The sequence below is a fragment of the Pseudomonas sp. PDM19 genome (assembly GCF_014852215.1).
Taxonomy (GTDB): Bacteria; Pseudomonadota; Gammaproteobacteria; order Pseudomonadales; family Pseudomonadaceae; genus Pseudomonas.
The window spans coordinates 334,729-392,399 of sequence record NZ_JACVBG010000003.1 but is presented as its reverse complement, the minus strand read 5'-3'; the positions used below and the strand labels follow the sequence as shown (position 1 = coordinate 392,399).

Annotated in this window: 44 protein-coding genes and 3 tRNA genes (1 of these 47 running past the window's edge); 17 read left to right on the top strand and 30 right to left on the bottom strand. The window is 63.4% G+C overall.

Features of this window, described 5'->3' with window-relative positions; translation table 11 throughout:
- A protein-coding gene (locus tag IB273_RS17790) for an NAD(P)/FAD-dependent oxidoreductase (protein WP_192224668.1) crosses the window boundary here: on the top strand, positions 1–526 show its end. Its footprint begins 773 nt before the window's first position; only the last 526 of its 1,299 coding nucleotides appear in the window; its start codon lies beyond the left edge, outside the window; it ends in the stop codon at positions 524–526.
- A 222-nt stretch (positions 527–748) separates the two neighbouring features.
- Here the strand turns inward: IB273_RS17790 and cyoE are convergent, their stop codons facing one another.
- The 13 genes from cyoE to IB273_RS17725 form a co-directional block, all read right to left on the bottom strand.
- Positions 749–1,636 carry a heme o synthase gene (cyoE, locus tag IB273_RS17785; protein ID WP_081517366.1) on the bottom strand — a complete coding sequence of 296 codons (888 nt, stop codon included), beginning with the start codon at positions 1,634–1,636 and terminating at the stop codon, positions 749–751.
- A gap of 11 nt (positions 1,637–1,647) precedes the next feature.
- On the bottom strand, positions 1,648–2,010 hold the full coding sequence (cyoD, locus tag IB273_RS17780; protein WP_081517365.1) for a cytochrome o ubiquinol oxidase subunit IV: 363 nt from the start codon (positions 2,008–2,010) through the stop codon (positions 1,648–1,650).
- Positions 2,010–2,651 (bottom strand): cytochrome o ubiquinol oxidase subunit III, encoded by a 642-nt coding sequence (gene cyoC / locus IB273_RS17775; protein WP_081517364.1) that lies wholly within the window; start codon positions 2,649–2,651, stop codon positions 2,010–2,012. The genes cyoD and cyoC overlap by 1 nt, the downstream gene beginning before the upstream one ends.
- 4 nt (positions 2,652–2,655) lie before the next feature.
- Positions 2,656–4,638: a cytochrome o ubiquinol oxidase subunit I gene (cyoB, locus tag IB273_RS17770; RefSeq protein ID WP_081517363.1), complete on the bottom strand. Its 1,983-nt coding sequence runs from the start codon at positions 4,636–4,638 to the stop codon at positions 2,656–2,658.
- A gap of 6 nt (positions 4,639–4,644) precedes the next feature.
- Complete coding sequence (gene cyoA, locus IB273_RS17765) at positions 4,645–5,640, bottom strand: ubiquinol oxidase subunit II (protein WP_081517362.1); 996 nt, start codon at positions 5,638–5,640, stop codon at positions 4,645–4,647.
- 928 nt (positions 5,641–6,568) lie between these two features.
- A complete protein-coding gene (locus tag IB273_RS17760) occupies positions 6,569–8,140 on the bottom strand; it encodes a TolC family protein (RefSeq protein WP_192224667.1) in 1,572 nt (523 codons plus the stop codon).
- Positions 8,141–8,219: 79 nt separating this feature from the next.
- Positions 8,220–9,527, bottom strand: a complete 1,308-nt coding sequence (locus tag IB273_RS17755) for an HlyD family type I secretion periplasmic adaptor subunit (RefSeq protein WP_412548085.1) — start codon at positions 9,525–9,527, stop codon at positions 8,220–8,222.
- A 7-nt stretch (positions 9,528–9,534) separates the two neighbouring features.
- Complete coding sequence (locus tag IB273_RS17750) at positions 9,535–11,727, bottom strand: type I secretion system permease/ATPase (protein WP_192224666.1); 2,193 nt, start codon at positions 11,725–11,727, stop codon at positions 9,535–9,537.
- A gap of 244 nt (positions 11,728–11,971) precedes the next feature.
- Positions 11,972–12,859 carry an OmpA family protein gene (locus IB273_RS17745; protein ID WP_192224665.1) on the bottom strand — a complete coding sequence of 296 codons (888 nt, stop codon included), beginning with the start codon at positions 12,857–12,859 and terminating at the stop codon, positions 11,972–11,974.
- 98 nt (positions 12,860–12,957) lie between these two features.
- Complete coding sequence (locus IB273_RS17740) at positions 12,958–21,330, bottom strand: Ig-like domain-containing protein (RefSeq protein WP_192224664.1); 8,373 nt, start codon at positions 21,328–21,330, stop codon at positions 12,958–12,960.
- Between the two features lie 289 nt (positions 21,331–21,619).
- Positions 21,620–21,695: transfer RNA gene (locus IB273_RS17735), tRNA-Lys, on the bottom strand.
- A 6-nt stretch (positions 21,696–21,701) separates the two neighbouring features.
- A tRNA-Pro gene (locus IB273_RS17730) sits at positions 21,702–21,778 on the bottom strand.
- Between the two features lie 9 nt (positions 21,779–21,787).
- Positions 21,788–21,863, bottom strand: a tRNA-Asn gene (locus tag IB273_RS17725).
- Positions 21,864–22,079: 216 nt separating this feature from the next.
- Between IB273_RS17725 and IB273_RS17720 the strand changes: the two genes are divergently transcribed.
- Positions 22,080–24,377 (top strand): DUF1631 domain-containing protein, encoded by a 2,298-nt coding sequence (locus IB273_RS17720; protein WP_192224663.1) that lies wholly within the window; start codon positions 22,080–22,082, stop codon positions 24,375–24,377.
- Positions 24,378–24,388: 11 nt separating this feature from the next.
- Entirely contained in the window at positions 24,389–24,742 is a 354-nt protein-coding gene (locus IB273_RS17715) for a PilZ domain-containing protein (RefSeq protein ID WP_045217284.1), read from the top strand.
- 144 nt (positions 24,743–24,886) lie between these two features.
- Here the strand turns inward: IB273_RS17715 and clpB are convergent, their stop codons facing one another.
- The 3 genes from clpB to rluD all read right to left on the bottom strand — a co-directional run bounded on the left by clpB (position 24,887) and on the right by rluD (position 29,317).
- Entirely contained in the window at positions 24,887–27,451 is a 2,565-nt protein-coding gene (gene clpB / locus IB273_RS17710; RefSeq protein ID WP_192224662.1) for an ATP-dependent chaperone ClpB, read from the bottom strand.
- Positions 27,452–27,635: 184 nt separating this feature from the next.
- On the bottom strand, positions 27,636–28,361 hold the full coding sequence (gene pgeF, locus IB273_RS17705) for a peptidoglycan editing factor PgeF (RefSeq protein ID WP_192224661.1): 726 nt from the start codon (positions 28,359–28,361) through the stop codon (positions 27,636–27,638).
- The gene (rluD, locus tag IB273_RS17700; RefSeq protein WP_081517354.1) at positions 28,358–29,317 is read right to left on the bottom strand and encodes a 23S rRNA pseudouridine(1911/1915/1917) synthase RluD; all 960 of its coding nucleotides are present in this window, start codon (positions 29,315–29,317) and stop codon (positions 28,358–28,360) included. Before rluD ends, pgeF begins: the two co-directional genes overlap by 4 nt.
- A 147-nt stretch (positions 29,318–29,464) precedes the next feature.
- Between rluD and IB273_RS17695 the strand changes: the two genes are divergently transcribed.
- The 4 genes from IB273_RS17695 (at position 29,465) to IB273_RS17680 (ending at position 33,819) form a co-directional block, all read left to right on the top strand.
- On the top strand, positions 29,465–30,490 hold the full coding sequence (locus IB273_RS17695; protein ID WP_081517353.1) for an outer membrane protein assembly factor BamD: 1,026 nt from the start codon (positions 29,465–29,467) through the stop codon (positions 30,488–30,490).
- Positions 30,491–30,650: 160 nt separating this feature from the next.
- Positions 30,651–30,887, top strand: coding sequence for a PP0621 family protein (locus IB273_RS17690; RefSeq protein WP_177429479.1), 237 nt, complete (start codon positions 30,651–30,653; stop codon positions 30,885–30,887).
- Positions 30,877–32,466: a sensor histidine kinase gene (locus tag IB273_RS17685; protein WP_192224660.1), complete on the top strand. Its 1,590-nt coding sequence runs from the start codon at positions 30,877–30,879 to the stop codon at positions 32,464–32,466. The genes IB273_RS17690 and IB273_RS17685 overlap by 11 nt, the downstream gene beginning before the upstream one ends.
- A gap of 15 nt (positions 32,467–32,481) precedes the next feature.
- A complete protein-coding gene (locus tag IB273_RS17680) occupies positions 32,482–33,819 on the top strand; it encodes a sigma-54-dependent transcriptional regulator (protein WP_192224659.1) in 1,338 nt (445 codons plus the stop codon).
- A 13-nt stretch (positions 33,820–33,832) separates the two neighbouring features.
- Here the strand turns inward: IB273_RS17680 and thiO are convergent, their stop codons facing one another.
- A complete protein-coding gene (gene thiO / locus IB273_RS17675; RefSeq protein WP_192224658.1) occupies positions 33,833–34,942 on the bottom strand; it encodes a glycine oxidase ThiO in 1,110 nt (369 codons plus the stop codon).
- Positions 34,943–35,136: 194 nt separating this feature from the next.
- Here thiO and IB273_RS17670 point away from each other — a divergent pair, with 194 nt between their 5' ends.
- From IB273_RS17670 to IB273_RS17640, 7 genes are all read left to right on the top strand, one after another.
- Entirely contained in the window at positions 35,137–35,667 is a 531-nt protein-coding gene (locus IB273_RS17670; RefSeq protein ID WP_192224657.1) for a GspH/FimT family pseudopilin, read from the top strand.
- Between the two features lie 151 nt (positions 35,668–35,818).
- Positions 35,819–36,292: a GspH/FimT family pseudopilin gene (locus tag IB273_RS17665; protein WP_081517347.1), complete on the top strand. Its 474-nt coding sequence runs from the start codon at positions 35,819–35,821 to the stop codon at positions 36,290–36,292.
- Positions 36,289–36,756 (top strand): type IV pilus modification protein PilV, encoded by a 468-nt coding sequence (gene pilV, locus IB273_RS17660; RefSeq protein WP_081517346.1) that lies wholly within the window; start codon positions 36,289–36,291, stop codon positions 36,754–36,756. Before IB273_RS17665 ends, pilV begins: the two co-directional genes overlap by 4 nt.
- Positions 36,753–37,400, top strand: coding sequence for a PilW family protein (locus IB273_RS17655; protein ID WP_230986120.1), 648 nt, complete (start codon positions 36,753–36,755; stop codon positions 37,398–37,400). Before pilV ends, IB273_RS17655 begins: the two co-directional genes overlap by 4 nt.
- Positions 37,400–37,867 (top strand): PilX N-terminal domain-containing pilus assembly protein, encoded by a 468-nt coding sequence (locus IB273_RS17650; RefSeq protein ID WP_081517344.1) that lies wholly within the window; start codon positions 37,400–37,402, stop codon positions 37,865–37,867. Before IB273_RS17655 ends, IB273_RS17650 begins: the two co-directional genes overlap by 1 nt.
- 19 nt (positions 37,868–37,886) lie before the next feature.
- Positions 37,887–42,608, top strand: coding sequence for a PilC/PilY family type IV pilus protein (locus IB273_RS17645; protein ID WP_192224656.1), 4,722 nt, complete (start codon positions 37,887–37,889; stop codon positions 42,606–42,608).
- 42 nt (positions 42,609–42,650) lie between these two features.
- On the top strand, positions 42,651–43,064 hold the full coding sequence (locus IB273_RS17640) for a type IV pilin protein (protein ID WP_081517342.1): 414 nt from the start codon (positions 42,651–42,653) through the stop codon (positions 43,062–43,064).
- Between the two features lie 48 nt (positions 43,065–43,112).
- Here the strand turns inward: IB273_RS17640 and ispH are convergent, their stop codons facing one another.
- From ispH to murJ, 6 genes are all read right to left on the bottom strand, one after another.
- On the bottom strand, positions 43,113–44,057 hold the full coding sequence (gene ispH, locus IB273_RS17635) for a 4-hydroxy-3-methylbut-2-enyl diphosphate reductase (RefSeq protein ID WP_192224655.1): 945 nt from the start codon (positions 44,055–44,057) through the stop codon (positions 43,113–43,115).
- 171 nt (positions 44,058–44,228) lie between these two features.
- A complete protein-coding gene (gene fkpB, locus IB273_RS17630; RefSeq protein WP_192224654.1) occupies positions 44,229–44,681 on the bottom strand; it encodes an FKBP-type peptidyl-prolyl cis-trans isomerase in 453 nt (150 codons plus the stop codon).
- A complete protein-coding gene (gene lspA / locus IB273_RS17625) occupies positions 44,674–45,183 on the bottom strand; it encodes a signal peptidase II (protein WP_081517339.1) in 510 nt (169 codons plus the stop codon). The genes fkpB and lspA overlap by 8 nt, the downstream gene beginning before the upstream one ends.
- Positions 45,176–48,010: an isoleucine--tRNA ligase gene (ileS, locus tag IB273_RS17620; protein WP_192224653.1), complete on the bottom strand. Its 2,835-nt coding sequence runs from the start codon at positions 48,008–48,010 to the stop codon at positions 45,176–45,178. Before ileS ends, lspA begins: the two co-directional genes overlap by 8 nt.
- A gap of 21 nt (positions 48,011–48,031) precedes the next feature.
- Positions 48,032–48,970 carry a bifunctional riboflavin kinase/FAD synthetase gene (gene ribF, locus IB273_RS17615; RefSeq protein ID WP_081517337.1) on the bottom strand — a complete coding sequence of 313 codons (939 nt, stop codon included), beginning with the start codon at positions 48,968–48,970 and terminating at the stop codon, positions 48,032–48,034.
- A 106-nt stretch (positions 48,971–49,076) separates the two neighbouring features.
- Positions 49,077–50,615 carry a murein biosynthesis integral membrane protein MurJ gene (gene murJ, locus IB273_RS17610; RefSeq protein WP_192224652.1) on the bottom strand — a complete coding sequence of 513 codons (1,539 nt, stop codon included), beginning with the start codon at positions 50,613–50,615 and terminating at the stop codon, positions 49,077–49,079.
- A 253-nt stretch (positions 50,616–50,868) separates the two neighbouring features.
- Here murJ and rpsT point away from each other — a divergent pair, with 253 nt between their 5' ends.
- The gene (rpsT, locus tag IB273_RS17605; protein WP_009617555.1) at positions 50,869–51,138 is read left to right on the top strand and encodes a 30S ribosomal protein S20; all 270 of its coding nucleotides are present in this window, start codon (positions 50,869–50,871) and stop codon (positions 51,136–51,138) included.
- 126 nt (positions 51,139–51,264) lie between these two features.
- Here rpsT and IB273_RS17600 read toward each other — a convergent pair whose 3' ends face one another.
- The 5 genes from IB273_RS17600 to rplU all read right to left on the bottom strand — a co-directional run bounded on the left by IB273_RS17600 (position 51,265) and on the right by rplU (position 54,902).
- Positions 51,265–51,720: a CreA family protein gene (locus IB273_RS17600; protein WP_192224651.1), complete on the bottom strand. Its 456-nt coding sequence runs from the start codon at positions 51,718–51,720 to the stop codon at positions 51,265–51,267.
- 11 nt (positions 51,721–51,731) lie between these two features.
- Positions 51,732–52,850 carry a glutamate 5-kinase gene (gene proB / locus IB273_RS17595; RefSeq protein WP_081517334.1) on the bottom strand — a complete coding sequence of 373 codons (1,119 nt, stop codon included), beginning with the start codon at positions 52,848–52,850 and terminating at the stop codon, positions 51,732–51,734.
- 61 nt (positions 52,851–52,911) lie between these two features.
- The gene (gene cgtA, locus IB273_RS17590; RefSeq protein ID WP_151189396.1) at positions 52,912–54,132 is read right to left on the bottom strand and encodes an Obg family GTPase CgtA; all 1,221 of its coding nucleotides are present in this window, start codon (positions 54,130–54,132) and stop codon (positions 52,912–52,914) included.
- Between the two features lie 159 nt (positions 54,133–54,291).
- On the bottom strand, positions 54,292–54,549 hold the full coding sequence (gene rpmA / locus IB273_RS17585; protein ID WP_017521622.1) for a 50S ribosomal protein L27: 258 nt from the start codon (positions 54,547–54,549) through the stop codon (positions 54,292–54,294).
- A 41-nt stretch (positions 54,550–54,590) separates the two neighbouring features.
- A complete protein-coding gene (gene rplU / locus IB273_RS17580; protein ID WP_015475683.1) occupies positions 54,591–54,902 on the bottom strand; it encodes a 50S ribosomal protein L21 in 312 nt (103 codons plus the stop codon).
- 241 nt (positions 54,903–55,143) lie between these two features.
- Here rplU and IB273_RS17575 point away from each other — a divergent pair, with 241 nt between their 5' ends.
- A complete protein-coding gene (locus IB273_RS17575; RefSeq protein WP_081517332.1) occupies positions 55,144–56,112 on the top strand; it encodes a polyprenyl synthetase family protein in 969 nt (322 codons plus the stop codon).
- A gap of 170 nt (positions 56,113–56,282) precedes the next feature.
- Positions 56,283–56,507 carry a hypothetical protein gene (locus IB273_RS17570; protein WP_045217230.1) on the top strand — a complete coding sequence of 75 codons (225 nt, stop codon included), beginning with the start codon at positions 56,283–56,285 and terminating at the stop codon, positions 56,505–56,507.
- Between the two features lie 133 nt (positions 56,508–56,640).
- Here the strand turns inward: IB273_RS17570 and IB273_RS17565 are convergent, their stop codons facing one another.
- A complete protein-coding gene (locus IB273_RS17565) occupies positions 56,641–57,258 on the bottom strand; it encodes an FKBP-type peptidyl-prolyl cis-trans isomerase (RefSeq protein WP_081517331.1) in 618 nt (205 codons plus the stop codon).
- Positions 57,259–57,359: 101 nt separating this feature from the next.
- Positions 57,360–57,656: a DUF6482 family protein gene (locus tag IB273_RS17560; RefSeq protein WP_045217224.1), complete on the bottom strand. Its 297-nt coding sequence runs from the start codon at positions 57,654–57,656 to the stop codon at positions 57,360–57,362.
- Positions 57,657–57,671 lie beyond the last annotated feature (15 nt).

Here is a 57,671-nt window from a genome sequence, read left to right as displayed (position 1 = left end):
GGGCGAGTTCATTCCGGCGAGCCTGAAGGTCTGGGCGGCGGGCATCCGCGCGCCGAGCCTGCTCAAGGAGATCGACGGCCTGGAGACCAACCGCATCAACCAGCTGGTGGTCCGCCCTACCCTGCAGACCACCCGCGACGACGACATCTTCGCCTTCGGTGACTGCGCCGCCTGCCCCATGGGCGATGGCAGCGAACGCACCGTACCGCCGCGCGCCCAGGCTGCGCACCAGCAGGCCTCCCTTCTGGCCAAGGCCATCGTCGCGCGCCTGGAGGGCAAGCCGCTGCCGGAGTACCGCTACACCGACTACGGCTCGCTGATCTCGCTGTCGCGCTTCAGCGCGGTGGGCAACCTGATGGGTAACCTGATGGGCAGCGTGAAGCTCGAAGGCTGGCTGGCGCGGATGTTCTACGTGTCGCTGTACCGCATGCACCAGGTGGCGCTGTACGGGCCGTTCCGCACGGCGCTGCTGATGATCGCGGATCGCATCGGGCGCAGCACCGAGCCGCGCTTGAAGCTGCATTGAGGCTGGAGCGAATCGGCGGATAACGGCTTCGCCGTTATCCGCCCTACGCCAGGGCTGATCTCGGTGTAGGGCGCATAACGCGCAGCGTTATCCGCCATGATGGGTATCGCTTCGCTCCACGCCATCCTACGGACCTGCCCAATACTGTTCAGCGGTGCTCCTACGAAGAGCCCATAAAAAAGCCGCCCCTCGGGGCGGCTTTTTCGTTGCAGCAGAGCAGCCTTACAGCGCCGCCAGCATCGACTGTGCCGGGATGGCCTGGAAGTCGATGGACATCATCAGACTCAGCACGCTGATCGCGATAATGGAGAAGGCGAACAGCTGGCGAGCCCAACGGCGGTCGTCTTCCGCACTGAAGCCTTTCACCGCGATGAACAGCCACCAGGCACTGACGGCCAGCGCCACCACCAGGTAACCGTAGCCGGCGAAGCCGGTCACGGTCAGCAGCAGGGTCGCCAGGCCGAAGGCCACGACGTAGTACAGGATCTGCTTCTTGGTCGCTTCGATGCCCCGCTCCACCGGCAGCACGGGAATCCCGGCGGCACGATAGTCGTTGAGGCGGAAGATCGCGATGGCGTAGCTGTGCGGCATCTGCCAGAGGCAGAAGATCAGCAGCAGCACCGCCGCGCCCATGTCGAAGTGACCGCTGGCGGCGCAGTAGCCCACCACCGGCGGCATGGCTCCGGAGAGACTGCCGACCAGCGTGCCGTAGACCGAACTGCGCTTGAGCCAGAGGCTGTAGAGCACGACATAGACGAAGAAGCCGAACGCGGCGAGCAGGGTCGCCTGCACGTTGGTCTTCCACGCCAGCAGGCCGAAGCCTGCCGCGCCGAGGACCACGCCGTGGGCCAGGGCGGCCTTCAGCGAGATCTGCCCGGTCACGGTGACACGGCTGCGGGTACGCTCCATGAAGCGATCGATGTCGCGGTCGATGCAGTTGTTGAACACACAACCGCTGGCAACGACCAGGGACAGGCCGATCACGGTGGCCAGCAGCAGCATCGGGTCAACACTGCCGCGAGCGGCGAGGAAGTATCCCCCCGCCACCGCGATCAGGTTTCCGAAGATGATGCCCGGCTTGGCGACCAGGAGATAACGCTTGAGTTTCACGGCATCGGCCCTCAGGGCATCGGCATCATCAGGGTGTCTGCGGTGTAGATGATCCACAGCGACAGACCGACCACCAGCAGGATGATGATGGCGGTGAAGATGAATGCCATGACGTTCCAGCGGCCTTCGGAGCTGAAGTTCATGTGCAGGAAGCAGATCAGGTGCACGACGACCTGAACCAGACCCAGGATCACCATGGTCAGCAGGGTGGCGTGACGCGAGAAGCCACCGTCGATGACCATGTAGAACGGGATCGCAGTCAGGATCACCGAGAGCACGAAGCCGATGGCGTACGAGCCCAGGCTGCCGTGACCGGCGCCGTGATCGCCGTGGCCGGCACCGTGGGAGTCGTGATGATGTGCAGCAGCGGTCATTACAGAGCCCCCATCAGGTAGACGACGGTGAAGACGCAGATCCAGACGATGTCCAGGAAGTGCCAGAACAGGCTCAGGCACATCATGCGGGTGTTGTTCTGCGCGGTCAGGCCGCGGGTGCCGATCTGCGCCATCAGCACCAGCATCCACAGCAGGCCGGCACTTACGTGCAGGCCGTGCATGCCGACCAGGGTGAAGAAGGACGACAGGAAGGCGCTGCGGCTCGGGCCGAAGCCTTCGACGATCAGGTGATGGAACTCGTTGAGCTCCATGCCGATGAACGCGGCACCGCAGAGGAAGGTCACGCCCAGCCAGGCGATGGCCTTGCCCTTGGCACCCTTGTGCGCGGCCAGCATGGCCAGGCCGTAGGTGCAGGAGGAGATCAGCAGGATCGCGGTTTCGACGGCCACGTAGGGCAGTTCGAAGATGTCCTTGCCGCTCGGGCCACCGGCCGTGTGGTTGACCAGCACGGCGTAGGTGGCGAAGACGCTCGCGAACAGGATGCAGTCGGTCATCAGGTACAGCCAGAAGCCGAAGACCGTCATGCCGCCGCTGTCGTGGGCGTGCTCGTCATGGTGAGCATGGTCTTGCGCCGCTTGGTGCGCATCAACCACGTGTTGATTCAGTACTGCCGTCGACATGGTTTTATACCTGCTGCGCGGTGGCGAGTTTCTGGAAGTTGGCGTTCTCGATGCGCTCGATCTCATCCGGCTGGACGTAGTAGTCCAGGTCAGTGACGTAGCTGCGCACGATGACCGAAGCGATCATGCCGACGAAGCCAACACCCACCAGCCACCAGATGTGCCAGATGGCGGCGAAGCCGAAGAGGAAGGCGAACACGGCGATGGAGAAGCCAGCGGCGGTGTTCTTCGGCATGTGGATCGGCGCGTAGGCCGGCAGCTTGCGGTACGCGGTACCGGTCTGCTTCATGTCGTGGAACGCGTCGATGTCGTTGACCTTCGGCAGTTCGGCGAAGTTGTAGTACGGCGGCGGCGAAGAAGTGGACCATTCCAGGGTACGGCCACCCCACGGGTCGCCAGTCAGGTCGGCCAGCTTCTCGCGGTTCTTGATCGAGACGAACAGCTGGATCAGTTGGCAGGCGATACCGAAGAAGATCAGCACGGCGCCGCAGAACGCCACCACCATGTACGGCTGCCACATCGGGTTTTCGTAGTGGTTCAGGCGACGGGTCATGCCCATGAAGCCGAGGATGTACAGCGGCATGAAGGCCATGTAGAAGCCGACCAGCCAGCACCAGAAGGAACGCTTGCCCCACTTCTCGTCCAGCTTGAAGCCGAAGGCTTTCGGGAACCAGAAGACGAAGCCGGCCAGGTAGCCGAACACCGCACCACCGATGATGGTGTTGTGGAAGTGAGCGATCAGGAACAGGCTGTTGTGCAGCAGGTAGTCAGCACCCGGAATGGCCAGCAGAACGCCGGTCATGCCACCGATGGTGAAGGTGACGATGAAGCCCAGGGTCCACAGGATCGGGGTGTCGAAGCGCAGGCGGCCACGGTAGATGGTGAACAGCCAGTTGAACAGCTTCACCCCGGTCGGGATGGAGATCAGCATGGTCGCAACGCCGAAGAAGCCGTTGACGTCGCCGCCCGAACCCATGGTGAAGAAGTGGTGCAGCCACACGGTGAAGCCGAGGAAGGTGATCGCGGCGCTCGCCCACACCATCGAGGTGTAGCCGAACATGCGCTTGCCGGCGAAGGTCGCGGTGACTTCGGAGAAGATACCGAAAGCCGGCAGGATCAGGATGTACACCTCAGGATGGCCCCAGGCCCAGAAGAGGTTGATGTACATCATGGCGTTGCCGCCCAGCTCGTTGGTGAAGAAGTGCATGTCGAAGTAGCGATCCAGCGACAGCAGGCCCAGGGCCGCGGTCAGGATCGGGAACGACGCAACGATCAGGATGTTGGCGAAGGTGCAGGTCCAGGTGAAGATCGGCATCTGCATCAGCTTCATGCCGGGGGTACGCATCTTGAACACGGTCACCAGGAAGTTGATACCCGTGAGCAAGGTACCCATACCCGATATCTGTAGAGCCCAGATGTAGTAGTCCACACCCACGCCCGGGCTGTAGGCCAGCTCGGACAGCGGCGGGTAAGCGACCCAGCCGGTACGGGCGAACTCACCCAGGCCCAGCGAGACGTTCACCAGCATGGCGCTGACGACCAGCAGCCAGAAGCTCAGGGAGTTCAGGAAGGGGAACGCCACGTCGCGTGCGCCGATCTGCAGCGGCACGGCCAGGTTCATCAGACCGGTCATGAAGGGCATGGCCATGAAGATGATCATGATCACGCCGTGAGCGGTGAAGATCTGGTCGTAGTGTTCCGGCGGCAGGTAGCCGTGGTTGGCGCCTTCAGCCAGCGCGAGCTGGCCGCGCATCATGATGGCGTCGGCGAAGCCGCGCAGGAGCATGACCAGGGCGACGATGATGTACATCACGCCGATTTTCTTGTGGTCGATGGACGTCAGCCATTCGGTCCACAGGTAGGTCCACTTGCGGTAGTAAGTGATCGCGCCAAACACACCGAGGCCCAACAGGGCGACGACGGCCAGCGTGATGACGATGATCGGCTCGTGATACGGCACGGCCGACAGTGTCAGTTTCCCGAACATCTGCGGTTACTCCTGGCTCGGATTCGTTTGCATGCCAGGCATGCCTTGCATGTTGCTCATGTCGTGGCCCGCCATGGCGGTCTCGTCATGCGCTGCTTCGCCGTGCTCGCCCTTCTCGGCCTGTTCTTTGGCTTCGTGGGCCTTGGCCATCGCATGGCCAGCGTGTTCCCACTTGTTCAGCACGTGGGAGAACAGCTCGGGGCTGACGGTTGCGAAGTAGGTCGCCGGGACGTTCTCGGTCGGCTTGACCAGCTCCGGGTACTGATCCAGGTTCAGGGTCTGCTGCGAGGCCTTGACCTTCGCGACCCAATCCTGGAAGCCCTGCTCGGAGGTGGAGATGGCCTTGAACTTCATGCCCGAGAAGCCGCCGCCGCTGTAGTTCGCGGAGATACCGTCGAACACGCCTTCTTCGTTGGCGATCAGGTGCAGCTTGGTCATCATTCCGGCCATGGAGTAGATCTGGCTGCCCAGCTGCGGAATGAAGAAGGAGTTCATCACCGAATCCGAGGTGATCTGGAAGTTCACCGGGGTGTCTTTCGGGAAGGCGATTTCGTTGACGGTGGCGATACCCTGTTCCGGGTAGATGAACAGCCACTTCCAGTCCAGCGAGATGGCCTGGATGGTCACCGGCTTGACCTCGGAGTCCAGCGGACGATACGGGTCCAGCTTGTGGGTGCTCTCCCAGGTGATCCAGCCGAGGATGGCGATGATCACGCAGGGAACCAGCCATACCACCAGCTCGATCTTGGTCGAGTGAGACCAGTCCGGCATGTAGGTGGCCTTGGTGTTCGAAGCCCGGTATTTCCAGGCGAACCCGAAGGTCATCAGGATGACCGGCACCACCACGATCAGCATCAGCAGGGTTGCTGTGATGATCAGGGACTTCTCGTCAGCGCCGACCTGCCCTTTCGGGTCGAACAGCGCCATGTTGCAACCACCGAGCATCAGCATCGGCAGCAGCGCAAGTCTCTTCAAAATTCCTGTGTACTGCTCTTTTTTCATCTTGCGGCCTTAGTGGATGAAAATCGCTTCACCGCCCACGAGCCTTCGCCACGCACTGCTCGACGACTCGTTACCCGCGACTTTTCCAAGCCGCCTGCCAGGGCTGTCATGGATTCACGAACGCGGCCGCACGGATTCCAGGCAAAGGGACCTCGCCCGGTCTTCGTTATGCGAAACCGATTTCGTCAGCTGATTCGTTCCGTGTTATTCAGCGTGTGGTGTCTGGACTGGCGGCTCGTTGAAGCGCGCGCGTCGCACACCGGATGCACGAGCGGATTGCCCGACTCGTCTTGATGACAGGAGCCCACCGATGGCAGCCCCCTGTTGTTATGCCGCTGCACCGAAGGGTGAGCACTGGCTTTGATCTACGTCAGTGCGACTCAGCGATTTGGGGGTAGGAAATGGACGGCGGGTATTACAAAGCATTTCAGAAACCCCTTTCAAGGCCCATTCCGCCCATTTTTAACAAGATATTTTCTCAGCCAGAGAAACAGTCCCGGGCAAAATCGCTCACAAAACAACCAATTCACAGGAGTTGTGCAGGGTTATTCCCTCCCTGCCAGGGGCTTGCACGGGCGTGCCATGGGAATGTGTCAGAACCATGAAGGACGGGGCTTTCAGCGCGCTTTTCCAAGGCCGGAAAGGCGCCCCAACGCCTTTGGCAAAGACCTTGCCATGATGGCGATCAAGAACCTTTGCGAAAGTCGCGGATTCCCCCTGCGCACCCTGCGACACATCGACGCACAGCGACTTTGGCAAGGGGGAAAGTCATTCAAATTATGACGATCGTGCAGGACGACCAGAGGTCTCTCCTCGGCATGTCCGCCTCAGTGCAGAGACGAAACGAGCCATCATGACCACCGAAGCGGACATGCCGGGAGGATAGGGAAATATCAGGCGGGTACGGTCAGCAGCGGACCGCAGGGGATCAGTGTTCCGGCGTCAGCCATGCGAGCAGGCCGCTGGTCTCGGCGCGGATGCGCAGATCGCTGGCCTTCGCATTGTAGTAGGTGTCCGAAGCGGCGATCTGTGCGCTGTAGTACTCGTTCTCGGCGATCAGCACATCCAGCAGGGTGCGCTTGCCCAGGTGGTACCACTGGTCATAGAACATCTTGCGCACGCGGTCCGACTCCACCAGCAGTGCCTTGTAGTCATCGACCCGCGCAGCGGACAGATCGCGCTGCTCGACCAGGTTGCGAATGAGGTACTCCGACTCGCGACGGGTCGCCTCCATCTTCTCTTCCGCCGCATTCGCCCGGGCGTAGGCCGCTCGCTGCGCCGCCGAAGCCGACCCACCGGAGAACGCCTGCCACTCCACGGCCAGACCAGTCGACCAGGGCTCCTCGTTGTTCAGCATATTGCTGCCCGAACTGCGCCCTACCACCCAGTTCAGCTTGGGATAGCGCGAGGACTTCACCGACTCGGCACTGGCCAGCGCAGCCTCTTTCTCCCAGCGCGCCTGGCGCAGGGAAGGACGATCCTGCATCGAGCCCAGCGCGTCGTTCAGGGTGATGGGGGCCCACTCCCACCTGGCGTTCGCCGGCACCGTCACATCCTCGCCCACCAGCTTGGCCAGCGTGGTCTTCTGCTCCTGCAGCTTGGACAGCACCATGTTGCGCGCAGTCTCGGCCTGCAGCAGCCGCGAACGCGCCTGCACCACTTCACTGCGGCGGCCCGGGTCGACGTCGGAAATCTGCGAGAGCATGTTCACCAGCTCGCGCATACGCGCCACATAGCGGTCGCTGATAGCCAGCGCCTCCTGTTGATGCGCCAGTTCCAGCACCCCCGAGGCGGTGTTGTAGGCAACGGTGACCTGAGTCTGCCCCTTTGCCTCTTCCTGCGCGTTCGCGGTGCTGCTGCGGCTGTCGATGGTATGGCTGATCGCGCCGAAGTCATAGACCGGCGTGGTCATCTGCACGGTGGTCGTGCCGTCGTTGTTGTAGTTGTCGCTCTTCTTGCTCTGCAGCGTCCTGGAGCTGGCGCTGACCTGCACCTGCGGCCAGCGCGCGCCCTTGGCCTGGTCCACATCGCCCTTGGCGGCTTGCCAGTTGGCATCGGCCTGTTTCATTTCCGGGCTGATGTTCAGGGCGGTGTTCACCAGCTCGCGGATATACGCCAGCGACGCTTCCGACTGGCCGAGCGTCGATGCGGACGCCGAGCTCGGCTGCACGCCAGCGCGCAGTTCGGCGGGCAGGCTCAGGTCCAGCTTGGGAGCCTGCCTGGCCGGTTGCGCCTGGGCTGCCGGAGCGGCATTGACCATCGCAGCCACCGAACTCGGAGCGGCTTGCAAGGTGGGCGCCGGCCGAGGCTGGGCGACTGCGGATGCAGCCTGTGTCGCCGCCTGCGTCGCTGGTGCGGCGGTCGAGGCCACCAGCTCGCCCTGCAGCGCGCCGTGGGTCAGCGAGGCGGCGGAAGCCTCCCGAGGCTTGGAGTAGAAGCTCAGCGCGCCGCCCAGTTCGTCGGAGCCAGCGGCTTCGGCGCCCCCGCTCAGTGCAGCCATGGCCAGAACCAGTGCCGAGGGGCAGAACCGCCAACGAGCGTTTCGAAGGTTGGATGAAGGTTTACGGGCTTTCATTTCATTATCTCTCGCGGAAGGCCTCACGCGCTTTCAGCGCGGGCTTGAGTAGGTATTCAAGGATGGTCTTTTCCCCGGTACGGATTTCCGCGGTCGCGGTCATGCCGGGAATGATCGGGAAGTGCTTGTCGCCGCGGGTCAGCTGCGCTTCGTCAGTACGAATCAGCACGCGGTAGAAGGAGGTATCCGGCCGGCCCTGGCGGGCCAGCTCGTCGTCCTTGATGGTGTCGGGGCTGATCAGCTCGACCTTGCCCTTGAGGCCGCCGTAGATGGCGAAGTCATAGGCGGAAATCTTCACCGTGGCAGGCAGGCCGGGGCGTAGGAAGGCCACGTCGGCCGGGCGAATCTTCGCTTCCACCAGCAGTTGGTCTTCCAGCGGGACGATCTCCATGATGTCCTGCCCCTGCTGAATCACCCCGCCAATGGTGTTGACGCGCACGTTCTTCACGATGCCCTTGAGCGGCGCCATGAGCGTGGTGCGCTTCATCACGTCCTCGCGCCCGGCTGCGTTCTCCTGCGCCTGGGCCAGTTCGCTTTCCACGCGGGTCAGTTCGGCGTTCGCATCGGAGCGGTACTTGTTGCGCCGCTCGCTGATCTGCAGATTGAATTCGTTGGCCTGGCGGCGCATGCGCAGGATCTCGACATCGGAGATCAGCCCTTGCTTGGCCAGCTTCTCGGACACGGTCAACTCGCCCTGGGCCAGCGACAGGCTCTTCTGCAACCCGGCGACGCCATCGTCGAGCGCATGCTTGCGAGCGTTGTAGGCCTCGGTCTCGGCCTCCACGATCGAAGGCACGGCAATCACCTCCGGTGGGAACACCAGGGGCTTGCCGTAGGCCTCCGAGCGCAGGCGCACCAGTTGCCCCTTGAGCGCCAGAGCCTTGGATTGCGCCTCGCGATAGCTGGCGCCGGCGCGGGTCGGGTCGATCTTCAGGAGAATCTGCCCGGCCTCGACCACGTCGCCTTCCTTGACGTTCATCTGCTCCAGGATGCCGCCTTCCAGGCTCTGGATGACCTGCTCGCGACTGGACGGAATCACCTTGCCCTCACCCTTGGTGATCTCCTCCACCCGGGCGAAGTAGGCCCACACGATGATGCCGGTGAAAACCGCCGCGATCAGCAGCAGCACCACCGTGCTCGCCGTGGTTTTCTGGGAGATCAGCGCTGCCTGCAGGTCCGACACATAGGCGATATCGTTCTCGCGCAGGCGCGCCACTTCTTTCTGGTACGGCGAAGCCTGGGTCGTCGCCACCGCCTTGGACGGTTCGACGACAGCGGGTACCGCCGCTTCGCTATGGGGGGTATCAGTCATGATCGGTTCACCAGGTAGAGGCCGGCGCCTTGTTCGGCGCGGGAGAGTTGTTGGCCTGCAAGGCGCGCAGCACCTCGTCCTTGGGACCGTCGGCGACGATCTGGCCGGCGTCCACGACGATCAGGCGGTCGACCTGTTCGAGCACCGAGAAGCGGTGGGTCACCACCACCACCGTGCGCCCCTGGGTGGCCACCTCCAGGCGTTGCAGGAAGAGCCGCTCGGTCTGCATGTCCATGCCGCTGGTAGGTTCGTCGAGCAACAGCACCTGCGGGTGCAGCAACAGCGAACGGGCCAGTGCCACCAGTTGCCGCTGGCCGCCGGACAGCGCCTGCCCCATCTCGCCCACCGGTCGATCGAAGCCCAGCGGGTGGTTGACCACCACCGAGTCCAGACCGGTCAGTTGCACCACGTTCAGCAGTTCCTCACTGGTCGCCGAGGGATTGCCGATCAGCAGGTTCTCTCGCAGCGAGCCAAAGAACAGCCGCGTGTCCTGGCCGACGAACCCGACAGTGGAGCTCCAGTCCGCCGGGTCGATCTGCTCGGCATCGATGCCATTGATCAGCACCTGCCCTTCCACTGGCTGGTACAGCCGGGCGATCAGGCGCAGCAGGGTCGACTTGCCACTGCCGATGCTGCCGACGATGGCCACGCGCTCGCCGTGCTTGATGCTCAGGTTGATGTTGTTGAGCACCAGCGGGCGCGGCTGCATCGGCGGAGCCGGGTAGGAGAACTTCAGCTTGCGCAGCGACAGCGTCGCGTCCTTCGGCGCCTCCAGGTAGCGACGCTGGGTGTCGCGCACCGTGGGAATCGCCATCAACTGGTTCAGCGAATGCAGGGCCGTCTTGGCCTGCTGGTAACGCACGGCCAGCCCCACCGAACTCGCCAGCGGCGCCAGGGCGCGACCACTGAGCAGGACCATGCCCACCAGGCCACCCTGGGTCAGGTCACCGTCACCGATGCGGTACACACCCCACAGCACAAGCACCACGGTGTTGAGCTGGGTGATCAGCGAGACCGAGTTGCCAGCCATGTTCGACAGGGCCTTGGTCTTGATCGCCGACGCGGCCAGTTGCGCGCTGAAATCTTCCCAGCGCCGCAGCATGCTGCCTTCGGCGCGGACCGCCTTGAGCGTCTCGACACCCTCGATCGCCTCGATCAGCAGGCCGTGCTTCTGCGATGCCTCACGAAGGTTCTCCTTCATGTAGCGCGACAGCGGCAACTGGATATAGGCGCACAGCCCCAGCAACACGATCATCGCGCCCAAGGGCACCAGGGCCAACGGACCACCGATGATGAACAGCACGAACACGAACAGCATGCAGAACGGCAGGTCCGCCAGGGTTGCCAGCGAGGCCGAAGTGATGAAGTCACGCACCGACTCGAATTCGCGGAACTGGTTGGCGAAAGAACCCGCCGAGGCTGGCTTGTGCTCCAGCCGGACTTCCAGCAACTGGCGAAACAGGATTGTTCCCAGGATCAGGTCGGCCTTCTTGCCGGCGTTGTCGATCAAGTACGCCCGGACCTGCCGGGAAGTGAACTCGAAGCCGATCGCCACCATCACGCCTACAGCCAGCGACCAGAGCGTCACATAGGCCTGGTTCGGCACCACCCGGTCGTACACGTTCATGATGAAGAAGGTGCTGGCCAGCGCCAGGACGTTGATCAGGAAGGTCGCCAGTGCCGCGCTGTAATAGAAGCGCCGGTACTTCCACAGCGTGGAGAACAGCCAGTGGCCCTTGCCCGCTTCGGCGCGGGGGATCTCCGTACGCGAATCCTTCACCGCCTTGGGGCGAGCAAGCAGCGCATATCCCAGGTAATGCTCCTGCAGCTCGGCCGCACTCATGGTGATGGTGCCGCCGCCGGCTTCGGGCACTACCAGCTCGAACTCCTCGCCACGGCGGGCCACCAGGATGCGCGCCTCGCCATTGCGGAACAGCAACAGCAGGGGGAACAGGTAGGAAGACAGTTCGGCGGGGCGCCGCTTGACCCAGCCGGCACCGATACCGGCCTGCTCGAGCATGCGCGTCACCAGGCTGGGACGAAGCTTCCGATCACGCGGCAGGCCGGCGTACAGCGACTCCAGTGTCGTTTGCCGCTCGAAGTGATCGCAGAGCCAGCACACCCCTGCCAACAGGCTGTCGCTTTGGGGTGAAACGCCCGGATCGACGACGGGCGTCGCAGGCGCGGAGGAGGAATTCATGAACACACCTTCTGGGGGAGAGAGAAGCTGTGCGCATGGTAGAAATGCGCTGATCCGCGGGGGATCAGAAAAGCCTGATTGGCTTGACGTACCTTTCCTTCACGGGTCTAGCCTTGTTCCCCACGAGCGGGAGCGGGGAAAGACCGGGCTGTCACAGACGGGGAAAGCCAAAAAAAGCCAGGGCTGCACGGTACGAGTGCAGCCCTGGCGAGTGAGGTAGGTAACAGCGAAAGGCGGGGCGGCTTTACTGCCCTTGCCCCTGAATCACCAGCTCGACGCGACGGTTCGGCGCGTTACAGGCGATGTTCGCGGCGTTGCGGGTCGTACCGCAGCTCACTACCGGCTCGCTGCTGCCACGGCCAACGGCCTGCACCAGGTTGCTGGCGACACCCTGCTCCAGCAGCACCTTGCGGATCGTCTCGGCGCGTTGCAGCGACAGGCGCTGGTTGGCCTCGGCCCGGCCGATGGGGTCGGCGTGGCCGATCACTTCGATGCTCTTGATGTTGTCGCCCGACGCGGAAATGTCCTGGACCACCTGGCGCAGCTGGCTATGCCCCTCGGGCGTCAGGTCGTTGTAGCCGCCCTTGCCGAACTTGAACAGCACATCGCTGCGCAGGCTCAGCTTGGTCTCGGTCTGGCACGGCACCACCGAGGCGGCACGGCTGATCACATGGATCTGCCGGCGCATGCCCTGCAGGCTCTGCTCGGCGTCCTTGCCGGTGTGCACGATCGGCGTGCTCTGGTTGGCGCCAACCGGTGCCTCCAGGACGTAGGTCTGGCCGCCGTCGAGCTTGGCGAAGCTCTGCGGGTTGCGCTTGCCGGTGTACAGCGGCGCATCGCCGATGTACGACTCCACCGAGTGCTCGCCCGCGGGGGTGCAGAACACGGTGTAGCCGCCGGGCATCAGCGCGCTTTGCAGTTGGCCGTCGATGTAGACGTGCGCGGCCTCTTTACCGCCATCGTTGCCACGGAACATCACGATCTGCGCCTGTTGCGCGATGACGTGTTGTTCCTTGGTGTAGGTGTCGCCATAGATGGACTTCGTCGCCGCAACGGCGCCCTGGCTCACAGCCAGGCCCAGCACGGCCAGGCAGACGGCCTGACGCAGCGGGCGGATAAGGGAAATTGCCATGTTCGTATCTCCAGTACCCCGCCGCCTGGCGGCAGGGTACGTTCTAGAAAAGGGTGAGAAGTGCCGGTGCGCGGCGGATGCCGCGCACCGGCCAGCGCTTAGACCAGGTTGACCTTCACCGCCTGCTGGACCAGCAGTTCGGCGTCGAGGCTGGAGTGCTGATAGACCTCGTAGGAGGTGCCGCCAACCATCACGGCGCCCTTGTCGGTCCAGTTGCCACCCGCCGCACCGTCCTTGCCCTGCAGTTGAGCCAGGTTGACGGTGTCGCTGGCGTCGCCCTGCACCAGCATCTGCACGCTGTGCTTGTCGGTGCTGTGGAACAGGTCGGTCTGGCCGTTTTCCAGCACATCCTTGAGTGACAGCGTCAGGGTGTTGTGGCCTGCGCCACCGAGGTCGACGACCTCCATCCCGCTCAGCTTGCCCTGGGAAGTGGCCAGGGTCAGGTCGAGCGACTGGTCGTGACCCGCCAGCTTCAGCACGTCGACACCGTCGCCGCCGTGGATGCCCTGATTTTCGCCACTGGCCAGGTACTGGTCGGCGGCATATTGCAGGGTGACCACGCTGCCATCACCGGCACCGTAGTAGGTGTCGGCCATGCCAGCGACCGCGTGGGTCATTGTCGGCAGTGCGAACGGCAGGCTCTGCGACGTATCAGTCGATGCCGAGGTGCCAAGGGCACCAGCATGATCGTCCGACACCCCGTTGGCCGAGCCATCCACCAGGTGCTCGCTGCCCGTGACGCTGTCATCGCCGCTCAACAGCATGCGTGTCGAAGCCACGCCATTCTTGATGGTGACGCTGACGCCCTGCTGCACCAGCAGTTCGGCCGTGTTGAAGGCCGTGCCCGTGGTGGTGGTGAAGCGGTAGACGTCATAAGCCACGCCACCGACGGTCACGCTGCTGTTCTTCGCCCAGGTACCCGGGTCCACCGAATCCGGCAGCAGATCGCTCAGGTTCACCACATCGCCACCGTTGCCCTTGACCATCAACTGCAGGTAGCCGTCAGTCACGAAGGCGTTCTTCTGGCCCAGGCTCAGAATGTCGCCGATCCTCACGTTCAGCGTGTTGTTGCCGGTGCCGGTAATGTCGAATACCTCGATATGATCGAGTTTGCCGGCACTGATCAGCGTCGACAAAGTCAGAACCTGCCCAGCCGTCGTCAGTTTGAGTGTGTCTATTCCACCAGGGCCACCGTGAAGGCCGGCTGTAGTCAAGGCGGAGGCATTAGCAACATAGAACAAGTTATCGCCGGAGCCACCATAGTAATCGGTCGAGCCGACCTGAACATCCTGTATGGCACTTGGCGGCACAACACGAGCAGTCGAATAAACCATCATGTTATCGACTGTATCCCAGTCACCACTTGCTGTAGTAAATACTACGTATGCAATCCCCTGCCCCGAGACGTCGCTATAGACATAATGACCGTTGGTATCCAAGGCTTGCGTTGCGAGCAGAGCGCCTGAGCTACTGTAATACTTCGCGGTTGCTCCCTTGTAGTCCACGTTACCGAAATCAAAGGCAAAATCAGTAATCGCACCCTGCATGAAGTCTACTCGAGTGCTTCCAAAAACTGCCAAACGTGGCGTTGCCACACCCTGAGCATTGTAATCAGTAATACCCGGGGTCCACTGCCCACCGCCCCCGGCAGTAAGCGTGGTGATCTTAATACCATCCATGGAGTAGCTTTGGTTTACATAAATCGGCCGGGGGGCCTGATCGTTAAAGTCGATCAAGTTGTACCAACTGTAGTAATCAGACATGTTCCCCGCACTATCAACCGAAGCCACCATCGGTTTGAACATTCCATTGGGAACTGCAAAGGTCGCACTGCCTGCTTCAATATCAGCAACTGTCAGTACATATTGAGCGTGTACATCACCCTCTCGCAGGTCGAGGACGTCCCCGGCCTTCAACGTTGTATCGTTCAGGGTTACCGTGACATTACCGCCACTAAAGGACGTTGTAGGAACATTGGGCGCAATCGTATCCAGCACAACATCCTGGGTAACGAGCGTGCCTGCGGTACTACCATCCATCGCGAGGACACGCGTCTGGATGGACCAACTCCCGGTATGCGCATTGGGGTCCATCGCATCCCACTTGGAACCCGAGACATAGGCATCAGTCCAGGTGACGCCACCATCGGTGGAAACCTGCACCTTTTCGCCAGCCCCCAGCGTCCCCTGGATGGTCCCGCTCATCAGGCGCCCAGCGTCACCGTTGTTGGTCAGCCAATCGCTCAGGCTGGCCCCGCTCTCCTTGTCCATGTAGGCAATCAAGGCCGTTGCTGTCGGAGGTGGTGTCAGGTTAACGGTGTAGCTGTGTACCGCCGTGGTATCCGTAAAGTTGCCCGCCGCGTCGGTGGCATGCAGTTTGCCGTCAACCTTGTGGTCGCTATCGGCCACCAGATCGCTGCCAGCCACGCCGGCCACGGTCCACTTGCCGTCGCTTCCCACCGTGGTGGAGTAGGCCTTGCCATTGATGGTCAGGGTCACCACGTCACCCGCCCGCGCGCCAGTTGAGGTCCCGGTGATGCTGACGGTGCCTGCTGCTTCGGTGCTGTCGACCACATCATCACCCGCCACCGAAACGATGGTCAGGGCGGCGACCGGCGGAACCAGGTCGACGCTGTAGGCATGATCGGCAGTGATGTTGCCAGCGTTGCCGGCGGCATCGTGAGCGACCAGGGTGGCGTGGATGTTGGTTTCCGCTGCGAGGTCCGCACCGGCCACCTTCACGCTCCAGCTACCATCCGCCGCTACCTTGGCGCTGTAGTCGGTGCCGTTGAGCTTGAAGCTCACCACGTCGCCCGTCTGGAACTCGCCAGTGGCCTTGCCGCTGATGGTCTGCTGGTTCTGCGATTCGACCAGGTTGACGACGTCGTCGCCCGCCACGGTGTCGATGGTCAGTTGGGTGGTGCTGCTGTCCGGAGCCGTGGTGTCGATGAAGATCGGGTAAGGCACAGAGGCATCGCTCATATTGCCGGCCGGGTCTTCCGCCTTGACGGTGAAGTCGTGCTCGCCTTCGGCCAGGGCCTTGGCAGCCGGGACTTCGAACGACCAGGTGCCATCGTCCTTGGCGGTGGTGGAGCCCAGCTCCTTGCCGCCGTCGAAGACGTGGATGATGTCGCCCTTTTCGGCACCGTCACCGGAAATCACCGGGGTGGTGTCGTTGGTCGAACCATTCTTCGGCACGTCGATCAGGTTGGCCGGATCATCGTTGTCCACCACGTCCTTGATGACCGGTGCGGAAGGGGCGGTGACGTCCACGGTGTAACCATGGTCGGCCACGATGACGCCCACGTTACCGGCGACGTCATGAGCCACGAGGGTGGCGTGGATGTTGGTTTCCGCTGCGAGGTCCGCACCGGCCACCTTCACACTCCAGCTACCGTCTGCCGCTACCTTGGCGCTGTAGTCGGTGCCGTTGAGCTTGAAGCTCACCACGTCGCCCGCCTGGAACTCGCCAATGGCCTTGCCGCTGATGGTCTGCTGAACCTTCGACTCTTCGAGGTTGACGATGTCGTCGCCGGCCACGGTGTCGATGGTCAGGGTCGCTACCGGTGCGGTCAGGTCCACGGTGTACGCATGGCTGGCCTTCACGTCGGCACTGTTGCCAGCGGCATCGTGAGCCACCAGGGTGGCATCGATGCTGCTGCCCTTGGCCAGGTCGGTACCCGATACCTGCACGCTCCAGCTGCCATCAGCCGCTACCTTGGCGCTGTAGTCGGTGCCGTTGAGCTTGAAGCTGACCACGTCACCAGCCTGGAACTCACCGGCGGCCTTGCCGCTGATGGTCTGGTTGGTCATGGCTTCGGCGGCGTTGACGATGTCGTCGCCGGCGACCACGTTGATGGTCAGGGTCGCTACCGGCGCTACCAGGTCGACGCTGTAGCCGTGATCGGCTACGACGCTGGCGCTGTTGCCGGCCTTGTCGTGGGCCACCAGGGTGGCGTGGATGCTGGTTTCCGCCGCGAGGTCCGCGCCGGCCACTTTCACACTCCAGGTTCCGTCAGCGGCTACTTTGGCGCTGTAGTCGGTGCCGTTGAGCTTGAAGCTCACCACGTCGCCCGCCTGGAACTCGCCACCGGCCTTGCCGCTGACGGTCTGCTGGACCTTCGACTCCTCGAGGTTGACGATGTCGTCACCGGCCACCACGTTGATGGTCAGGGTCGCTACCGGCGCTACCGTATCGACAGAGTAGGCATGGTCGGCCACCACATCGCTGACGTTGCCAGCGCTGTCGTGGGCTACCAGGGTGGCATGGATGTTGGTTTCCGCCGCGAGGTCCGCGCCGGCCACCTTCACGCTCCAGGTACCGTCAGCCGCTACCTTGGCGCTGTAGTCGGTGCCGTTGAGCTTGAAGCTCACCACGTCGCCTTCGCTGAACGCACCGGCGGCCTTGCCGCTGATGGTCTGCTGGGTCTGCGATTCGGCCAGGTTGACGATGTCGTCGCCGGCCACCACGTTGATGGTCAGGGTCGCTACCGGTGCAACGGTGTCGACGCTGTAGGCGTGATCCGCAGTGATGCTGCCAGCGTTGCCGGCGGCGTCATGAGCGACCAGGGTTGCGTGGATGTTGGTTTCCGCTGCGAGATCCGCACCGGCCACCTTCACGCTCCAGCTACCATCCGCCGCTACCTTGGCGCTGTAGTCGGTGCCGTTGAGCTTGAAGCTCACCACGTCGCCCGCCTGGAACTCGCCAGTGGCCTTGCCGCTGATGGTCTGCTGGACCTTGGACTCGGCCAGGTTGACGATGTCGTCGCCCGCCACGGTGTCGATGGTCAGGTGGGTGGTCTTGTCGTCCGGCGGCGTGGTGTCGATGACGATCGGGTACGGAACCGAGGCATCGCTGATGTTGCCGGCCGGGTCTTCAGTCTTGGCAGTGAAGTCGTGCTCGCCTTCGGCCAGCGCCTTGTCCGCCGGGACTTCGAATGACCACTTGCCATCTTCGCCAGCAATGGCGGTGCCCAGTTCGGTCTCGCCGTCGAAGACGTGGATGATGTCGCCCTTCTCGGCACCGTCACCGGAAATCACCGGGGTGGTGTCGTTGGTCGAACCATTCTTCGGCACGTCGATCAGGTTGGACGGATCATCGTTGTCCACCACGTCCTTGATGGTCGGCGCGGTGGAGTCGAGTTTCACCTCATAGCCGTGGTCCGCCACGATGTTACCAGCGTTGCCGGCGGCGTCATGAGCGACCAGGGTCGCGTGGATGTTGGTTTCCGCAGCGAGATCCGCGCCGGCCACCTTCACGCTCCAGCTACCGTCTGCCGCTACCTTGGCGCTGTAGTCGGTGCCGTTGAGCTTGAAGCTCACCACGTCGCCGGCCTGGAACTCACCGATGGCCTTGCCGCTGATGGTCTGCTGGACCTTGGATTCGGCCAGGTTGACGATGTCGTCGCCGGCCACGGTGTCGATGGTCAGCTGGGTGGTCTTGCTGTCCGGCGCGGTGGTATCGATAACGATCGGGTACGGCTGCGACGCGTCGCTGATGTTGCCAGCCGGGTCTTCCGCCTTGACGGTGAAGTCGTGCTCGCCTTCGGCCAGGGCCTTGTCAGCCGGCACCTCGAACGACCAGGTACCGTCGTCCTTGGCAGTGGTGGAGCCCAGCTCCTTGCCGCCGTCGAAGACGTGGATGATGTCGCCCTTCTCGGCACCGTCACCGGAAATCACCGGGGTGGTGTCGTTGGTCGAGCCATTCTTCGGCACGTCGATCAGGTGCGCCGGATCATCGTTGTCCACCACGTCCTTGATGACCGGTGCGGTCGGTGCGGTGGTGTCGATGACGATCGGGTACGGCTGCGACGGATCGCTGATGTTGCCAGCCGGGTCTTCGGCCTTGACGGTGAAGTCGTGCTCGCCTTCGGCCAGGGCCTTGTCAGCCGGGACTTCGAACGACCAGGTGCCGTCGTCCTTGGCGGTGGTGGAGCCCAGCTCCTTGCCGCCGTCGAAGACGTGGATGATGTCGCCCTTCTCGGCACCGTCGCCGGAAATCACCGGGGTGGTGTCGTTGGTCGAGCCATTCTTCGGCACGTCGATCAGGTTGGACGGATCATCGTTGTCCACCACGTCCTTGATGACCGGTGCAGTCGGCGCGGTGGTGTCGATGACGATCGGGTACGGCTGCGACGCATCGCTGATGTTGCCAGCCGGGTCTTCAGCCTTGACGGTGAAGTCATGCTCGCCTTCGGCCAGGGCCTTGTCAGCCGGGACTTCGAACGACCAGGTGCCGTCGTCCTTGGCGGTGGTGGAGCCCAGCTCCTTGCCGCCGTCGAAGACGTGGATGATGTCGCCCTTCTCGGCACCGTCGCCGGAAATCACCGGGGTGGTGTCGTTGGTCGAACCATTCTTCGGCACGTCGATCAGGTTGGACGGATCATCGTTGTCCACCACGTCCTTGATGACCGGTGCGGTCGGTGCGGTGGTGTCGATGACGATCGGGTACGGCTGCGACGGTTCGCTGATGTTGCCAGCCGGGTCTTCAGCCTTGACGGTGAAGTCGTGCTCGCCTTCGGGCAGGGCCTTGTCCGCCGGCACTTCGAACGACCAGGTGCCGTCGTCCTTGGCGGTGGTGGAGCCCAGTTCCTTGCCGCCGTCGAAGACGTGGATGATGTCGCCCGGCTCGGCGCCGCCACCGGAAATCACCGGGGTGGTGTCATTGGTAGAGCCATCTTTCGGGATGTCGATCAGGTTCGACGGATCATCGTTGTCGACGATGCTGTCGATGGTCGGAGCCGACGGAGCCGTGGAATCGATCACAACGGAGATGACGGTCGGCTCGCTCTGGTTGCCGGCAGGATCGGTCGCGATGACGGTGATGTCGTTGTTGCCTTCGGGCAGCGGCTGGGTCGGAGTAACCGACCAGTCGCCGTTCTCGTCGGCCTTGGCATGGATCTCTTCACCGGTCGGGAAGATGACGACCACGTCGGCACCCGGCTCGGTATTGCCATCGATGGTCGGCGTGGTGTCGTTGGTGATGTTGTCGCCCTTGGTGCCACTGTCGGAAGCCGGGTCCAGCCAGGCATCCGGCTTGTCGATCGAGGTATCGATCACAATGGGCAGAACAGCAGGTTCGCTCTGGTTACCCGCCGGGTCGGTGACGACGATCGTGATCTGATTGTCGCCTTCAGGCAGAGGCTGCGTCGGGGTCACCGACCAATCGCCGTTCTCGTCGGCCTTGGCGTGGATCTCTTCGCCCGTCGGGAAGGTGACGGTCACGTCGGAGTTCGGCTCGGTCTTGCCGTCGACGGTCGGCGTGGTGTCGTTGGTGATGCCGTCGCCCTTGGTGCCGCTGTCGGAGGCCGGGTCCAGCCAGGCGCCTGCGGACGGAGCAGTGGTGTCGATGACGACAGTGATGACGGTCGGCTCGCTGGTGTTACCCGCCGGGTCGGTGGCGATGACGGTGATGTCGTTATTGCCCTCGGGCAGGGGCTGCGTCGGGGTCACCGACCACTCGCCGTTCTCGTCGGCCTTGGCGTGGATCTCTTCACCGGTCGGGAAGATGACGACCACGTCGGCACCCGGCTCGGTCTTGCCGTCGATGGTCGGGGTGGTGTCGTTGGTGATGTTGTCGCCCTGGATACCGCTGTCGGAAGCAGGGTCGAGCTCCACGAAGGGCGCTTCCGGCGCCACGGTGTCGACGACGATGTCGATCACATGGACCGGCTCGCTGGGCTTCTCACCCGGAACTTCCTGGGTGACATCGATTTCATGCGGGCCGTCGGGCAGATCGGGCTTGAAGTCCCAGGTGCCGTCCGGCTTGACCACGGTACTGCCGATTTCGGTGCCGTTGTCGATGACGTGGATGATCGCGCCGGGGACGCCGTCGCCGGAAATGACCGGGCTCTTGTCGTCGGTCACGTCACCATTGTGCAGCTCGCCCTGGGTCGGACCGACATTGTCGGTGGCCTTGTTGTTGGTCGGGGCCGGGCTGGTTTCAGGACCGTGGTGATGGCCGCCATTGTCCTTGTTGTGATGGATGATCGCGGCGGCGGCAGCGCCCACGCCAGCCAGGCCAAGCAGCCAGGGCCAGAGGACGAAGCCGGCGGCGTCATCGAAGGTGGAGGCCAGATAGGCCGCGCCATTACCCAGGGAATCGCCACCCAGGGCGATAGGCGCCGTGTCGCCGTCTGCCAGCAACAACTGGCTGTCGCCGAAGGTCTCGCCGTCGGTGCGCACATAGGCATACAGCTGGCCATCTTCGGCTACGCCGTAGAGCTGGCTATCCATGCCTTCGGCAAAGAAGTCCTGGATAGTCAGGTCGGGTTTTTCGCTGCCTTCGAACTGGACCAGCAGGTCCTTGCCGACACGCTTGACGGTCACGTTTTCCGGCGCGACGTCGCTGTTTTCCACTTGCAGCAGGTACTTGGTACCTGCGTGTGCCTTGATCTTGCCACCACTCTTGACCGCAAGCTTCTTCGCTGCGTTCTCGGTGACGGCGACAAGACCGATAGTTTCAATTGCCATTTCTAACCCACCTCGGGGACACGTTTTCGAGGTGAGGAGATTAATTTTCCGACGCAATCAATAAGATCAGAACACTCTGACAAGGCTACCGGGATTTCTGATGACGTAGTTTCGGCGGCAAAAAACGGCTGCGGACAGCTGACGGGCGGAGTGAGGAACCGGACCGGGCCGGGGGCGAAGCAAATGGCAGCGGGGCAGAAACGGAAAAGCCCACCTCGAGAGGTGGGCTTTTCCTGAGAAGCGGCTTTCATTCCGCTTCAGGCATTCAGCAACGCCGATGCCTTCAATATGGTGGGTCGTGTAGGATTCGAACCTACGACCAATTGGTTAAAAGCCAACTGCTCTACCGACTGAGCTAACGACCCAAATGTTGGTCGGGGTAGGGGGATTCGAACTCCCGACATCTTGCTCCCAAAGCAAGCGCGCTACCGGACTGCGCTATACCCCGTTTGAAAGTTGGCTCCGCGACCTGGACTCGAACCAGGGACCCAATGATTAACAGTCATTTGCTCTACCGACTGAGCTATCGCGGAACTACGAACCTTTCAATCTCCTCTACTTTCTTCCGGCTTCACCGGTTTCCCGTATCAGAGGCGCGCCATTTTACGTATATCGAAACGTCTGTCAACACTCTGATCCAAAAAGTTTTTCTCTGCTTTGCAGGGGGCCGGGCTGATTGCTATATCTGCATGGAAAAACTCGAGTGATCCACCGCGGGTGCAAACGGAACGATCACGCACAGGATGGCCATGAGCAACAAGGACACCCCACCACCCTCTCCCATCGCCAGCCGGATGATTCAGCCGCGCTTCGGCGAACTGGTGCAGGGCTGCCGTCAGTTGGCGATGAATCACCTCGCCGAACTCCTGGGTAATGTCTTCGCCCAGGTGGACGACACGCTCTTCGAATGCGCCGAGAAAGCCGAGAACAATCAGGTCCAGGCCCTGTTCTTCGATGCCATGCGCGAAGTCCGCCGCGACCGACCGAACCTCGAGCGCTTCTACCACCAGCGCATCGCCCAGGGCCTGAGCGACTTCCTTGAAGGCAAACTGCCCCTTGCGGAGCCGCTGGAAGAGCTGGATATCGACCAGCTGACCCTGGTCGGCAACGATGAATACGAAGAAACGCTGCTGGTGACCAACATGGTCAACCAGGTGCGCGCCCACTGCGCCCAGCAGCTGTTCGCGCTGGACCAGCGCCTGGCGCTGCTCAACAACGGCAGCAAGCTGGGCGAGGACCGCAATCCCTTCGGCCCACAGGCCATTGCCCAGGCATTGCGCGACACCCTGGCGCGCAGTGCCTTCCCTCTGCGAATCAAGACCATCCTTTATGTGCTGTTCGATCAACAGGTCATGCAGCATCTGCAACCTTTATATGAACAGCTGAACAAGCGCCTGGCCGATGGCGGTGTCCTGCCCAACCTGAAATACCGCCCGCAAGGCCAGCGCCAGACCTCCCCGCCCCCGCCGCGCCCGACCGGGACCGAGAAAAGCACCGCGACGACGGGCGGTGGAGCAGCAGCACCGCCCTACGCCGCCAGTGACCTGCCGGATGTGCCTCCGGGCGACCGCAATGCCCTGTTCGGCGGCCTCGCGGTGCTGCTCGCCGAGCACCGTAGGCGCGGTGACAAGGCCACGCTGTTCGGCAACACCCAGAGCATCGTCAGCTTCGGTCCCAGCTCGGCTACCACGACCTACAGCGCCAACGAGCTGCTGGAGGCGCTGAACCGCCTGCAACGCGAGTCCGCCCGCGAACTGGCCCACCGACTGCGCCAGCCGCAGCCGGTCGATGCACTGAAGGCCGACCTGCAGCGCCAGCTGGAATCCGGCAGCGCACAACCGAACAACACCCGGCTGACCGACCAGGAAGCCGATGTCATCGACCTGGTGGGCATGGTCTTCGACTTCATCCTCGATGACGAGAACCTGCCCGACAGCTGCAAGACCACCCTTTCCCACCTGCACACCCCCTTCCTCAAGGTGGCGCTGCTGGACAAGCAGCTGTTCACCCAGCATCACCACCCCGCTCGCAAGCTGCTCAACGCCATGGCCCAGGCCGGCGTGCTGTATGGCGGCGAGGGTGAGGAGCGCGCCCTGCTGGCGAAGATGCACTGGGTGGTCGAACGGGTGATCCAGGATTTCGTCGGCGACCTGTCGCTGTTCGACAGCCTGCTGGGTGAGTTCAGCGAGTACGTCACCAACCTGCGGCAGAAGGTCGAACTGCGCGAACGCCGCGCCATGGAGGCTGCCCGTGGCCGCGATCGCCTGCTGGCCGCCCGCGAGCACGCGCTGGACGCCATCGCCAGGGTGACACAGGACCGCGACCTGCCGGAGCTGGTACGCAACTTCCTGGAAATGAGCTGGTGCGATGCCCTGACCTTCATCGTGCTGCGTAGCGGTGAGCACAGCGACGAATGGAAACGCGCCTGCGAAGTGGGCGAACAGCTGGCCTGGAGCGTGACACCGCTGGATTCCGCCGGCCGCGATCACCTGCAGGCAATCCGCCTGGCCCTTCTGGAAGAGCTGCGCAAGGGCCTGGAAGTGCTCGGCGGTTATCACGAGGACGGCATCCGCCGGTTGCTGCAGGATCTGGTTGCCTGCCAGCACGCGATCCAGGCGCAGCAGCCGCAGATCGCCGCACAACTGAAACAGGATCTGCCGGAGAGCCCGCTAGGCGCCATGCTCGGAGCCGAGGGTCATACCCTGATCAAGCCCAACGGCGAGGCGTTGTCCGAGCGGGTGCGGGTCCTGATGAAGGAGCTGGGCCACCTGGAGTTCGGTACCTGGTTCGAATTCAGCGACACCACGCCGGCACGCCGGCTCAAGCTGTCGTGGTTCAGCCCGACCACGCGCAACTACATGTTCGTCGACCACACCGGGCAGCGGGTGGCGGTCAAACCGATAGTGCAGTTGGCCCAGGAGATGGAGGCCGGCAAGGTCCGCCTGGTACCGACGGAACAGTCCGCCCCGCTGATGGATCGTGCGCTGAGTGCGATCTACCGCGTCCTGCAACGCTTTACTTCCGGGCGCAGCCCGGCACAGACCTGAAGGAGCAGTCGATGAGTGAACGTCGCCAGCATAGCCGGCAGCAGACCGGGCTGACCGTGGAAGTCTTCGACCGCCACTCCGGGCGCAGCCTGGGCCGGCTCGCCGACCTGTCCGCCGAAGGGTTCATGCTCTGCGGCGTGGACGTGCCGGAGGCCGACTCGGTCTGGGAGTGCCATCTGGTGCCGGCGCCGCCGCTGGACGAGATCGGGGAAATCCAGCTCGGCGCCGATTGCCTGTGGAGTCGCGCCGGCACCGACGGCCAATTGGGCTGGGCGGGCTTCCACATCATCGATATCGCCGAGGATCAGGCCGAGCTGATCGAGCAACTGCTGGTCCTGCTGGGTGGAGCCCGCGAAACTGGCTGATCGCCGAAATACCTGCAGGAGCGCGCCAGGCGCGCGGTCGCAGGCATGGCCCACTCCTGCAAAGGAATGCCGGGTCCTGCGGCTCGCTCCTACAAAGCGCATGAAAAAGCCCGCCAATTGGCGGGCTTTTTCGTGGAGCTCCGATCAGGAGAAGACGATCTCGTCGTTCTCGACCTTGGCGTGGATCTGCGTGCCAGGGTTGAACTTGCCGGCCAGGATCAGTTGCGCCAGCGGGTTCTCGATCCAGCGCTGGATCGCGCGTTTGAGCGGCCGCGCGCCATACACCGGGTCGAAGCCGACGGCGATCAGCTTGTCCATGGCTTCGTCGCTCAGCTCCAGGCTCAGCTCGCGCTCGGCCAGGCGCTTGCGCAGGCGCCCCATCTGGATGCGGGCGATACCGGCGATCTGCTCGCGGGCCAGCGGTTCGAAGACCACTACTTCGTCGATCCGGTTGATGAATTCCGGACGGAAGTGCGCATTCACTGCATCCATGACCGCCGCATACTGGGCTTCACGATCGCCCACCAGCTCCTGGATCTGCGCCGAACCGAGGTTCGAGGTCATCACCACCACGGTGTTGCGGAAGTCCACAGTACGGCCATGGCTGTCGGTCAGGCGACCATCTTCGAGTACCTGAAGCAGCACGTTGAAGACGTCCGGGTGGGCCTTCTCGACTTCGTCGAGCAGCACCACGGAGTACGGCTTGCGACGCACGGCCTCGGTCAGGTAACCGCCTTCTTCATAGCCGACGTAGCCCGGAGGTGCACCGATCAAGCGCGCCACGGAGTGCTTCTCCATGAACTCGGACATGTCGATGCGCACCAGCGCTTCCTCGGTATCGAAGAGGAACTCGGCCAGGGCCTTGCACAGCTCGGTCTTGCCCACCCCGGTCGGGCCGAGGAAGAGGAATGAGCCGCTGGGGCGATTCGGGTCCGCCAGGCCTGCGCGGGAACGGCGCACAGCGTTGGAGACAGCCACCACGGCCTCGTTCTGGCCGATGACGCGCTTGTGCAGCTCGTCTTCCATGCGCAGCAGCTTCTCGCGCTCGCCTTCGAGCATCTTGGAGACCGGGATACCGGTCCACTTGGCGACGACCTCGGCGATTTCCTCGTCGGTCACCTTGTTGCGCAGCAGCTGCTTCTCGGTCTGGCCGTGCTGGTCGACCATCTGCAGGCTGCGCTCCAGGTCCGGAATGGTCTGGTACTGGATGCGCGCCATGGTTTCCAGGTCGCCCTTGCGCCGCGCGGTTTCCATCTCCTGCTTGGCCTGCTCGATTTTCTGCTGGATCTGCGCGGAACCCTGAACCTCGGCTTTTTCCGACTTCCAGATTTCCTCTAGGTCCGCGTATTCGCGCTCGAGCTTGGCGATGTCTTCCTCAAGCTTGGCGAGGCGTTTCTTGGTCGCCTCGTCGTCTTCCTTCTTCAGCGCCTCGCGCTCGATCTTCAGCTGGATCAGGCGGCGATCCAGGCGATCCAGCTCCTCCGGCTTGGAGTCGATCTCCATGCGGATGCGGCTGGCGGCTTCGTCGATCAGGTCGATGGCCTTGTCCGGCAGCTGGCGGTCGGTGATATAGCGGTGGCTGAGCTTGGCCGCGGCAATGATCGCGCCGTCGGTGATGGTGACGCCGTGGTGCACCTCGTAGCGCTCTTTCAGGCCACGCAGGATGGCAATGGTGTCTTCCTCGCTCGGCTCATCCACCAGGACTTTCTGGAAGCGGCGCTCCAGGGCGGCGTCCTTCTCGATGTACTGGCGGTATTCGTCCAGGGTGGTGGCGCCCACGCAGTGCAGCTCGCCACGGGCCAGGGCCGGCTTGAGCATGTTGCCGGCGTCCATGGCGCCCTCGGCCTTGCCGGCGCCGACCATGGTGTGCAGTTCGTCGATGAACAGGATGATCCGGCCTTCCTGCTTGGACAGCTCGTTGAGGACGGCTTTCAGGCGCTCCTCGAACTCGCCGCGGAACTTGGCGCCAGCGATCAGCGAGCCCATGTCCAGCGCCAGCAGGCGCTTGTCCTTCAGGCCGTCAGGCACTTCGCCGTTGACGATGCGCTGGGCGAGGCCTTCGACGATGGCGGTCTTGCCGACGCCGGGTTCGCCGATCAGCACGGGGTTGTTCTTGGTACGGCGCTGCAGGACCTGGATGGTCCGGCGGATTTCGTCATCACGGCCGATCACCGGGTCGAGCTTGCCGTCCTCGGCGCGCTTGGTCATGTCGACGGTGTACTTGTCCAGCGCCTGGCGCGAGTCCTCGGCGTTCGGGTCGTTGACCGCCTCGCCGCCGCGCAGGTTGGCCACGGCATTCTCCAGGGCCTTCTTGGAGACGCCCTGACTGGTGAGCAGCTTGCCGAGCTTGGTGCTGTCATCCATGGCGGCGAGCAGCACGAGCTCGCTGGAAATGAACTGGTCGCCCTTCTGCTGCGCCAGGCGGTCGGCCTGGTTGAGCAGGCGCGCCAGATCCTGCGACAGGTTCACGTCGCCGGTGGGGTTCTGGATCTTCGGCAGCGTGTCCATCTCTTTATTGAGGGAGGCACGCAGCGCAGGGATATCGAAGCCGACCTGCATCAGCAGGGGCTTGATGGAGCCGCCCTGCTGCTCGATGAGCGCGGACAGCAGGTGCACCGGCTCGATGGCCGGGTGGTCGTGTCCGACGGCCAGGGACTGGGCATCGGAGAGTGCAAGCTGGAGCTTGCTGGTCAAACGGTCGATTCGCATGAGGGTCGTCCTTCCTTTCTATAGCGGGCCGGAGCGATGAGTGCCCCTGGTCACGACTAACCCGCCGGGATGCCAGATAGATAAGGACGATTTTGGTCGGTTCAAGCCATTTGGCCATGACACCGGTCAGTTTAGTGCCTTCGAATGGGCCTCCGTAACGGAGTTGAACCTGCAGGAAAATGGATCAGGCCAGCCAGATCAGGCTGGCCAGGCGGCCGGTGCGGGAGCTGCGGCGATAGGAATAGTAGCGTTCGGTGTCGGTGAAGGTGCAGAAGCCCCCACCATAGACGGCGGTCACGCCCTTCGCCGCGAGGCGGATGCGCGCCAGCTCATAGATGTCGGCCATGAACTTGCCGGCATTGGTGCTGGGCACAAAGGCGCGCGCAGCTTCGGCGTGGTCCGCCAGGAAGGCTTCACGCACTTCGGGGCCGACTTCGAAGGCCTGCGGACCGATGGACGGGCCGAGCCAGACCAGCAATTCCGCCGGCGCGACGCCCATGGCGGCCACGGTCGCCTCCAGCACGCCGCCCGCCAGCCCGCGCCAGCCGGCGTGGGCAGCAGCGACACGGGTCCCCGCGCGGTCGCAGAACAGCGCCGGCAGGCAATCGGCCGTCATGATGGTGCAGGCGATACCCCGCGTGGCGCTCCAGCTGGCATCCGCGGTAGCGACGGCAGACGGATCGGCCTCGACCACGTCGATGCCATGCACCTGGCTCAGCCAGGCTGGCTGGCAGCCCAGTTCGGCGGTCAGGCGACGGCGGTTCTCGGCCACGGCGGCCGGCTCGTCGCCGACGTGGTCACCGAGGTTGAAGCTGTCGAAAGGCTCGACGCTGACGCCGCCGGCACGGGTAGTCACGCAGGCGCGGACGTTCGCCGGAGCCGGCCAGTCAGGCGTCAGCCAGGGGCTCATACGAAGGACTCGTTGTCCTGCCGCAGCAGGCTCAGCAGCCAGGTGAAGTCATCCGGCAGCGGCGATTCCCACTTCATGCGCACGTTGGTGGCCGGGTGATCCAGTTCCAGGAAACGCGCATGCAGGGCCTGGCGCGGGAAATCGCGCAACGACTCGACGAGAGTCGGGCTGGCCCCCGGCGGAATGCGGAAACGCCCGCCGTAGGTGGGGTCGCCCACCAGCGGGTGGCCAATGTGCGTCATATGGACGCGGATCTGGTGGGTACGCCCGGTTTCCAGCTTCACCCGCGTGTGGGTATGCGCACGGAAGCGCTCCAGCACGCGGTAATGGCTGATGGCGACCTTGCCGGTCTCGATCACCGCCATCTTCTGGCGCTGCACGCCGTGACGGCCAATGGGCGCGTCGACGGTGCCGCCGGCGACGATCACGCCGGTGACGATGGCCTCATAGATGCGGCTGACGCTGCGCGCCTGCAACTGGGCGACCAGGTTGGTATGCGCTTCCAGGGTCTTGGCCACCACCATCAGGCCGGTGGTGTCCTTGTCGAGGCGGTGCACGATGCCGGCGCGCGGCACGTTGGCCAGGTGCGGCACGTGGTGCAGCAGTGCGTTGAGCAGGGTGCCGTCCTGATGGCCGGCGGCGGGGTGAACCACCAGGCCGGTCGGCTTGTCGATGACCAGGATCTGGTCATCTTCATAGACGATGTCCAGTTCGATGTCCTGGGCAACCCATTCACCCTGGGCCTCCAGTTCGACATCCAGCTCGAGGCGCGAGCCGGCATGGACGATGTCGCGCGGACGCAGCACGGCGCCATCGACCTTGAGACGGCCGTCCTTGATCCAGCCAGCCAGGCGCGAGCGGGAGTGGTCGGAGAAGAGCTGAGCGGCGACCTGGTCGAGACGCTGACCACCGAGGTCGAACGGCACTTCTGCCGCGAGTTGGATGATATTGGACATGACGGGACACGAAGGGCGCGCGGCCTTTTGGTTCGGCTGCGCGCTGTGGTTAAATACGGGGCCTTTGTCCCAGGGGTATCCCTGGGGCGCCAATCATAACAGACGGTTGCGGCCGCGACAGCCGACCGTCCAGGGACGCAACTCGCCATGCAAGTGAAACACCTGCTGCTGATCGCCACCCTCGCCTTCGTCACCGCCTGCTCCTCCAAGGGCGAGAAGGTGGATGAGAACCTGAGCGAAAGCCAGCTGTACCAGCAGGCACAGGAAGACCTCAACAACAAGAGCTACACCAACGCCGTCGCCAAGCTGAAGGCGCTGGAGTCCCGCTATCCGTTCGGCCGCTACGCCGAGCAGGCCCAGTTGGAACTGATCTACGCCAACTACAAGAACATGGAGCCCGAGGCCGCCCGCGCTTCGGCTGAGCGCTTCATCCGCCTGCACCCGCAGCACCCGAACGTCGACTATGCCTACTACCTCAAGGGTCTGGCCTCCTTCGACCAGGACCGTGGCCTGCTGGCGCGCTTCCTGCCGCTGGACATGACCAAGCGCGACCCGGGCGCTGCCCGCGACTCCTTCAACGAGTTCGCCCAGCTGGTCAGCCGCTACCCGAACAGCCGCTACGCCCCGGACGCCAAGGCGCGCATGATCTACCTGCGCAACCTGCTGGCGGCCTACGAAGTACACGTCGGCCACTACTACCTCAAGCGCCAGGCTTATGTCGCCGCCGCCAACCGTGGCCGCTACGTGGTCGAGAACTTCCAGGAAACCCCGGCCGTCGGCGATGGCCTGGCGATCATGGTCGAGGCCTACCAGCGCCTGGGCCTGAACGACCTGGCCGATTCCAGCCTGGAAACCCTGAAGGCGAACTACCCGGACAACGCCAGCCTCAAGGATGGCCAGTTCGTTCCGCGTGAAGACGAAGCCGACAACCGCTCCTGGCTGGCCAAGGCTACCCTGGGCCTGATCGAGACCAACGATGCCCCGCCGCACATGGAAACCCAGGCATCCAAGGACGTGATCAAGCAGTACGAGGACGCCGAACAGCAGATTCCGGCCGAGCTCAAGCCCGAGAACCAGAGCGACGTGCAGGAAGAACAGCACGAGTCCGAAGGCAACGCCGGCAGCAGCGACCGCTCCTGGTTCAGCTACATGACCTTCGGCATCTTCGACTGATACTGGCAGGTACAAGGAAAAGGGAGGCTTCGGCCTCCCTTTTTCATTCGGGCAAAGCATCGGCGCTTTTGCCCTTGGTCTGGCGGGTGCGCGCACGGGCTCACTGTGCGGCGCCGCGTGGCTTGGATAAACTGCCGCTCTTTATGCACAAGGGATTGCCATGACCCGTCTGCTGTTCTGGATCGCCCTCTTCGCCTTCGGCTGGTGGTTGTGGCGCAAAGCTACCCGGCCGGCCCGCCCCGCCGAGAAGCCCAAGGGCGACGACCCGGCCGCACCGATGGTCCGCTGTGCGCAGTGCGGCGTGCATGTGCCGCAGACCCACGCCCTGCAGGACGAGAGCCAGTGGTACTGCAGCCGCGCGCACCTCGAACAGGACCGCGCCGACCGTGGTCGCTGAAGGCATCTCCCTCACGGGGCAGGGCCTGCGGGTCCTGCGCCTGTACCACCTGTACCGCCTGACCATCGGGCTGGTGCTGGTGCTGCTGATCTCCAGCAGCCTGGACGATGAGCTGCTGAAACTGGCCCACCCCGAGCTGTTCCACGTCGGCTGCTGGATCTACCTGGTTCTCAACATCCTGATCGCGGTGCTGATGCCAACGCCGCGCCAGCTCTTGCCGATATTCCTCCTGGCGGCGCTGGACATACTCCTACTCAGCGCCCTGTTCTATACCGCGGGCGGCATTCCCAGCGGCATCGGCAACCTGATGGTGGTTGCGGTAGCCATCGCCAACATCCTGCTGCGGGGCCGCATCGGCCTGCTCATCGCCGCCATCGCCGCCATCGGCCTGATCTACCTGACCTTCTACCTGAGCCTCAGCCAGCCCACGGCCATCAACCATTACGTGCAGGCCGGCGGGCTAGGCGCACTGAGCTTCGCCTCAGCCTTGCTGATCCAGGCCCTGGCACGGCGCCAGCAGATCGTCGAAAGCATCGCCGAACAGCGCGCCACCACGGTGGCCAACCTCGAAGAGCTGAATGCGTTGATCCTGCAGCGCATGCGCACCGGCATCCTGGTGCTGGGCGATCGCCACCGGGTACTGCTGGCCAACCAGAGCGCCACCACCCTGCTGGGCGGCCACGACCTTCCCGGCCACTCGCTGGCAGAGTACAGCCCGCAGCTGGTCTCCAGCCTGCAGCAGTGGCAGCAGAACCCCGCCTTGCGCCCACCGAGCCTGCAGCCCGTGGAGTCCGGCCCGACCGTGCAGCCAAGCTTCATCCCCCTGCGCCGGGACAACGAACAGCACATCCTGATGTTCCTCGAGGATATCTCGCAGATCGCCCAGCAGGCCCAGCAGCTCAAGCTCGCCGCCCTGGGCCGGCTCACCGCGGGCATTGCCCATGAGATCCGCAACCCGCTGGGCGCCATCAGCCATGCAGCGCAATTGCTGCTGGAGTCCGAGGAACTGGACAAGCCCGACCGGCGCCTGACGCAGATCATTCAGGACCAGTCGCGGCGCATGAACCTGGTCATCGAAAACGTCCTCCAGCTGTCACGCCGGCGCCAGGCCGAGCCGCAACTGCTGGACCTGAAGTACTGGCTGCACCGCTACGCCGGCGAGATGCGCGAGAGCCTGCGCGAGGACCAGCAGATCCATGTGGAAACCGGCCAGGGCACCGTGCAGACGCGCATGGACCCGCACCAGTTGACGCAGGTACTGACCAACCTCGTGCAGAATGGGTTACGGTACAGCACTCAGAAGAACGGTACCGGCCAGGTATGGCTGCGTCTGTTCCGCGACAGCGAGACCGACCTTCCCGTACTGGAAGTGCTCGATGACGGTCCCGGCATCGCTGCCGATCAGCGGGGGAAGCTGTTCGAGCCGTTCTTCACCACTGAAAGCAAGGGCACCGGCCTTGGCCTGTACATCTCTCGTGAGCTGTGCGAAAGCAACCAGGCCCGGCTGGACTACAAGACGCGTGACGAAGGCGGCAGCTGCTTCCGCCTCACCTTCGCCCACCCGCGCAAACAAAGCTAAGAAGACGCAAAGAGCATGAGCCGTCAAAAAGCCCTGATCGTCGACGACGAACCCGACATCCGCGAGCTGCTGGAGATCACCCTCGGCCGCATGAAGCTGGACACCCGCAGCGCTCGCAACGTCAAGGAAGCCCGCGACTTCCTGGCCCGCGAGCCCTTCGACTTCTGCCTCACCGACATGCGTCTGCCCGATGGCACCGGCCTGGACCTGGTGCAATACATCCAGCAGCGCCATCCGCAGATGCCGGTGGCGATGATCACCGCCTTCGGCAGCCTCGACACCGCGGTGCAGGCCCTCAAGGCTGGCGCCTTCGACTTCCTGACCAAACCGGTGGACCTTGCCCGCCTGCGCGAGCTGGTGAATTCGGCCCTGCGCCTGCGCTCGCCGGAGGCCGAGGAAGCGCCGGTGGACAGCCGCCTGCTGGGTGATTCACCGCCCATGCGCACCCTGCGCAACCAGGTCGCCAAGCTCGCCCGCAGCCAGGCGCCGGTGTACATCAGCGGTGAATCCGGCAGCGGCAAGGAGCTGGTGGCCCGACTGATCCACGAGCAGGGCCCGCGCGAGACCCAGACCTTCGTGCCGGTCAACTGCGGCGCCATTCCGTCCGAGCTGATGGAAAGCGAGTTCTTCGGCCACAAGAAAGGCAGCTTCACCGGTGCCGTGGAAGACAAGCTCGGCCTGTTCCAGGCGGCCAACGGCGGCACGCTGTTCCTCGACGAAGTCGCCGACCTGCCGCTGCCCATGCAGGTCAAACTGCTGCGCGTCATCCAGGAGAAGGCCGTGCGCGCCGTGGGCGGCCAGCAGGAGGTCGCGGTGGACGTGCGCGTCCTCTGCGCGACCCACAAGGACCTGGCCGCCGAAGTGGCCGCTGGCCGATTCCGCCAGGACCTCTACTACCGCCTGAACGTCATCGAACTACGGGTTCCGCCGCTGCGCGAGCGCCACGAAGACATCCCGCTGCTGACCGACCGCGTGCTCAAGCGCCTGGCCGGCGACAACGGACTGGCTGCCGCGGCGGTCAGCGCCGATGCGCTGGAGAAGCTCAAGAGCTACCGCTTCCCCGGCAACGTGCGGGAGCTGGAGAACATGCTGGAGCGCGCCTACACGCTTTGCGAGGATGACGTCATCCAGCCTCACGACCTGCGCCTGGCCGAAACCAGCACGGCAGACGGCGGTGGCGACGCGAGCCTGGCACAGATCGACAACCTCGAGGATTACCTCGAGGACATCGAGCGCAAGCTGATCATGCAGGCGCTGGAAGAGACGCGCTGGAACCGGACAGCGGCGGCGCAGCGCCTGGGACTGACCTTCCGCTCCATGCGCTACCGTCTGAAGAAACTGGGGATCGACTGATCCCCGGCCGCTTTCAGACGATGGGCGTCGCCACCAGGCGCCCTTCTGGCGCATAGGGTGCCGCTTCGATGATCGGCTGACGCTTCTGCATCAGGTCCGCCAGCAACTGGCAGGACGCCGGCGCCAGCACCAGCCCATTGCGGTAATGGCCGGTGTTCAGCCACAACCCCGGGTGACCGGGAACCTCGCCGATGAAGGGAATGCCCTGCGGCGAGCCCGGACGCAGCCCAGCCCAGTGATTCACCGGTTCCATGCCCGCCAGCGCGGGAATCAGCTCCTCTGCCGAAGCGCGCAGGCTGCTCAGCGCCTCGTCCGACGGGGTCTTGTCGAAACCGGCGTGCTCCAGCGTACTGCCCACCAGAATGTGCCCGTCGCGACGCGGAATCGCGTAGCGACCTTTGGCCAGCACCATGCTGGAGAGGAAATCCGGGGCGCAGCGATAGAGAATCATCTGCCCCTTCACCGGCTCGACCGGCAGCTCCAGCCCAAGCTTCGCCAGCAGCTCGCCGCTCCAGGCACCGGCCGCGAGCACCACCGCGTCGGCAATGAAATCACCCTGCCCCGTGCGGACGCCTGTCACGTTATCGCCCTGCTTCAGGAAGCCGGTCACCTCGACCTGCTCCTGCACGCTCACATTTGGCAGTTGCACCAGCGCCTGGCGGAGCGACTTGGCCAGCCGCGGGTTGCGCACGTTGGCCACGCCGGACATGTACACCGCGCGTTCGAAACCTTGCCCCAGCACCGGGACAGCTTCATGCACGGCGCCGATATCCACTTCCGAAAGCGGGCGGCCATGGGTCCTGGCCCACGCCAGGGCTTCGGCCTGATCGTCCAGGTCCAGCCAGTAGAGGCCGGTGACGTGCACTTCCGGATCGAGCCCGGTATCAGCGAGCAGACGTTCGCCCAGCTGGGGATAGAAGTCCTGCGACCAGTGAGCCAGGTTGGCGACCGCCGAGCTGTAGCGCCACGGATAGAGCGGCGAGACGATGCCGCCGCCGGCCCAGGACGCTTCGCGCCCGGTCTCCCCCTTTTCCAGCAGCACCACCTCGGCACCCGCCTGCCCCAGAGTCCAGGCAGTCAGCATGCCCACCACCCCACCGCCCACCACGATCATGTCCGGCATACCACGCCCCACATCACAGGAAAATCAACGGCCCATCGCCGGCCGCACACTATACCGGGCATGGGCCGTCGACGGAGCAAGACGGAAGTCGGTGCGGCATCGGACCGCTCCTACAGCGTCTATCCAACTTACTGACATGCAGGTGGTGGTCAGCGGCCAATACTTCCCGCACCGCAACTGCCAGGAAGCGAACCATGGCCAGGGAACGATCCATTACCGGGGAGCTGGGCTTCACCCTCGTTGAACTGCTGTTCACCCTCGTGATACTGGCGATCGCACTCTCCATCGCGGCCCCAAGCTTCAACGAACTGCTGCAGAACCAGCGGGCTAGCACGGCGACCCAGGAACTGCGCAACGCCCTGAACTTCGCCCGTGAATCGGCCGCACACAGCGGACAACCGATCAGCATCGCAGCGACCGGCGGCGATTGGGCCGCCGGCTGGGAGGTGTTCGCCGACGCCAGCAATAGCGGCATCCGCACCCCACAGCAACTTCCGCTCGCGACCCATGGCCCCCTGAGTGGTATCAGCATCCACACCGACAGCACCTCGCGGCGCTACCTCCACTTCACGCCGCGCGGCAATGCGATCCAGCCCAACGGTGCCTTCCATTCCGGCACGCTGACGCTCTGCGGCGCGGGCCGAACGAGCTACCACATCGTGTTCAACAAGGCGGGGCGCATCCGTACCGAAGCCGGAACAACCGAGCTCTATTGTGCGAACTAGACGTCTTCACACTCATACCGAGAAGGCGCTCACAAATGACAAAGGCACATGACCGAACATCGCGCGATTTGTATCGGTCATCATTCAAAAAGGGACATTTCCTACGCAAGTTGACAGCATTGCCCACAATAAACCGTGAGGACATGCGCACATGTCGCGCCATAAGGACATATCTGGATTCAGCTTGATCGAACTGATGGTGGTCATAGCGATCATCGCCATCCTTGCCTCGATTGGCATCCCGAGCTTTCGCACACTGATACTCGACAACAGGCTTACCAGTACGACCAACTCGCTGCTGGGAGCGCTCCAGCTTGCGCGCAGCGAAGCGGTAATGCAGCGCACCGATATCAGCATATGCGGCGCCAACGCCGATGCCAGTGCCTGCTCAACCGACACCAACTGGAGCCTCGGCGCACTGGTGAAGCGCGGCACGACCATAGTCAAGGTCATCCCTGCGGTCAGCGATGCGGTGACCATCACCGGTTCCGCCAGCCAAATCACCTACTCCTCGAATGGCACGACCAGCGCTGCCACGATCACCATTGCCGATTCTCGGCCCTCATCGCGCCAGATATCCGTCAACGCCATCGGCCAGGCCTGCAGCGGGAGCGCGTGCCCATGAGGAGGAACCGTGAGGAGCAAGGCTTCACTCTCATTGAGGTCATGATCGCACTGGTGGTGTTGGCGGTCGGCCTGCTCGGCATGGCGACGCTGATGACAACCAGTCTGCAATCCAGTCAAGGCGCCTACCGGCGCAGCCAGGCCAGCCTGATGGCCTACGACCTGGTGGAGCGCATGCGCGTCAACCGCACCCAGGCCATCAGCAGCAATGACTACACACTGGCCAGTGGCGCCGCCGACAGCACCGCCCCTTCCTGCAACACGGCGGGCTGCACAGCCCAGCAGCAGGCTCAGCTGGATCTATTCCAGTGGCGAGGCGCACTGAAAACGGCGCTTCCCGATGCCACCGCCACCATAGGCCGGGTCGCCCCCAACCAGTACACCATCACTATCAATTGGTCAGATACAGGCTCTGCCATATCGAGCTCATCCAACCCGTCGTTCAGCTTGAGGATCGACCTGTGAATCGACAATCCGGTCTCTCCCTTATCGAGCTGATGATTGCAATCCTGATCAGCTCGCTTTTGCTGCTCGGCGTATTGCAACTGTTCAGCGACACCAGCCAGACCGACAAGACCAACAGCGCCCTCGCACAGGTCCAGGAGAGCGGTCGCATTGCGCTGGAGGTGATAGGCGCCGATGCTCGACGTTCGGGATATCTGGGATGCAGCTCCCCTTCGAATTCCCTGCCGGTCGGCAGCCTGACCTTTCCCTCTGCCGCCCTGGCAAAGGCCACCAATGGCATCACTTTCCGCTATGCCACCACCGCCAACACCGGCACGACCTTCGGCGGCAACAAAACGTGTAGCGACGCCACGCTGTATCTGTACAACGTGACCTATTCAACCTGCACGGCCAACGGCGTTTCACGTATCTGCCAATCGCTGAATGGCGGTAACGCCACCCCCATTCTCGCCAACGCTGCCATCAGCTCCGTGCAACTTGGAGTGGAAGAAGCCGGCTTGATGAGCTGGAAAGACAGCAGTGCCGCTACCCAAACGCAACTCGACGCGGCCAGAGCGGTGAGGTTGACACTGACCATCACGGACAGCCGCAACGAAGTCTCGCGTTCTTTCACCGGCACCTACGAACTCAGGAATCGCCTCTGATGAACTCTCGTACTTCACAAACCGGTGTCGCACTGGTGGTCAGCCTGGTACTCCTGCTGCTGCTCACCATCATCGCCATCGCCGCGGCCTCCCGCTCGACACTGCAGGAGCGCATGGCGGCCAACAGTCAGCAGCAGAACGTCGCCTTCCAGGCAGCGGAAAGCGGTATCCAGGGCTGGATCGATAGCTATCTGAAAAGCCCGCGGGTCCAGGCGATCACCATCACGCCCGGGGCCAGTAGCGACTGGGCAGGGAAGGTGAAGTACAGCGCAACCGCAGCAGCGCCTGGAACCTGCGTATCAGTGATCCCGGCTTACTCGCTCAACGCAGCGGACGGCGGAGCTTCATTCCAGTACGCCTGCTTCAACATCGAGAGCACGGGTAAATCCTGTGCCGACACCGGCTGCGCCGATTCCAACAACCCTGCGCGCGCGAAGCACCTGCAGGGTTACCTGGTACGTTACTGAACATCAACCTGGATTCGCCATGCACAAGAAAACCCGTATCCGCCCGCTCCTGGCCTCCTCGTTGCTGTTCGGCACCCTGTTCCAGGGCGGTGCCAGCTACGCCGACGATACCGAAATCTTTTTCGGCGGCTCCGCCATCGACCAGGGTATTCGCCCCAACGTACTGTTCATCCTCGATGACTCTGGCTCCATGGCCTATTGCCTGGACCGCGACAGTACGCGCTGCAATGGCGGCGCGACCCGCATGCCGACCATGAAGGAAACGTTCGCGACACTTCTCAACGGCACCACCGGTGTGAACGTCGGGGTCATGGACCTGAACCAGACCACGAACAACTCGCGAATCCTTTCGCCCGTGCAGTACATCGAGCAGTCGATCAACACCAAGATGCCGACCCCCTCGCTGGCCAGCGGCACCGATGACGTGACACGGCAGACGACAGGCACGACCGGCAACCAGTTGAGTGACGACTCGCTGGTCATGGGCTATGTCAGAAACGCCGCCCCCAACACGGCAAGTATCACCCGATCCCTCAGTGTCGACTCGACCTACTCGAACAACAATTCCTCCTATTACATCCAGGGCAACTACACCTGCTCGGTCAAGGCGGCATCCTCCAGCAGCGTCTGCTCCGGCCCCACCACCACCCTCAACGCGCGTAGCGGGTCAGGCACCCTGCGCTATGACGGGCTGTTCCTGTTCCGCAACCTCAACATCCCGGCAGGCGTTACCATCACTGACGCCAAGCTCTACATCACCACTACCACGGACACAGCCAGCAGGGCGTTCAACATCTCGGCAGTCAATGCAAAGACGCCAGGTGCCTTCAACGACAGCACTCTGATCGACTCCAGCATCTTCACCGCGACGACTGCCAAGAACAGTGTCAAGGTCGGTACCACACTCGATCATTCCCTCGACGTCACGGCGCTGCTGAATTCCCTCAAAGATGTAGCACCGGCGAAGAATCCGATCTCCGACGTCGCGCTGCGGTTGCGCTCGACCAACAACAATAACTTCACCTATAACGTCGGCGACACCAATAGCTCGCCCAAACTTGTCGTCACCTATAGCGGCAGCGAAGACAACAGCCGCACCACGGGCTTGCGCTTCCAGACCGTCGCCATCCCCCAGGGCGCAAACATCACTTCGGCTCGCATCGACTTCGTGCCCGCAGGGTCCGACGACCGCCCGGTAACCTTTGACGTTACCGCGCAGAATGCGGGCAACGCTGCGACCTTCACGGCAACGGAAGACTTCACTGCCCGCACCAAAACGAGCGCCGCATCCTGGGCCGCGCCCGAATGGCGTACGCAGAATCCGCCGCTCTATGTGCAAGGCCCCGAAGTCAGGGCGCAAGTCCAGGCGGTCGTCAGCAACTCCAGTTGGTGTGGCAACAACGCCATGGCGTTCTTCCTCACCCCGACCTCCGGCAACGGCAATCGCGTGGCCTACTCCTACGATGACGGCAGCAGTTTGCAGCCCGTGCTCAAGGTCACCTACACCGGAGGTGATACCGGCTGCCTGAACCCCATTCTCGATGTGTCCATGCTTGACCCCAAGGACGACGGTCGCCAGTACTATCTGCCGACGACCAGCTGGTTCGGCTCGGACAACCCCAACAAGGTCAGCATCACCGAAACCTCGGTGCCGCTGGAGACCACCGCCAATCGCGTGAGCTACAGCATCATTGGCGCGCGCTTCCAGAAGGTTCCGGTCAGGGCAGGCGCTACGGTCATGGAAGCGGGAATCACCGTGACTCCCAACTCTGCCGCGGGCACCACCGGCACCGTCAACGTGAGCTTCGAACGCAGCGCCAACTCGGCCGCCTTCAGCGCCGCAGACAACAACCTGGGCTCGCGCAGCAAGACCGCAGGCACCAGTTGCACCTTTACCAGTACTGGCCCCGGTATTCCGGTCACCTGTAAGGCAGCCGGGTTGGTGACCAACCTGCAGAGCGTTTTCGCCACTAGCAACAACTGGGTCGACGGTAACGCCCTGAGCGTTTTCCTGACCCAGCCCAGCACCAGCAACCTGACCTTGCGCACCTATGAAAACAGTCCGGCCGATGCCATCAAACTGAACATCAAGCTGCAGACCGGCGGTCTGGGAAGCAACAGCTACACCATCCGCAACTACACCAATGACCTGGTGCAGAACATGACTGCGGATGGCGGTACACCACTCGTGCCAGCTCTTTACGAGGCCGCCGGGTATCTCACCCAACTGCCGACCAAGCACAACAACACCAACACCAGCCCAATTACCAGCGCCTGTCAGGCGACCTTCATGGTGCTGCTGACCGATGGCCAGGCCAACGGCAATACCACGACAGCAACTCGCGGCATCGCCAACATGACCGGCACGTCCTGCGGCAACTCGAACGACGATGAGTTGTGCGGGCGAGAACTCACACGCTGGTTGGCCACCACTGACCAGACCGACTTCGACGGCAACAACTTCGTCACCACCCACACCATTGGCTTCGCCTTGCAGGCCAACCAGCAGGCGCAGACCTTCCTGGACGATCTAGCCCACAATGGTGGCGGCACGAGCTACACCGCCAACAATGCCAGCGATCTGGCGAAAGCCTTCAATGCGATCCTCCAGGAGGCGCTGGCGACCAACACCACGTTTGTCAACTCAAGCGCCCCGGTGAACAGCTTCAACCGCCAGGACAACAAGGACCAGCTGTACTTCGCCCTCTTCCGCCCCTCGGCAACCGATCGCTGGCCTGGAAACCTGAAACGCTATCGCCTGAAGACAGAAAATGGCGTCGCTACCATCGTCGATGCCGACGGGGCCGCAGCCATTGATCCCAACACCGGCTTCTTCAAGAGCAACGCCCAGAGCTACTGGCCTGACCCGGACAATGGGCGCGACGGTAACGACATCGCAAAAGGTGGCGCAGCGCACAAACTGCAGGCACCGGCGGACCGCAAGCTGTTTACCTATTACGGCGCGGTCCCCAGCGGCGGAGTGAACCTGAACGCCAATGCGTACAAGCTGCTGACCAACAACACCAACCTCACCACCACAATGTTCGAGGTAGGAAACGCCACCCTCAAGGATCAGGCGATCAACTACATCCGCGGCCTGGACAGCAACGGCACGACGGCCCGCAACGCCCTTGGCGACATGATCCACTCCACGCCTCGCCTCTTCACTTACGGCTGCAAGGGTTACAACAGTGCAGGTCAATGTCTCACCAGCTCGGGCGAGGACAATGCCGATCAGTACGCCATCGTCGGCACCAACGAAGGCTTCGTGCAGTTGTTCGATACTTCGAGCGGCGTAGAACAGTTCGGCTTCATACCGGAGGCACTGCTACCCAACATTGATCTCCTGCGCGCAGATGACCGTTCCACTTCGCAGAAACCGCGACGCTATGGCATGGACAGCAGCGTGACGGTCTGGGTCAACGACGCCAACAACAATGGGGTGATCTATGGCGACCCAACAGCCCGCACCACCAGCGGACTGAACGACGGCGAGTTCGTCTATGCCTACGCCACCATGGGCCGCGGGGGGCGGAACATCTACGCGATGGACATCACCGACAAGGCTAATCCCAAGCTCCTCTGGCAGATCAACGGTGGCTCCGGCAGCTTCACAAAACTGGGGCAGACGTGGTCAGCACCGGTGAAAACCCGTATCAACGTCGGCGGGACACTGACCGATGTCCTGATCTTTGCTGGCGGCTATGACCCGAACCAGGACACGCTCAACAATGGCGACAGCGTCTATACCGTCGATACTCAGGGTAACGCTATTTACATCGTCAACGCCCGTACCGGCGGACTGATCTGGTCAGCAAGCAATGCTACCGGTCACACAGCCACCCTGGCGAAGATGCGCTATAGCATGCCCAGCTCGGTCCGCGTCATCGACATTCAGAAGGATGCCAGCGGAGCGCTGGTCAGCGATTCGGAACACCTTGCCGACCAGTTCTTCGTTGGCGACATGGGCGGACAGGTCTGGCGCTTCTATATCAATAACGGCCAGAGCGGTGCCAACCTCATCACTCCCGCAGGCACTTCCAATGATGGCGTATTCGCCAGCATCGGCGGCACCTCCGCCGCGGCTGCACGGCGCTTCTACCATGAGCCGGACGTCGCACTGCTGAATGTCAAAGGCACCCCGGCACTGAGCATCAATATCGGCAGTGGTTACCGCGGGCATCCATTGAACCAAGTGATTCAGGATCGCTTCTACGCTTTCCGCACCTCCGTTCTGGTCAAGCCAGCAGCAACTGCCAGCGAAGGCACCTTGACCGAAAGCAGCCTGTACAACGCCACCGAGAACCTGGTGCAGGGCACGGACGCCACGGCCAAGCAGGCGGCGGCAGATGCCTTCGCGTCTACTTCCGGCGGCTGGTATATCGCCTTGAAGGCCAGTGGCGAGAAAGTCCTGTCGCGTGCCCTCACTGCAGGCGGGCAACTGTACTTCAACACCTATGAGCCCAATTCGGCGAACGCCCTATGCAAGGCGTCGGTCGGACGCAACCGCTCCTACGGAGTACGGCTACTGGACGCCACGCCGGTTTCGGTGCCAGTTGGCGGTAGCGGCACTTACTCTGATCGCTATACCAACAGCAACAGTGAAGGTATTTCCGGCGACCCGCAGTTGTACTGCACAGGCAACGATTGCTACGTCCTGCCCGACCCGTCCATCGATCCCAAGAAGATCCCGATGCCGCCACTGGGCAAAACCTACTGGATAGACACCAACAATCCTTGATGCAAGGCGGGTGCTCGACACCCGCCATAAGGAAATCTCGTAATGAAACGACAAACCGGCTTCACCCTCCTCGAGCTGATGATGGCCGTCATCGTGGTGGGCATCCTGACTGCGATAGCCCTGCCGAGCTACCAGGGCTATGTCCGGCGTGCGGCCTGCGAGAATGCCAAGAGTGTTCTGGTAGGTGCAGGCAATGTGATGGAGCGATTCCGGGCGCAGAACAACACCTATTCCGGCGCCAACCTGGGTGGCTACGCGTCCAGCCCCGTAGACGGCTCCGCCAAGGATGCGACTATCGCAGTCACCGCGTCGGATGCCACCAGCTATACCCTGACCGCCACGCCCACCACCGGGGGGCGTCTGCGGAGCAAGGGCACCCTTACCCTCAGCTCGACCGGTGCCCGCGGTGGTACCGGGGAGTTGGCAACCAAATGGGGCTCCTGTAACGGCATCTGAAAACAAAAAAGGTCGGCAATTGCCGACCTTTTTTAATCCTCGCGAAATCTATATCGCCTTCACCCGCAGCTCCTTGGGCATCGAGAAGGTAATGTTCTCTTCCCGCCCATCCAGCTCGACTTCAGGCTCCGCACCCCAGTCACGCAGTTGCTGGATCACGCCGCGCACCAGCACCTCCGGAGCCGAAGCGCCGGCAGTGATGCCTATGCGCTGCACGCCGTCGAACCACTCCTTCTGCATGTCCTCGGCACCGTCGATCAGGTAGCCGGGGGTGCCCATGCGCTCGGCCAGCTCGCGCAGGCGGTTGGAGTTGGAGCTGTTCGGGCTGCCGACCACCAGCACCAGGTCGCACTGGTCGGCCAGTTCCTTCACCGCGTCCTGGCGGTTCTGGGTGGCGTAGCAAATGTCGTTCTTGCGCGGCCCCATGATCGCGGGGAATTTCGCACGCAGGGCGTCGATCACCTTGGAAGTGTCGTCCATCGACAGGGTTGTCTGGGTGACGAAGTGCAGCGCCTCGGGGTTGCGCACTTCCAGCGCGGCAACGTCTGCCTCGTCTTCCACCAGGTAGATGGTGCCGCCATTGGAGGCATCGTACTGGCCCATGGTGCCTTCCACTTCCGGATGGCCCTCGTGGCCGATCAGGATGCATTCGTGGCCGTCGCGGCTGTAGCGCACGACTTCCAGGTGCACCTTGGTCACCAACGGGCAGGTGGCATCGAAGACTTTCAGGCCACGGTTCTCGGCTTCCTTGCGTACCGCCTGGGAAACGCCGTGGGCGCTGAAGATGACGATGGTGTCGTCCGGCACCTGGTCAAGCTCCTCGACGAACACGGCGCCGCGGTTGCGCAGGTTCTCCACCACGAACTTGTTGTGCACGACTTCATGGCGCACATAGATCGGCGGGCCGAAGACGTCGAGGGCGCGGTTGACGATCTCGATCGCCCGGTCGACGCCGGCGCAGAAGCCGCGGGGATTGGCGAGTTTGATTTGCATGGTGGCCTCGGGTGGACGTGGGCGTCCCGGAAGCTTAATCGGGAATCCTGGCCGCGCGAGCTAGAGCCAGACTAGGCGGAGATACTCGGGAAATGCGGAGTTTGCTCCAGCAAATGAGCAATTTCCCGAGTGTCTCCAACGACGTATGGCCGACGCGCAGCCGGTCAGCGGTCAGGCTGGTTGTACGTCGATAATATCCACTTCAAACGCCAGCGTTTTACCGGCCAGCGGATGGTTGAAGTCGATGGTGACGTGCTGCTCGTCGAACTCTTTCACGACGCCCGGCAGTTCGGTCTTGGCGGCATCGTTGAAGATCACCAGCAGCCCCTCGGCCAGTTCCATGTCCTGGAACTGGTCGCGCGGCATCACCTGCACGTTGGCCGGGTTCGGCTGGCCGAAGCCCTGCTCCGGCTCGATGCTCAGGGTACGCTTGTCGCCAGCCTTCAGGCCGAACAGCGCCTGCTCGAAGCCCGGCAGCAGGTTGCCGTCGCCGACCTTGAAAGTGGCCGGCTGCTTGTCGAAGGTACTGTCGACGACGTTGCCGTCGTCGAGCTTCAGGGCGAAATGCAGGGTGACCTTCGAGTCGCCGCCGATGCGCTGAATGGTGTCAGAGGAATCAACCATTGGCGGTCTCTCCGGAATTCTTCGATTTGAACATATCCAGCGCCAGCATGATGGCGCCGACGGTGATGGCGCTGTCGGCCAGGTTGAAGGCCGGGAAGCGCCAGCGGTCCTGCCAGTGCACGAGGATGAAGTCCACCACGTGCCCCAGGACCATGCGGTCGTACAGGTTGCCCAGCGCGCCGCCCAGCACCAGGGCCAGGGCGATGGCCAGCCAGGTCTCGCCGCGCTTCAAGCGCTTGAGCCAGACCACCAGCACGACACTGACCACGATGGCGATCAGCGCGAACAGCCAGCGCTGCCAGCCCGAGCTGTCGGCCAGGAAGCTGAACGCGGCGCCGGTGTTGTAGGCCAGGGTCCAGCTGAACAGGTCGGGAATGACCACGATCTGCTGGTACATGGTCAGCTCAGACTGGAAGAAGGCCTTGGTGACCTGATCCAGGACGAACACTACCACGGTGATCCACAGCCAGGGCAGGCGGCCGAAGCGATCGGCGTTAGGCATAGTGACGCACCTCGCCCGCGCCATCGATGTTCTCGACGCAGCGACCGCACAGCTCCGGGTGCGCGGCGTGGCTGCCCACGTCGGCGCGGAAGTGCCAGCAACGGCCGCACTTGGCATGGGCGGACTTGACCACCTTCAGCTTCAGGCCCGGCAGCTCGCTCTCGACCGCATCGGCCGGTGCATCGGCCAGCGGCGCAACGGTGGCGGCGGAAGTAATCAGCACGAAGCGCAGCTCGTTGCCCAGTTTCTCCAGGCGCTTGGCCAGGGAGTCTTCAGCGTAGAGGGTGATCTCGGCCTGCAGGTTGCCGCCGATGGTCTTGGCGCTACGCAGGTTCTCCAGTTCCTTGTTCACGGCAGCCTTGGCAGCCATGATTTCATCCCAGTAGGCGCGGTCCAGCTCGGCGTCGGCCGGCAGCTCGGAGAGACCGTCGTACCAGGTGCTCAGCATCACCGATTCGGCGCGCTCGCCCGGCATGAAGCTCCAGATCTCTTCGGCAGTGAAGGCCATGATCGGCGCGATCCAGCGCACCAGGGCCTCGGCGATGTGGAACAGCGCAGTCTGGCAGGAACGGCGGGCGACGCTGTCCGCCTGGGTGGTGTACTGGCGGTCCTTGATGATGTCCAGGTAGAAGCCGCCCAGCTCCTGCACGCAGAAGTTGTGCACCTTGGAGTAGACGTTCCAGAAGCGATAGTCGCGGTAGGCCTCTTCCAGCTCGCGCTGCAGCTGCAGCGCGCGGTCGATGGCCCAGCGGTCCAGGGCCAGCAGCTGGTCGTTGGGCAGCAGGTCCTTGGCCGGGTCGAAGCCGGACAGGTTGGACAGCAGGAAGCGCGTGGTATTGCGGATACGACGATAGGCGTCGGCGCTGCGCTGGAGGATCTGCTGGGAAACGGCGATCTCGCCGGAGTAGTCGGTGGACGCGACCCACAGGCGCAGGATGTCGGCGCCCATGCTGTCGATCACGGTCTGCGGCACCACGGTGTTGCCCAGGGACTTGGACATCTTGCGCCCGGACTCGTCCACGGTGAAGCCGTGGGTCAGCAGCTGGCGGTACGGCGCGTGGCCATCGATGGCGCAGCCGGTCAGCAGCGAGGAGTGGAACCAGCCGCGGTGCTGGTCGGAGCCTTCCAGGTAGAGGTCGGCGGCCGGACCGCTGGCATGGCCCAACTCGGCATGGGAGCCGCGCAGCACGTGCCAGTGGGTGGTGCCGGAGTCGAACCAGACGTCCAGGGTGTCGTTGATCTTGTCGTACTGCGCGGCTTCATCGCCCAGCAGTTCGGCGGCGTCGAGCTTGAACCAGGCCTCGATGCCTTCCTTCTCGACGCGCTGGGCGACGGCTTCCATCAGTTCGACGGTGCGCGGGTGCAGTTCACCGGTGGCCTTGTGCAGGAAGAACGGGATCGGTACGCCCCAGTTGCGCTGACGCGAGATGCACCAGTCCGGACGGCCGGCGATCATGCCATGCAGGCGCGCCTGGCCCCAGGTGGGCACGAATTCGGTCTGGGTGATGGCCTCCAGCGCGCGCTCGCGCAGGGTGGCACCGGTCTGCGGCTGCTTGTCCATGCCGACGAACCACTGCGCGGTGGCGCGGTAGATCAGCGGGGTCTTGTGGCGCCAGCAGTGCATGTAGCTGTGACTGATGCTGGCGTGCTTGAGCAGTGCGCCGACTTCATCGAGCTTGGCGACAATGGCCGGGTTGGCCTTCCAGATGAACTGGCCGCCGAAGAACGGCAGGTCGGCCACATAGACGCCATTGCTCTGCACCGGGCTGAGGATGTCGTCGTTGCTCATGCCGTACTGCTTGCAGGTACGGAAGTCGTCCTCGCCGTAGGCCGGGGCGGAATGAACCACGCCGGTGCCGGCGCCCAGCTCGACATACTCGGCCAGGTAGACCGGCGAGAAGCGCTCGTAGAACGGGTGGCGGAAACGGATCAGGTCCAGCGCCTCGCCCTGGGCGGTGGCGATGACCTTGCCTTCCAGGCCGTAGCGCGCCAGGCTCGACTCGACCAGTTCCTCGGCCAGCACCAGCAGGCGATCGCCGACATCCACCAGTGCGTAGGTGAATTCGGGATGGACGTTCAGCGCCTGGTTGGCCGGGATGGTCCAGGGGGTGGTGGTCCAGATGACGATGGCAGTCGGCTTGGGCAGGCTGGCCAGACCGAAGGCGGCGGCCAGCTTGTCAGCGTCTTCCACCGGGAAGGCGACGTCGATGGCGTCGGACTTCTTGTCGGCGTACTCGACTTCCGCCTCGGCCAGGGCCGAGCCGCAGTCGAAGCACCAGTTCACCGGCTTCAGGCCCTTGAACACGAAGCCTTGCTTGACCATCTCGGCGAGCGCGCGGATTTCGCCGGCCTCGTTGGAGAAGTTCATGGTCTTGTAGGGATTGTCCCATTCGCCCAGCACGCCCAGACGGATGAAGTCGGCCTTCTGCCCCTCGATCTGCTCGGCGGCGTATTCGCGGCACAGTTCGCGGGTCTTGTCCGCCGGCAGGTTCTTGCCGTGGGTGGTCTCGACCTTGTGCTCGATCGGCAGGCCATGGCAGTCCCAGCCAGGCACATAGGGGGCGTCGTAGCCGGCCAGGGTCTTGGAACGGACGATGATGTCCTTGAGGATCTTGTTGACCGCGTGACCGATGTGGATGCTGCCGTTGGCGTAGGGCGGGCCATCGTGCAGGATGAATTTCGGGCGACCTTCGCCAATCTTCCGCAGCTTCTGGTACAGGCCAATGTCGTTCCAGAGCTTCAGGGTCTGCGGCTCGCGCTGCGGCAGGCCGGCTTTCATCGGGAAGTCGGTTTCGGGAAGGTTCAGAGTGGCTTTGTAATCGGTCATCTCAGGGCCTGTTCAGGATCTTCAATCAAGCGGTTGGCCCAGCCAGTAGGCCCGGGCGGCGGCGATGTCGGCGAGGATGGCCGCCTTGAGTGCCTCGAGCGAGGCGAAACGCTGCTCATCACGCAGCTTCTGGTGGAAAGTGATGTCCAGATGCTGGCCGTAGAGATCGCCAGCGAAATCCAGCAGATGCACTTCCAGGTGGGGCCGGCCGTCGCCATTCACAGACGGTCGGGTGCCGATGTTGGCAACCCCGTTGCGGCGCTGGCCAGCCACCATCGTGCTGACCAGGTAAACGCCGTTGAGCGGCGCCTTGCGGCGCTTGAGCTGGATGTTCGCGGTGGGCGAGCCCAGCGTGCGACCCAGCTTCTGCCCGTGCAGCACGCGGCCGCCCAGGCTGTACGGACGCCCCAGCAGGCGCTCGACCATGTGCAGGTCGCCATCGGCCAGGTCCTTGCGGATACGCGAGCTGCTCACGCGCATGCCGTCGACTTCCACGGTGGTCGCGGCCTCGACGGTGAAGCCCTGCTCCGCGCTGGCGTTGACCAGGAAGGCGAAGTCGCCGGAGCGGTCGCAGCCGAAGCGGAAATCGTCACCCACTTCCAGATGGCGGACCCGCAGGCCCTCGACCAGTACCTGGCGGACGAACTCGGCGGCCGACAACTCGCGCAGACGGCGGTTGAAGGCCAGGCAGAGAACGAAGTCGACGCCGTACTGGCGCAGCAGTTCAAGCTTCTCGCGCAGGCGCGTCAGGCGCACCGGGGCGGCATCGGGAGCGAAGTACTCGCGCGGCTGCGGCTCGAAGATCACCACGCAGCTGGGCACGCCCAGCTCCAGCGACCGCTCGCGCAGACGCCCCAGGATCGCCTGGTGGCCGAGATGGACGCCGTCGAAGTTACCGATGGTGGCGACACAGCCCCCGGACAGGGGCCGCAGGTTGTGAAGGCCTCGAAGCAGCTGCATAGCGCGCGTATTGCTCAGAAAGTGGTCGATTATACCTGCACCCGTTGCCATGCGACAGGCAAAATGCCGTCGCCGCAAACGGATGCAATGCTTTGCCCGGCGAAGGTTACAGCACCGCGCGGCGGGAGAAGTCCCGCAAGCGGAAGCCAAGGATCGCCAGCATACCGAAATAGGCGACCACACCGGCCACCACCAGCGTGCCCAGGCGCACCAGGCGAATCGGCATGCCGCCCTGATCCCAGGCCGGCATGAAGTGCATCATGCCGATCAGCACCGCACACATCACCAGTACAGCTACGACTAATTTGGCGATGAACTTGCCCCAGCCCGCCTGCGGCTCGAACAACTGCTGCTTGCGCAGTTGCCAGAACAGCAGGCCGGCGTTCAGACAGGCCGCCAGGCTGATCGCCAGTGCCAGGCCCGCATGCTTGAGCGGGCCGATGAACACCAGGTTCATCAATTGGGTGGACACCAGGGTAAACAGCGCGATCTTCACCGGCGTCTTGATGTTCTGCCGCGCATAGAACCCCGGCGCCAGTACCTTCACCAGGATGATGCCGAGCAGGCCGACCGCGTAGGCGATCAGCGCATGCTGGGTCATCTGGGCGTCATGGGCGCTGAACTTGCCGTACTGGAACAGCGCGACGGTCAGCGGCTCGGCGATCACCGCCAGCGCCAGGGAGCACGGCAGCACCAGCAGGAAACACAGGCGCAGGCCCCAGTCCATCAGCCGCGAATACTCGTGGCGGTCGTCGCTGGCGTAGGTCTTGGCCAGCGACGGCAGCAGGATGGTGCCCAGCGCCACGCCGAGCACGCCGGACGGCAGCTCCATCAGGCGGTCCGCGTAATACATCCAGGACACGGAACCGGCAACCAGGAAGGAAGCGAAGATGGTATTGATGATCAGCGAAATCTGGCTGACCGAGACGCCGAGGATTGCCGGGCCCATCTGCTTGAGCACGCGCCAGACACCGGAATCGCGCAGGTTGATGCGCGGCAGCACCAGCATGCCGATCTTCTTCAGGTGCGGCAGCTGGTAGAGCAGCTGTGCCAGCCCGCCGGCCAGCACCGCCCAGCCCAGCGCCATGATCGGCGGATCGAAGTACGGCGTGAGGAACAGCGCGAAGAGGATCATGCTGACGTTCAGCAGGGTCGGCACGAAGGCCGGCACCGAGAAGCGGTTCCAGGTATTGAGGATCGCCCCCGCCAGGGAGGCCAGCGAGATCAGCAGGATATAAGGGAAGGTCACCCGCAGCAGGGCACTGGTGAGTTCGAACTTCTCCGGCGAATCGACGAAGCCGGGCGCCGTCACCCAGATCACCCAGGGCGCGGCGAGCATGCCCAGCGCGGTGACCAGCGCCAGGATCAGGGTCAGCAGGCCGGACACATAGGCGATGAAGGTGCGGGTCGCCTCCTCCCCCTGCTGGGTCTTGTACTCGGCCAGGATCGGCACGAAGGCCTGGGAGAACGCCCCCTCGGCGAAGATGCGGCGCAGCAGGTTGGGCAGTTTGAAGGCGACGAAGAAAGCGTCGGTCGCCATGCCGGCACCGAACATGCGCGCGACGATCGTGTCGCGCACGAAGCCGAGCACCCGCGAGATCATGGTCATCGAGCTGACCGCGGCCAGCGACTTGAGTAGGTTCATAGCGTCCAGAACTGGTAGAATGGCCGCCCCTGCAGGGTGCAGCCCTGGCCTAGAGCGATTGCTCGACCGTCAGGCGAAGCGCAGCAGTGTAGGGCCGCGGGGCGAATAAATCACCCCATCCGCCGGACAGCGTGCGCCCGTCGCACCACTCGTCGGAGGCCGCGCATACCCTTGACAAGGCCCTGATGCAACGGCATTATTCGCGGCCTTAATTTATTCGCAACATCCCAAGTTTTTTTCGAGGAGCTCGACGGTGGCCAACACACCTTCCGCCAAAAAACGCGCCAAACAGGCTGAGAAGCGTCGCAGCCACAACGCCAGCCTGCGTTCCATGGTTCGTACCTACATCAAGAACGTAGTCAAAGCAGTCGACGCCAAGGACCTGCCGAAGGCCCAGGCCGCTCTGGTTGCTGCTGTACCGGTCATCGACCGTATGGCCGACAAAGGCATCATCCACAAGAACAAGGCCGCTCGTCACAAGAGCCGCCTGAACGCCCACGTGAAGGCCCTGGCCACCGCGTAAGCGTTCCGTTCTTGAAAAACCGGCCTCAGGGCCGGTTTTTTATTGCCTGCGATTTGATCAGCACAGCGTTATCCACAAGCTCACTTTTGCAAAGGCAAAAAGAAAGGGCGGTCACCCGCCCCTTTCTTACTTCTCAGGCCACGGCATGATCGGAATCGCCGTCACCGCATTCTGCGGACTACCTTCGATCACCCGGTCGCTGTAGACCAGATAGACCAGCGCATTGCGCTTCTTGTCGAAGAAGCGCACCACCTGCATGGTCTTGAATACCAGCGAAGTGCGCTGCTGGAAGACCACCTCGCCATCCTTCAACTCGCCGGCAAAACGGATCGGCCCGACTTGACGACAGGAGATCGACGCCTCGGCGCGATCCTCCGCCAACCCCAGCCCACCCTTCACGCCACCCGTCTTGGCGCGAGACAGGTAGCAACTGACACCCTGCACCTTCGGGTCATCGAAAGCCTCGACGACGATCTTGTCGTTCGGCCCGACCCATTTGAAGACGGTGGACACCTCACCGACCACGTCGGCCCGGGCCAGCGTCGGCAGCAGCATCAGCGCCGCCATCAATCCCTTGCGCATGAAGAATCTCCTCAGACGAGCACCAGGTTGTCGCGGTGCACCAGTTCCGGACCATCGACATAACCAAGCATGCCTTCGATGGCATCGGTCGGCTGGCCGATGATCTTCTGCGCCTCGAGAGCGCTGTAGTTCGCCAGGCCGCGAGCAATTTCGCGACCCTGCTGATCCACACAGACCACCATCTCTCCGCGACGGAAGCTGCCCTGCACGGCCTTCACGCCGACCGGCAACAGGCTCTTGTGATCCTGCGACAGAGCCTTCACTGCGCCATCGTCCAGCACCAGCGTGCCGCGCATCTGCAGATGCCCCGCCAGCCACTGCTTGCGCGCCGCCTTGCGGCTCTGCTCGGGAGTCAGCAGCGTGCCGAGCCGCTCACCAACACGCAGGCGATCCAGCACGCGCTCGATACGACCACCAACGATAACGGTGTGCGCGCCGGAACGCGCCGCCAGACGGGCAGCGCGCAGCTTGGTCTGCATACCGCCACGACCCAGCGCACCACCTGTACCGCCAGCCACCGCATCCAGGGCAGGATCATCAGCGCGAGCCTCGAAGATCAGCTCGGCATCGGGATTGTTGCGCGGGTCGGCGTCGAACATGCCGTCGCGATCAGTGAGGATCACCAGCAGGTCAGCCTCGACCAGGTTGGCCACCAACGCCGCCAGGGTGTCGTTGTCGCCGAAACGGATCTCGTCAGTGACGACGGTATCGTTCTCGTTGATCACCGGGATCACGCCGAGATCGACCAGCGTGCGCAGGGTGTTGCGCCCGTTCAGGTAGCGCTTGCGGTCGGACAGGTCGTCATGAGTCAGCAGCACCTGCGCGGTCTGCAGGCCATGCACGCCGAAGCTGGACTCCCAGGCCTGGACCAGGCCCATCTGCCCCACCGCGGCGGCCGCCTGCAGCTCGTGCATGTCACTAGGTCGGGAAACCCAACCCAGGCGGCTCATGCCCGCCGCGACGGCGCCCGAGGACACAAGAACCAGCTCAACGCCCGCGCAATGCAGCGCGACCATCTGCTCGACCCATACCGCCATGGCATCACGATCCAGACCGCGACCATCGGCGGTCAGCAACGCACTGCCAATCTTGACTACCCAGCGCTTGGCGCCAGTGACCTTCTCACGCATACCCTCAACCTTAGAAGTCAGGCTTCACACGTTTCATCCGGACCGGCGGGCGCCGTTCCGATCAAGGCACGTAGAAGATTTCCGGCCCATCGCCGTCGTCTTCGTCATCCTCGAAATCATCGTCATCCGCATCGTCGACATTCTTCAGACCGGAGCGACGCAGTGCACGAGCATCGTCCAGAGCCTGCAGACGGGCACGAGCCTCGTCTTCGATGCGCTGATCCAGGGCCGCCAGGGCTTCGCCATAGGCCGGCTCCTCCTCGATGCGCAAGGTGCGCTCGTCGAGGTACTTCATGATGTCCTGGCTCAGCTTCTCGGTGCCTTCACGCTCCAGGGCGGAGATCACATAGACCGGACCTTCCCAGCCCAGACGCTCGACCACGGCCTGCTTGCGACGCTCCTGCTCCTCAGGCTCGAGGATCTGGTCCATCTTGTTCAGCACCAGCCAGCGATCACGCTCGGTCAGCGCCGGGCTGAATTTCTCCAGCTCGTGGACGATGGTTTCCGCGGCATCGGCCGGATCACTCTCATCCAGCGGCGCCATGTCGACGATGTGCAGCAGCAGACGGGTACGCGCCAGGTGCTTGAGGAAGCGGATGCCCAGGCCGGCGCCTTCGGCGGCACCCTCGATCAGGCCGGGAATGTCGGCGACCACGAAGCTCTTGAAGCGCCCCACACTGACCACGCCCAGGTTCGGCACCAGGGTGGTGAAGGGATAGTCGGCGACCTTCGGCTTGGCGGCGGACACCGCACGGATGAAGGTGCTCTTGCCGGCGTTCGGCAGACCGAGCAGACCGACGTCCGCCAGGACCTTCAGCTCCAGCTTGAGGTCACGCGCATCACCAGGCTTGCCCGGCGTGGTCTGGCGCGGCGCACGGTTGGTGCTGGACTTGAAGCGGGTATTACCCAGGCCGTGCCAGCCGCCCTGGGCAACCATGATGCGCTGACCGGCAGTGGTCAGGTCACCGATGATTTCCTGAGTGTTGGCATCGATGATGGTGGTACCGACCGGCACGGGCAGGACGAGATCGTCACCCTTGGCGCCAGTGCAGTCCTTGCTGCCGCCGTTCTCGCCACGCTGGGCGTCGAAACGACGGGTGTAGCGGTAGTCCACCAGGGTGTTCAGGTTCTCGTCGGCCTCGAGGTACACCGAGCCGCCGTCACCACCGTCACCGCCGTTGGGACCGCCTTTCTCGATGAACTTCTCGCGGCGGAAGCTCATGAGGCCGTTGCCGCCGTCACCGGCTTTCACGTGGATGGATACTTCGTCGACGAATTTCATTGCGAACGCCTCCCGCAGCACCTGCGGGTTGAAAATAAGAAAAGGAGCATAGGATACAGCCAAGTCCGCGCAAACGCCCGAACCGGCAGCACCTCGCCTGGAAACGCCAGAAACAAAAAAGCCCCGTCGCGAGACAGGGCTTTTTCAGTGAGAGCTCGCTTAGGCAGCGACGACGCTTACATAGCGACGGCCAAAGGCGCCTTTCACTTCGAACTTGATCACGCCGTCGACTTTAGCGAACAGGGTGTGATCCTTGCCCATACCAACGCCGTAGCCAGCGTGGAACTGGGTACCGCGCTGACGCACGATGATGTTGCCTGCTTTCACAGCCTGGCTACCGAACAGCTTCACGCCAAGGCGTTTGCTTTCTGAGTCGCGGCCGTTGCGGGTACTACCGCCAGCTTTTTTGTGTGCCATGAGTCAATTCTCCTAAAACAGGAAGCAGCCCTAAAAAGGAATTAGGCCTGGATGCCGGTGATTTTGATTTCAGTGAACCACTGGCGGTGGCCCTGACGCTTCATGTGGTGCTTGCGGCGGCGGAACTTGATGATGCGCACTTTGTCGTGACGACCGTGGGAAACCACTTCTGCGGTCACTTTCGCGCCTTCTACCACCGGCAGGCCGATCTTGACGTCATCGCCGTTGGCGACCAGCAGGATGCGATCCAGGTTGATCGCTTCGCCGGTGGCAACGTCGAGCTTCTCGACCTTGAGGAATTCGCCTTCGGTGACTTTGTATTGCTTGCCACCAGTAACAATTACTGCGTACATCTGGATGTCTCCGTTAGACCTGCTCACCCGACGCTTTATAGAAAGAGGAATCGGTCGGCATGGCTGCATGGGGCCGGAAAGGACGCCCGTGCAATTGCGTAAGGCAGGATATGCCAGGGAAGTTCGGGGCCGCGATTGTACGCAAACCCCTGGTGCGGATCAAGCCCCATGGGGCCTTGCCTTGACAGCCCAAACAGCGGCACCTAGCATGCCGCGCAATCTACGAGGAGCGCTGTCTTTAATGCAACCCCAGGCTTTCTATCGCGTGGTGGCGGACGACTTCACCGCCGTCGACGGCATCATCCGTCGCCAACTCACTTCCCGCGTTCCCCTGGTGGAAAAGATCGGCGACTACATCATCTCCGCCGGCGGCAAGCGTCTTCGCCCGCTGCTGGTGCTCCTCTCGGGCAAGGCCCTGGGCTATTCGGGCGATGACCTGAAGCTGCTGGCCGCCACCATCGAATTCCTGCACACCTCGACCCTGCTGCACGACGACGTGGTCGACGCCTCCGGCCTGCGCCGCGGCCGCGCCACCGCCAATGCCCAGTGGGGCAACGCACCGAGCGTGCTGGTGGGCGACTTCCTTTATGCGCGCTCCTTCGAAATGATGGTCGAATTGGGCTCCATGCCGGTCATGCGCATCATTTCCCAGGCCACCCGCGTGATCGCCGAAGGCGAAGTGCTGCAGCTGTCCAAGGTCCGCGACGCCAGCACCACCGAAGAAACCTACATGGAAGTCATCCGCGGCAAGACCGCGATGCTCTTCGAAGCCTCCACCCACAGCGCCGCCGCGCTGGCCAACGCCCAGCCGGAGCAATCCGAGGCGCTGCGCCTGTTCGGTGACGCCCTGGGGATCGCCTTCCAGCTGGTGGACGACCTGCTCGACTACCGCGGCGACGCCGCCAGCCTGGGCAAGAACGTCGGCGACGACCTCGCCGAAGGCAAGCCCACCCTGCCGCTGATCGCCACCATGCGCGACGGCACCCCGGAACAGGCTGCGCTGGTGCGCAAGGCCATCCAGCAGGGCGGCAGCCAGGACCTGGAAGGCATCCGCGCCGCCGTGGAAGCCGCCGGCGCGCTGGACTACACCGCCAACCTGGCCCGCGAGTACGCTGCCCGCGCCATCGACTGCCTGAAGGCGCTGCCGGACAACGAATACCGCGCCGCGCTGATCGAACTGGCCGAGTTCGCCGTCGCCCGCACGCACTGATCTGCCGCTTCACCAAAGCCCGCCCCGGTTCGCCACGGCGGGCTTTTTGTTGCCTGTCTTTTGACCGGGAACAACAGATCGTCGCCTGCGTAAAAATTTTTCCAATTCAGGCTTGCTATTAAGATAATAAGAATTATTCTCATTAAACGGTCTGCACGGAGGAACACGCCATGACCTACATGATCGACGCCTGGCTGGATCGCCCGCACCCCTACCTGCGCATCCTGCATCGGGACACCGGGGAAGTCTGCGCGGTGCTGGAAGAAGAAGCGCTGGATGAACTGCGCGAACAGGGCGGCCTGGAGTTGTCCGAGCTCAATACCAGCGAACCGCTGGTCCTCAAGGAGCTGGTGCGCAACCTGTTCCTGTTCTGTTACGCCCGCGCGCTGCGCTAGACGCACTTTACGATGGCGCAGGAAGCGCCATCGGTGCTCCGCCGCCCGGGAGGCGGATGCACAAAGGGGCGCCTGAGCGCCCCTTTTCCTGCGCAGTTGCCAGGGATGGCACTGCGCAGCGAACCTTCGGGAATCAGAGGATTTCCAGCAGCTCGACGTCGAATACCAGCACGCTGTGCGGCGGGATGCTGCCGACGGCCTGGCCGCCATAGGCCAGCTCGCTCGGCACATGCAGGCGCCATTTGCTGCCGGCGTTCATCAGTTGCAGCGCCTCGACCCAGCCGGCGATCACACCGCCCACCGGGAATTCGGCCGGCTGGCCGCGCTCGTAGGAGCTGTCGAAGACGGTGCCGTCGACCAGGGTGCCGTGGTAGTGGGTACGCACGGTGTCTTCGCGGGACGGCTTGGCGCCTTCGCCGGTGGTCAGCACCTCGTACTGCAGGCCGGACGGCAGGACAGTCACGCCTTCGCGCTTGGCGTTTTCCACTAGGTACTCGCGGCCTACGGCTGCGGCGGCCTCGGCTTTCGCCTGGGCTTCGGCCTGCATGCGCTCGCGGATCACCTGGAAGCTGGCGGACAGGACTTCGCCCGGAACGCGGCTTTCAGCGCCGGCGTAGGCGTCGGACAAGCCGGCCACGATGGCGTCCAGGGTCATGCCCGGAACCGGGTTCTCGCGCAGCTGGTCGCCCAGCTGACGGCCGATGCCGTAGCTGACGCGGGCTTCGTCGGTGGAAAGGTTGAGTTCGCTCATGGCGGCGCTCCGCTGGGGGTTCAAAAAAGGGCCGCCAGCCTAGCACAGATGCACCGCCTCCCCCACCGCGCGAGCCTCGCGCAGCGCGCCGCGCAACTGACTCAGTGCAACGGGATGGTCACGCCGGCGCCGATGTCGCGCTCGTCGTCCATGCCGCACATCTCGTCATGCACCACCGCGTGCACCAGATGGAACGGGACGTTGGGCAGCGCCTTGAGCACCTCCCGCGCATGGGCGACCGAACGCACGCTGATGACATGCCCGGCCTCGTCCTGGACCGGATAGAAGCGCGCGCCCATCCGTGCCTCCAGCACGTAGATATCGCCTTCCAGCGACACCAGGTTGATTTCGTCGATGTCGCCGGCGACGGAGCGGCTGGTCAGTTCCTGCAGATTCATGTGCTGCACCTCCTG

Coding starts and splice junctions, on each gene's coding strand:
- IB273_RS17575 (WP_081517332.1), top strand. CDS start 55,144: ATGCAACCCCAGGCTTTCTATCGCGTGGTGGCGGACGACTTCACCGCC.
- IB273_RS17560 (WP_045217224.1), bottom strand. CDS start 57,656: ATGAATCTGCAGGAACTGACCAGCCGCTCCGTCGCCGGCGACATCGAC.
- ileS (WP_192224653.1), bottom strand. CDS start 48,010: ATGACCGATTACAAAGCCACTCTGAACCTTCCCGAAACCGACTTCCCG.
- rluD (WP_081517354.1), bottom strand. CDS start 29,317: ATGTCCAATATCATCCAACTCGCGGCAGAAGTGCCGTTCGACCTCGGT.
- IB273_RS17665 (WP_081517347.1), top strand. CDS start 35,819: ATGTCGCGCCATAAGGACATATCTGGATTCAGCTTGATCGAACTGATG.
- ispH (WP_192224655.1), bottom strand. CDS start 44,057: ATGCAAATCAAACTCGCCAATCCCCGCGGCTTCTGCGCCGGCGTCGAC.
- lspA (WP_081517339.1), bottom strand. CDS start 45,183: ATGCCTAACGCCGATCGCTTCGGCCGCCTGCCCTGGCTGTGGATCACC.
- clpB (WP_192224662.1), bottom strand. CDS start 27,451: ATGCGAATCGACCGTTTGACCAGCAAGCTCCAGCTTGCACTCTCCGAT.
- rplU (WP_015475683.1), bottom strand. CDS start 54,902: ATGTACGCAGTAATTGTTACTGGTGGCAAGCAATACAAAGTCACCGAA.
- ribF (WP_081517337.1), bottom strand. CDS start 48,970: ATGCAGCTGCTTCGAGGCCTTCACAACCTGCGGCCCCTGTCCGGGGGC.
- IB273_RS17645 (WP_192224656.1), top strand. CDS start 37,887: ATGCACAAGAAAACCCGTATCCGCCCGCTCCTGGCCTCCTCGTTGCTG.
- cyoB (WP_081517363.1), bottom strand. CDS start 4,638: ATGTTCGGGAAACTGACACTGTCGGCCGTGCCGTATCACGAGCCGATC.
- IB273_RS17565 (WP_081517331.1), bottom strand. CDS start 57,258: ATGAGCGAACTCAACCTTTCCACCGACGAAGCCCGCGTCAGCTACGGC.
- IB273_RS17745 (WP_192224665.1), bottom strand. CDS start 12,859: ATGGCAATTTCCCTTATCCGCCCGCTGCGTCAGGCCGTCTGCCTGGCC.
- cyoD (WP_081517365.1), bottom strand. CDS start 2,010: ATGACCGCTGCTGCACATCATCACGACTCCCACGGTGCCGGCCACGGC.
- IB273_RS17695 (WP_081517353.1), top strand. CDS start 29,465: ATGCAAGTGAAACACCTGCTGCTGATCGCCACCCTCGCCTTCGTCACC.
- murJ (WP_192224652.1), bottom strand. CDS start 50,615: ATGAACCTACTCAAGTCGCTGGCCGCGGTCAGCTCGATGACCATGATC.
- pilV (WP_081517346.1), top strand. CDS start 36,289: ATGAGGAGGAACCGTGAGGAGCAAGGCTTCACTCTCATTGAGGTCATG.
- pgeF (WP_192224661.1), bottom strand. CDS start 28,361: ATGAGCCCCTGGCTGACGCCTGACTGGCCGGCTCCGGCGAACGTCCGC.
- IB273_RS17755 (WP_412548085.1), bottom strand. CDS start 9,527: ATGACTGATACCCCCCATAGCGAAGCGGCGGTACCCGCTGTCGTCGAA.
- IB273_RS17750 (WP_192224666.1), bottom strand. CDS start 11,727: ATGAATTCCTCCTCCGCGCCTGCGACGCCCGTCGTCGATCCGGGCGTT.
- IB273_RS17715 (WP_045217284.1), top strand. CDS start 24,389: ATGAGTGAACGTCGCCAGCATAGCCGGCAGCAGACCGGGCTGACCGTG.
- IB273_RS17740 (WP_192224664.1), bottom strand. CDS start 21,330: ATGGCAATTGAAACTATCGGTCTTGTCGCCGTCACCGAGAACGCAGCG.
- IB273_RS17680 (WP_192224659.1), top strand. CDS start 32,482: ATGAGCCGTCAAAAAGCCCTGATCGTCGACGACGAACCCGACATCCGC.
- IB273_RS17650 (WP_081517344.1), top strand. CDS start 37,400: ATGAACTCTCGTACTTCACAAACCGGTGTCGCACTGGTGGTCAGCCTG.
- proB (WP_081517334.1), bottom strand. CDS start 52,850: ATGCGTGAGAAGGTCACTGGCGCCAAGCGCTGGGTAGTCAAGATTGGC.
- IB273_RS17570 (WP_045217230.1), top strand. CDS start 56,283: ATGACCTACATGATCGACGCCTGGCTGGATCGCCCGCACCCCTACCTG.
- IB273_RS17670 (WP_192224657.1), top strand. CDS start 35,137: ATGGCCAGGGAACGATCCATTACCGGGGAGCTGGGCTTCACCCTCGTT.
- cgtA (WP_151189396.1), bottom strand. CDS start 54,132: ATGAAATTCGTCGACGAAGTATCCATCCACGTGAAAGCCGGTGACGGC.
- IB273_RS17720 (WP_192224663.1), top strand. CDS start 22,080: ATGAGCAACAAGGACACCCCACCACCCTCTCCCATCGCCAGCCGGATG.
- fkpB (WP_192224654.1), bottom strand. CDS start 44,681: ATGGTTGATTCCTCTGACACCATTCAGCGCATCGGCGGCGACTCGAAG.
- cyoA (WP_081517362.1), bottom strand. CDS start 5,640: ATGAAAAAAGAGCAGTACACAGGAATTTTGAAGAGACTTGCGCTGCTG.
- IB273_RS17600 (WP_192224651.1), bottom strand. CDS start 51,720: ATGCGCAAGGGATTGATGGCGGCGCTGATGCTGCTGCCGACGCTGGCC.
- thiO (WP_192224658.1), bottom strand. CDS start 34,942: ATGCCGGACATGATCGTGGTGGGCGGTGGGGTGGTGGGCATGCTGACT.
- IB273_RS17640 (WP_081517342.1), top strand. CDS start 42,651: ATGAAACGACAAACCGGCTTCACCCTCCTCGAGCTGATGATGGCCGTC.
- IB273_RS17690 (WP_177429479.1), top strand. CDS start 30,651: ATGACCCGTCTGCTGTTCTGGATCGCCCTCTTCGCCTTCGGCTGGTGG.
- IB273_RS17760 (WP_192224667.1), bottom strand. CDS start 8,140: ATGGCTGCACTGAGCGGGGGCGCCGAAGCCGCTGGCTCCGACGAACTG.
- rpmA (WP_017521622.1), bottom strand. CDS start 54,549: ATGGCACACAAAAAAGCTGGCGGTAGTACCCGCAACGGCCGCGACTCA.
- cyoC (WP_081517364.1), bottom strand. CDS start 2,651: ATGTCGACGGCAGTACTGAATCAACACGTGGTTGATGCGCACCAAGCG.